Genomic DNA, 52,889 nt, shown 5'->3' with positions numbered 1-52,889 from the left:
AGCCGCAAAACAGTGAAGCTGTAACCTACATCATCGCCGAAGCTAGTAGGCCGATATGCAAGCATCCAATCGTCGAAACGACCAAACCGCCCACATATCTCTTCAGTTTCTATCAATGTCAAAGAGCGTGAAAACACGCCAAAACGCCGCTGATTTCTCAGCCATGCGAACCGGCTTGTCTTCGATTTTTTGCTTCGGCTTTCGCTTCCGCATCCCGTCGCTGCGTCGCCGCCGCTTCGGTGAGGGGGCTTTTAGGCAGACCCGCCGACAGCCGCAAGAGCAAAAAAGCAGGGCCGCGCGAAAAAATCGTCGCGCCGCCCCTCAAGCCCTTGTTTCAAAGGCTGGAATACGACGAGTTGCCCTCGGGTCAGAGGCCTAGGACACCCCCGTCGTGGGTGATCCGGCCCGCGCAGATCGTCAGGGCGATTCCGGTCTGGCCAATCCGTTCGGGCGGAATCGCCTCGATATCGCCATCGATCACCACAAGATCGCCGCCAAGTCCGGGAACCAGCGCACCGCAGATATCCTCAAGATGCCCGGCCCGGGCCCCGCCTGCGGTGTAGGCGTGTAGAGATTCCATCAGATCCAGCCGCTCATCCCCTGCGCCGTCATAGGGCTGACGCGTCAGTGCGCCCTGCAGGCCGCGCATCACGCTGACATCTGTCACCGGCCAGTCCGAGGCATAGGCCACCGGCGCGCCATGATCCTTCAATGTCTTCCACAGATAGGCGTCGCGGCGGCGCTCTGGCGCGAAGCCCACGCTCATTGTCGGCTCCAACGGGAAGTCCATCACCCCGGGCGGATGCGGCGGCTGTACGCTTGCCGTGATGCCAAGCGCGCCAAGGCGCGGCACATCCGCCCGATCGATAAGCTCGATATGTTCGATGCGATGGCGGGCATCGGCTCGTCCGTTTGCCCGTTGAGCAGCCTCATATCCGTCGATCGTCTGGCGTACCGCCCCGTCTCCGATGGCGTGCACGGCAATCTGCAGGCCGCGACGGTCAATCTCGGCACAGATCGCCTTGAACCGATCCGCCTCGAACAGGGGTTCTCCCCGCTCTCCGGGAGCGTCGGGATAGTCGGTCAGCATAAAAGCCGTGCGGCTGTCGATGACGCCATCCATGAACATCTTCACGAAGCCTGATCGCAGCATGTCAGAGTGGAACTCTGACCGAAGCGCTTCTGCGCGGTCCAGCTCCGACATGTCCATATGCGGCTTGAAGTGGAACGGAACCTTGACCCGCGCCGTCAGGCGGCCTTCGGCCTCCATCTCTGCCAGCAGGGCAAGGGTGTAGCGGTTGCCATCCATGTTTACCATTGCGGTGATGCCATGAGCGGCACAATGCGCAAGCCCCGCCGCCACCTTGCGCTTGTCGGATTCGCGCTGCGCAGCATCGGGCCACGGATCAGGCTCGCCCCCGGTCGCAATTCCCAACTGCAGATGCGCCTCGCCGCCGAGGGCCAGAACCGGACCAAAGGCCTCGAATTCGCGCAACTCGCCCGTCGCGAGGCCATCATCGCCCATCACAACCACATGGCCATGCGGCATCGCGGCGCCGTGGAGGAGTCCCGCAGCGCGCAGTGCTGCCGTGTTGGCCCATACGGTGTGATGATCGGGCGCCATCATGGCGATCGGCCGTTCGGCAATCACAGCATCAAGGTCATGCCGGGTCACCGGATGATCAAGGATCCCGTATTCAGCCCCTTGGGCAAGCAGGACGGGCGCATCGGGGTGCTTTCCAGCATAGCCCGCGAAGGCCGCCTTCAACGCATCCATCCCGTGCAGGCCGCCGAGTTGCAGTTGTGTCAGCTCTGCCCCGCCCAGAACCAGATGCAGGTGGCTTTCGACAAAACCCGGCAGAACTGTGCGCCCACCCGCGTCGATCACACGCGTCTGCGGGCCTGTCAGCGCAGCGATACCGGCGGCCGTTCCCACCGCCTGAATGCGACCTGCACGGATCGCCACAGCCTCGGCCCGTGGACGTCCGGCGTCCATGGTCAACACCCGCGCGTTGGTTACGATTAGATCTGCCTGCATGTCTTGCTCTTTCCTCGATTTCCGCATCCCCAATCTTCAGGGACCTAGCGCGCCAACCCTTCGGCAATGGCGCAGAGCATCTCGAACATGATCGACACGCCCAGAAATGCCGTGCCGCCCGACGGATCGAATGGCGGTGATACCTCGACCAGATCAGCCCCCACGATCCTGACCCCGCGCAGACCCATCGCCACCTGCAAGGCCTGCCAGCTTGTCGGGCCGCCCACTTCGGGCGTTCCGGTGCCGGGCGCATAGGCAGGGTCAACGAAATCGATGTCATAGCTGACATAGGTGTCGCGATCACCGGCGCGGCTGCGCGCTTCGGCCATCACATCCTCGACGCCACGCTGATGAAACTCCTCGATCGGGATCACGCGGATGCCGACAGACGAGGCAAAGTCGCGGTCCTCGCTGTCATAGGCGGTGCCCCGGATCCCGATCATGGTCACGCGCTCGGGGTCCAAGAGCCCCTCTTCCACCGCGCGGCGGAAGGGCGTGCCGTGGGTGTACATCGTACCGCCGAAATAGCTGTGGAACAGGTCGGTGTGGCTATCAAAGTGGATCATCCCAAGCGGACGCTCTCTGGCCAGCGCGCGCAGGATCGGCAGGCTGCAGAGATGATCGCCCCCTGCCGTCAGCGGCACAATGCCTTTGGCTTTGACCTGCGTGTAAAAGGCTTCCATCCGCTTCAGGCTGTCCAGCACATCGGCCGGATTGGGACCCACATCACCCAGATCCGCGCAGCGCACCATTTCGAAGGGGCGGATCCCGGTCACACCGTTCTGCGCCCGGATCATCGTCGAGGCGTCACGGAGCTGGCGCGGCCCGTGCCTCGGTCCGGGGCGGTTCGTGGTTCCGCCATCCCAAGGCGCACCAATCAGCCCGACCTGCACCTCTCCGATCCGGGGATGATCAAGCCCGACATGCGGCAGGCGCATGAACGTGGGCACACCCGCAAAGCGCGGCAGATCAAAACCCGAAACCGGCGTGAAGAACCCGTCTGACATATCGCCCCCTGAATTTGATCATTTTCCCGCAGTCAAGCATCGCACCTCGGCGAAGTCACGCCAGAAAACGACATTTCTTGCGCGCTTGCGTGCCCGAGGCCTTGACCGGGGGCGCCCCCTGCGCCTCTATCGGGGCGAAACCTGTTCAGGACCCGCACACATGACCCTGCCTTCCGAATCGCCACGCCCCGCCGCCCCGGCCGGTCGCTCTCTGATCGCCGCCGACGTGACCATTACTGGCGACATCGGCTCTGACGGCACGGTTGAAATTCTGGGCGCCGTCGAGGGCAAGATCTCGGCGCGCACGGTGATCGTCGGCGCCGAAGGGCGTATAAAGGGCAGCATCGCCGCCGAATCCGTGGACTTGCGCGGCAATATCACGGGCAAAGTCACCTGCGCGACACTGACCCTGCGCTCGACCGCACGGGTCGAGGCCGACATCAACTATAGCGCGGTCACGATCGAGAACGGGGCCGAGATCGAAGGTCGCTTCAGCCGCCCCAAAGCCTAACGCGGCGGGATCGAATAGGTCAGCGAGGCATGGGCGACCGGCTGGTCCATGCCCTCTGACCAGATCAGCACATCTCCGACCGCCAGTACCCTGCCCAGCTTCAGCATACGCGCCCGCGCGATCAGATCACATCCTGCCGCCGGTTTTCGCAGGAAATCGATGCTGCAATTCGTGGTCACGGCAAGCGCGACCGGCCCGATCCGCTGCAACAGCGCCAGATAGAAGGCAACATCCGCCAGCCCGAACATCGCCGGGCCTGACACCGTGCCACCGGGCCGCAGATGCCGCTCGGCCACGATCAGACGCAAGGCCAGTTCTTCGCCAGCCTCCTCGACACGGAACTCTTCGGCCACCTGCGGAAACTCTTGCCGAAGAAATGCCTGCAGCTCTTCCAGTTTCATGCTTTCCCCTCGACATGCACCCGCGTAGCCTGCACCGCCGAGGGAGGAATGACCAGATGACTGACCTTATCCTGAATGAGAGCATCGGCCATGTCGCACGGCTGACGCTGAACAGCCCCGAGAATTTCAATGCCCTTTCGATGGCGATGATCACCGAACTGTCGGCGACGTTCGACCGGATTGCACAAGACAGACAGATCCGCGTCGTGATCCTGCGCGGGGCGGGCCGGGCCTTCTGCGCCGGGCACGACCTGAAAGAGATGCAGGCCGCCCGTCAGGCACCCGATGCGGGTGCGGCGCATTTCAATACGCTCTTCACCGCTTGTGCCGAGATGATGCAGCGGATCACCTCCCTCCCCCAGCCGGTGATCGCCGAGGCACATGGCATCGCCACGGCGGCGGGCTGCCAACTGGTTGCGACATGTGACATGGGCGTTGCGGCAGAGGGCACACGCTTTGGCGTGAACGGCATCGACATTGGGCTTTTTTGCACAACGCCTATGGTTGCCCTGACCCGCGCGATCCCACCGAAGGCCGCCTTCGAGATGTTGACGACCGGTGCCTTTATCGAGGCACAACGGGCCTGCGAACTGGGACTGATCAATCGCGTCGTGCCGGGGGCCGAGCTTTCCGAGGCGACACTGGCCTTGGCCCAAACCGTTGCGGCCAAGCTGCCCGCCGCCATTGCACTGGGCAAACAGGCCTTCCACCAACAACGCGGGCTTGATCTGGCCGAGGCCTACCGGCTTGCGTCGGTCGAGATGTGCGAAAACGCGCTCTGGTCAGATACGGCCGAAGGCACCGCTGCCTTCCTTGAAAAGCGCCGCCCCCTTTGGCAAGCGCCGCGCTGACCCGACACTTTCCTTTGGAAAATATCCTCGGGGGGAATGTCCCGCAGGGACATGGGGGGCAGACAGCCCCCCTTCGATCAGGCCGCCGCCCCGCGTACCGCATCAGCCAGCGGCGCCGGCAGATCAAACTCCTCCAAGACCCGTGCACGCGCCTCGGCAGACATCTTCCGCGCGGTTTTGGCCACGATGTCGACCATGTCGTCATCGGGATGAGAGGCCGCGAAACCGGCAAAGTAGTGGCGGATGAAGACAAAGCAGATCACATCTTCCAGCGCTTGCACATCAGGATCGCGCTTGATCCCTTCCTTGCGCAGAAGCACCCCCACCCGCTCCTGTGCAGATGCGTCATAGCCAGCGTCCGCCATGATCCCGGCGACGCGCTCACCGTGGCGGCGACCTTGCTCTTTGCGCCAGGCGAAATAACCCGCCTTGCCTTCGGGATAGTCCGCGCGCGGAAGCAGCCAGCGCTCGACATGCTGGCCACGTGCCGCAATCTGCAGCACCTCGGAGGCATCGGGGAAAAGGCGGGCCAGTTCTGCACTCATCCGTTCGCCGTAGACCAGTGCCGCGGGTCGACCACCCTCAAGCGTGGGGTCCGCGGCATTTGCGTCATCGATTGCGGCCAGTGCTGCCGTCAGATTGCCCATTCTCGCCTCCGTAGTTTCACCGTGATTCTGCGGTGCCGCCGTCCGGGCCGCAAGCCGGAAATGGCAAAGCGCCCCGTCGGGGATCGGCGGGGCGCTTCTGGATGTCTGGCTCACTCGGCCACGATCAATTTGGGCTTGCCACCGGTCGGCGGCGGTCGCGATTCCAGCTGTGCCACCCGCGCCTCAAGCTCGGAAAGCTCGCGCGTCACCTCTTCGGGTGGCAGAACTTCGGGCTCTGCCTCTTTCGGACCGATCCAGCCCCGCGCCAGCCGGGCCAGCAGACGCGAGAGATCGTCCATGATCAGGTAGAAGGCCGGAACCACCACAAGGCTCAGCACGGTCGACATGATGATGCCGCCGATCACCGCCGTGGCCATCGGCGCCCGGAAGGCCCCGCCTTCGCCCACGCCAAGCGCCGAAGGAAGCATCCCCGCCGACATGGCGATCGAGGTCATGACGATCGGCTGGGCGCGCTTGTGGCCGGCCTCGATCACCGCCTGCATCCGGTCCATGCCACGCGCCTGCATCTCGATCGCGAAATCGACAAGCAGAATTGCGTTCTTGGTCACGATCCCCATCAGCATCAGGATACCGATCAGCACCGGCATCGACAGCGCCGAATTGGTCAGGATCAGCGCAGCCGCCACGCCGCCAATTGCCAGCGGCAACGAGAAGAGGATGGTGAAGGGTTGAATGACCGAGCGGAACAGCAGGATGAGCACCGTCAGCACCAGCATCAGCCCCATCAGCATGGCGTTGCCGAAACTCTGCATCAATTCGGCCTGGATCTCGGCGTCGCCTGATTTGGCAATGCGGATCGAGTCCGGCAGATCCACACCCGCGACGATCTCGTTAAAGCGGTTGGTCGATGTATCCAGCGCCACGCCGACAGGCAGGTTGGCCCCGATGGTCGCCTTGCGCTCGCGGTTCAGCCGCTCGATCATCGAGGGCCCCTGCGAAATCGTGACGCTGACAACTGAATTCAGCGGGACCGAACCGCCATTGATCGTCGGCACCCGCAGAACGCCGATCCGGGCCACATCTGCGCGGGTCTCGTCGTTCAGGCGCACCCGGACCGGGATCTGGCGATTGTCGATCGTGAGCTTCGCCAGCGCGCCATCGTAATCCCCGATGGTGGCAACGCGCAGCACATCGGCAATCGCAGCGGTGGTCACGCCAAGGCGGGCGGCCTCATCAAGCCGCGGCTTGATGTGCAGTTCGGGTCGCGGCAGCGCACCCTCTGAGGCCACGTTTGCCAGAAGCGGATCGCCCGAGAGCGCCGCCTCAAGCCTTGCAACGGCAAGGTTCAGGTCCTCTTCGTTGTCCGACAGGATCGAGAAAGAGATGTCCCGCTCACCCCGGTCGTTCAGCTTGGTTACACGAGAATCCGGTACGTCGTGCAGAATGGCAAAGATCTCGGCCTCGATCTCGTTCTGCGGACGTTGCCGCCCTTCGCCCTGCAGGTCAGGCACCACGGCCCGCACCACAGGGATCGAGTTTCCGATCTGCGCCAGCTTGTGCAGCAGCGAATGGTCCAGCTTTTCCAGCATCACCGCGATCGATGCGCGCCGCAGGTCCAGATCCCCCGTGGGCGAGGTACCACCCACGATCAGGATGCGCTCCACCCCCTCGACGTCGCGGATACGGGCAAACATCTCGTCGGTCACGGCCTCGGTCTCGGCCAGTGTCGAGCCGGGAGGAAGTTCAACGCTGATCGAGATGCGGCTGACATCCTCGGGTGGCATGAAGCTGCCCGGAACCTGCAGCATGAAGAAGACCGAGATGCCAAGTGCGACAAAGGCGCCGAGCAGCGTCAGGTAGCGGAACCGCGAGGTGACAGAGACAAGGCGCAGGTAGTTGCGCATGGCCCAGCCGTCTTTCTGATCGCCATGGCCCTCGGCGTCCTTCGCACTCATAAGGTAGGCGGCCATCATCGGCGTGATCAGACGCGCGACCAGCAAAGAGAAGGCAACCGCAATCGCCACGGTCATGCCGAACTGCCGGAAGTACTGCCCCGGAATACCCGGCATGAAGCTGACCGGCACAAAGACGGCGATGATGGTGAAGGTCGTGGCAATCACCGCAAGACCGATTTCGTCCGCGGCCTCGATGGCCGCGCGGTAGGGGGTCTTGCCCATTCGGATATGCCGGGCGATGTTCTCGATCTCGACGATGGCGTCATCGACCAGAATGCCGGTGGCCAGCGTGATGGCGAGGAACGACACAAGGTTCAGAGAGAAGCCCAGCAGATCCATGATGTAGAACGTGGGGACCGCAGAAAGCGGCAGCGCTACTGCCGCAATCAAGGTCGCGCGCCAGTTCTTCAGGAATGCCAGCACGACAAGCACGGCTAGGATCGCGCCTTCGATCAGGGTATGCAGCGCGCTTTCATAGTTGCCGTAGGTGTAGAACACCGTGTCGTCGACCAGCTCGATCTCGACATTCGGATAGGCCGCGCGGATCTCGTCCAGCGCCGTCTCCACCGTTTCGGCCACCGAGACCTCGGAGGCCCCCTTGGAGCGGAAAACGGCAAAGGTCACGGCGGGTTCGCCGTTGAAGCGCACAAAGCTGCGCAATTCTTCATATGTGTCGTTGATCGTGCCAAGGTCGCCCAGACGAACGTGCCGACCGTCGCCGGTCGCGATCATGGTCTGCGACAGCGTTTCCACCGTGCTGGCATTGCCCAGCGTGCGGATCGCCTGTTCGTTGACGCCCAGCTCTGCCCGGCCCGAACCGATATTGGCATTCGTCGCGCGAAGTTGTGCGCTTACCGCCTGCGCGGTGATGCCCCAGGAACCAAGCTTCACCTGATCCAGCTCGATACGGATCTCGCGGTCGGCACCGCCGTAGCGGTCAACGCGGCCAACACCCGGGCGCCCCTGCAGTGCACGGGTGATCGTGTCATCGACAAACCACGACAGCTCTTCCATCGTCATGTCGGGGGCCGCGACCGCAAAGGTCATGATCGCCTGGCCCTCGACGTCGATACGGCTGATGATCGGCTCGTCGACATCTGCCGGCAGATCGCCGCGGATCTTGTCGATCGCGTCCTTCACATCCTGAACCGCCTTGTCGGTCGGCACATCCATGTTGAACTCGACAAGGGTCTGGCTCTGGCCGTCGGTGATCTTGGTCGTCACCTCCTTGACGCCGGCAATACCGGCCACCGCATCCTCGACCTCTTTTGCGACCTGGGTTTCCAGTTCGGCCGGCGCCGCGCCGCTCTGCGTCACGACAACGGCGACCAGCGGGACATCAATGTTCGGAAAGCGCGTGATGGGCAGGCTGTTGAAGCTTTGCCAGCCCAGGAACATGAGCATGAAGAACGCCAGAAGCGGCGCGACAGGATTTCGGATCGACCAGGCAGAAAAGTTCATCTGTTTGACCTCATTGCGTGGTCAGGACCGGGTTCACCGTGTCGCCGTCACGCACAAAGGCACCGGCCTTTGTCACGATACGGTCGCCGGCGGCGAGCCCTTCGACAATCTCAACCCACTGGCCGTCGCGGATGCCGGTCTTGACCGGCACTTCGCTGACCACCCCGCCCGTCACCTTGCGGACGATCGCGCCGGCGGCGCTCTCACCCACTGCCGAAATCGGCACGGCAAGCGTGGCGCGTTCGGCCACCAGAATCTCGGCCTCGGCATACATGCCCGCACGGACGATGCGGGCATTTTCGATCTCGATACGCGCCATGCCCAGCCGGGTCGTTGCACTGACACCGGGTTCAACCAACCGGACCGACCCGCGCAGCGGCTCGTCCGAGGCGACGGTGCGGATCAGCACAGGCATTCCGGGCTGCAACTTGACGAGATCGGCTTCGGCAACCTCTGCCTTCACCTCAAGCGCGCCATCGCGCATCAGGATGAACATGGGCTGTCCCTGCGCGCTGGCAATCGCACCGACCTGGGCATTGCGGGCCAGCACCTCGCCCGAAACCGGGGCGACCACCTTGGTCCGGGTCAGGTTCAGCTCGACATTGGCCAGTTGTGCCTCGGCGCTTTCCACCTGCGCATGCGCCGATTCCAGCGTCTGAAGCGATGCCTCGGCGCGCGCTTCGGCGGCGGTGGCGGCAGCCATGGCCTGATCCAGGGCGGCCTGGCTGGTGTTGCCAGACTTGTTCAGTGACTTGGCACGTTCAGCCACGCGCGCACTTTCATCAGACGATGCCCGTGCCTCAAGCACACCGGCCTCGGCCTGGGCGACCGTCGCCCGCGCCATTGCGAGTGCCGCCTTCAACTGGCTGCGCTGCAATTCCAGCGACGTGGTCGACAGCGTCGCCAGAGTCTGCCCGGCGTCGACATAATCTCCGACGTCGGCTTCCAGCGACTCGATCGGATGGCCCTCGACCAAAGGCTGCACCAGCACCTCATCAACGGCACCAACCAGACCACCGGCAATGACCCGGTGGCGAACATCACGGACGGTAACCTCGGTGACTGAGATCGCGGGAACGGATGCCGATTTTGCTGCCTCGGCGGCCTCGGCAGAAGCGACCGAAACCCCAGCCAGCGCCAGGGTCTGTGCGACAAGGATTGCGCGTATCAGGGAATGCATGAAGTTCATCCAATAGACCGTGCCGACGCGACCTCATTCAAGAGCACATCGGTCATACGTTTCACCAAGGCCAACAGATCGTTCGAACCCGTCTCAAAACCGTGACCGCCGCGCATGGCAACGGCCTTGATCAATGTCACTGCCAAAATCGCATGTGCCTCAAACCGACGCTCTGCCTCTTCGGCGCAAAGGCCGGTAATGCGCTGGAACGCCAGTATGAAATATCGGGTAATCTCGTGCTCCATGTCGAGCACGATCTGTGCGATCTCGGGCTTGCGCGCGGCAGCAGCGGTGATTTCGCACCACAGAGTGCCTTCCGAACAGCCCCGGCTGTCCTGCTCGATCCGCTGATGCAGACCGGCGCGCAACGCCACGAACGGATCAGGCGCACCCAGAACCATCGCGAAGTTCTGCTCAAGCTCGGCAAGCTCGCGCCGCACGATCGCCTGCACCATTGCGGCTTTCGACGGGAAGTACCGGTAGAAGTTCCCGACGCTCATTCCGGCCGCACGGGCCAGATCCTGCATCGAGGCCCCATCAAACCCCTTGTCGGCAAATGTCTGACGGATGCGGTCGAGGATTTCGGCCTCGCGCTGTTCACGAAAGTCATAGGCCCCGCGGATTGTCGGGGTTGCCAGCATCACAGCCACGAATGAACCTCCACGCCTGTCCGATGCGTCGGAATGAATGTTCATTCACTGCTGAAATCACGCGATTCTTGCAAGCCGAATCCGCATTTCGCGATCAAGTTGACGATACGTCAGGCAGCGGCGCGGATTTCGGCGCGCCGCCAGGCCTCTTTTGACCAGGCAAAGGCAAGCATCAGGCCGATACCCCCGAAGATCAGCACGACATCCAGCAGCGCGCTTGGCGGAGCAACCGTCTTGATCCCATTTGCGGCATAGCAGAGCACCACCCCCAGTCCGAACACCGCGAGCCCGTGCCGCCCCAGAAGCGCAAAGGGCGCGGCAAACCGGCTGGCACAGGCGGTTCTCACCGCCGGCCAGACGCTCAGCACATAGGCGAGCGCCAACGCGTGGCTGAGACGCGGCACCGAAAGGAAGGTCTTGTCAAAGGCGGTAAATAGCCACGGCAGGTGCAGGTATTCAGTGATCAGGAAAAGCGTATGGCCAAAGGCATCCGACACCACCTGCACACGCGCCGCAAGCAGCGCGAAGATCAGCCATGCCGCGCAGATGACCACCAGCCAGGGCCGCACCGGAACGAACCGCCGCCCCTCGCGCATCGCAAGACCGGTCAAGAGCCCGAGCGTGAACAGCAACTGCCAACTGAATGGGTTGAAGAACCAGCCCCCCCGGTTGGGGTAGTTGGGAAAGTTGAAATACAGGATCGCAGCCGCGAGCCACAGCAGGATCGCAAAGCCCAAGACCCGGTAGGGCCACCGATACCCGGCCCAAAGTGTCGCGGGCGCCACGAACAGAAGCACGGAATAGAGTGGCAGAATGTTTGCATAGCCCAGCTGATGGGTGAGCAGCGGCACGCCGATCAGAAAGCCCAGCGGGTCGCGGTACAGAACGTGGATCACGTTCTTCTGCATCATCTCGAACCCGCCGAAGTAGCGGGCGGTCACGGCGGCGATGCCAAGGGCAATGACCGTCGTGACGATATGAACCTGATAAAGCGTCCAGACCCGGCGCCAGATCTTGGATACGCCCGCCCAATAGGGGCCGGCACCAGCGAAATACTTGCCATAGGCCATGCCCGCGGCAATCCCCGACATCAGGACAAAGCCTTCGGCAGCATCGGAAAAGCCGAAGTTCCGCGTCGTCCAGTTCTCGAAGATCGTGCCGGGCGTGTGGTTGATGAAGATGGTGATCAACGCGAGCCCACGGAACACATCCAGCCGCGGGTCGCGTTCGGTCCGCGGCTTAGGCGCTTGCACGTGTTGCCTCCAGCAGGATCGAGACGTCTTTCATGGCGATCATCTCGGACTCCCATACCCCCAGAATCTCGCGCTGGCGGCTCATCACCGGGGCTTCGTTCAGGTCGGTTGGCGTGGCAAACAGGCCGCTGCGTGCAGGGCGCGACGACCAGCTGATGATGACGGGCGCCAACATCATCGGTACCAGCACGGGCAGCATCCAGACCACAAGGCCAGGCGCCAGATACCATGTGATCGCCAGCCCCAAGAGGCCCGTCGACACGATCCAGTGACTGGCCGCGAAAGCCTCGCCCACACTCAGTCGCGCATCGCCGCGATTGTTGGTGGGCCAGCCGCCATCGCGCCCCATGAACACCTGAAACACGCTGCGCGTCTGGTAGGCCAGCAGCACCGGGGCTGCGAGCGACGAAAAGAGCAGCTCTGCCATCATTGAGGCAAAGGCACGCAGTGCCCCGCCGAACTGCTTTGCCCGACCGCTCATTGCAGCATGCAGGGCCACGGCAAACTTTGGCAGGATCAGCAGGCCGAATACCCCGATCGCCAGACCGATCGCCTTTGATGTCTCTGCCTGCGGAAAGATCGGGAAAGGCCAGTAGGGCTCCGGGAAGTAGTCTGGCGGGGGTGCATAGAACGGCGCTGCGATAGAGGCGAGCATGAACCCGATCCAGAACAGCGGCGAGATATAGGCCATGATCCCCTGAAAGAAGACGAAGCGGCTCCAGGGCTTCAGGCCCGGCGCATTCAGCAGGCGGACGTGCTGCAGGTTCCCCTGGCACCAGCGCCGGTCACGCTTGGCGTGGTCCACAAGATTCTCGGGGCCTTCCTCGAACGAGCCGCCCAGATCGTCATCCAGCCGCACGCGCCAGCCGGCACGGGCCAGAAGTGCTGCCTCGACATAGTCATGGCTCATGATATGGCCGCCGAACGGAGGCTTGCCCCGCAGCTCCGGCAGACCGCAGCTTTCAGCGAAGGCACGCACGCGGACGATGGCGTTGTGCCCCCAGAACGGTCCGGTGCGCCCCTGCATCATCGCCAGCCCCCGCGCGAAGACCGGCGAATGGAAGGCCGCGGAAAACTGCATTGCGCGGCCAAACCGCGTTTCGGCCCGTGTCACCACCGGCAGGGTCTGCAGCAGACCAATGTCAGGCTCTGCCTGCATGCGGCGTGCCATCTCGACGATGGTAGCGCCCTCCATCAGGCTGTCGGCATCAAGGATCAGCGCAAGATCATAGGCCCCGCCGGATTTCATGATGAAATCCTCTACGTTGCCAGCCTTCTTGCCCTTGTTGTCGGTGCGCCGGCGATAGAACATCCTTCCTTCGGCTTTGCGGTCCTCGATCAGACGCAGGAACCACAACCGCTCACGGGCAGCGATGGCGTCGTTCCGGCTGTCAGAGAGAATCGCGAAATGGAAGAGGTGCCCCTGCCCCGTCGCCTGCAGGCTTTCATCCATCGCGGCAATGCGCGAAAAAGTGGTGACCGGGTCCTCGTTATAGACCGGCACGATCACGACACACCGTTCGGTCAGCGGCCCGTCCAGCTTGCGCAACGGCGGGGCGGCATGCGTTGTCAGACCAAGAAGGCCCTGCACCGCCCCCCAGGCCAGCCACCAGGTAGAAATCAGGATCAGCACCGATCTGAGGACATCGATGAAATCGAGCCCGTCAGATGCACCGAACTGCAGAAACAGCATGAACGCCCCGGCCCCGGCAACGAGGCTGAGCACAATCGCCACGGCCCGCGGCACGGCGGGCCGGTCGCGCGCGGCACGGTCAGGCGCCGAAGGGCCGCGCGCCACGGGTGTCGTCATGTATTACATCTCCTGGCGCGAGGCCGATCCCAGATGAAGCGCAGCAAGAATAGCGCGCAATCCGCGACGGATCGAGAGCGGCTCCGCCGCCTCCAGAACCTGCTTGGGCATAACCAGCGGCGCTTGCGGCAAGGTGCCGAGGTCGCGCACGCGGGTTTCGATCTCAACAGCAGTCATGTCAGCAATGTTGGTCATCATGCATTGATCCACTGATAGAGCCAGGTTTCAGAAAGTTTGCGGCCAAAGCCCGCCACATGGGCCACCATCTCGACGGTGGCGCCGTTCTCGGCCTTGATGTCCAGCGCAAGCCGCCAGATGTCGCTGCCCCAGACACGCTGGAAGCTTTGCGACACGACCTCACCACCGTGAACGGTGACGATCGGTTCGACTTCGGAATCAGCTGGCAGCGGGTCAAGCGGCCCACCGGTGAAATCGACCACGAACTTGCGGACGTTCTCGGCGCTTTCGACACCCGACACCCCGCCGACACCCGAGCGGGTCTCAAGCACATGGGCAAGGTCTGTACGATCCTCGATCGGCAGGCTGCCCCACCGCAAGCGATACGAAAACTCACGCGTGTCGCCGGCCTTGATGGCACCTTCCGGCGTCCAGAAGGCAACGATGTTGTCGTTCACTTCCAGATCCGAGGGGATCTCGACCAGACGGATCACGCCCTTGCCCCAATCGCCAATCGGCTCCACCTCAAGCGAGGGGCGGCGCTCGTAATGCGCCTCGGAGTCCTGATAGTTCATGAACTCGCGGTCGCGCTGGTGCAGACCGAAGGCGCGCGGGCTCTGTTCGCCAAAGTAGGCGCCAGCCAGACGTGGCGGGTTGCTCAGCGGACGCCACAGAACATCGCCATCGGCGCGGGTGATGCGCAGACCGTCGCTGTCATGCACCTGCGGGCGATAATCGTCAAAGGCGTGCCGGTTGCGCTCCGAGAAGAGATACATCGAGGTCAGCGGCGCGATGCCAAGCTGCACGACATCGGCCCGGAAGAACAGCCGGGCGGTCACGTCCATGATCGTCTCTTCGCCGGGGCGGATGACAAAGCGGTAGGCACCCGTCACCGAAGGCGATTCGAGCGCGGCATGGACCACAGCCTCGCGCGCACCCGGGCCGGGCCGCTCCACCCAGAACGCCGAGAAGCGCGGGAATTCTTCGGCCGTGTCGGTCGCGGTGTTCAACGCAAGACCGCGGGCGGAAAGCCCGTAGCCCGACCCCTGCCCCAATGCACGGAAGTAAGAAGCGCCGAGGAAGGCCACCACTTCGTCCATTACGTCAAGGCGATTGAGCGGATAGTGCAGACGGAAGCCCGCGACACCCGGCATCTTTTCACCTGCCGGAACCTTTGCGGCCAGTTCGTTCAGGAAACGGAAGTCGTCAGTCGAGAACGCCATCTCAGACGCCTGACCGTCCTTCACCTCGTAAAGCTGCACCGGCTCGGCAAAGAGCCACCCCATCGGGAAGGCGTGCAGCTGGAACTGCCCGTCCTTGTCGTCGCGCCAGCGGGCACGGTCAGGATTGAAGCTTACGAGCCGGTAGTCGTCATACTTCAGACCCGCAAAGAAGCCGGAAATCTTGTCGGGCGCAGCAAAGGGCTGGGCCGCCTTGTCGCGCATCTGCTGGGTCAGCAGATCAAATGAGAATTGCTGCGGCGCAGCAGGTGTCGGGGCGACAGCCTCTTGCGCATGTGCGATGCCGAACCGCGCCCCGGACAGGGAAAGCGCTGCTGACGAGGTTGCCGCCAGAATCAGCGCACGGCGGGACAGGGAAGGAACGGCAACACGGCCGACGGGCATGATGTATTTTCCGATACTTACGCGGCGCGCTTTGGCGCACCCTCTTTCGCGCTGCTATATCTGTGAGCAGATGCTTTTTGCAAGATCACCTCGCTGTTGCGTTACCGCCTGAGCGTGAATCTGCCCGCCTGTTGCAGTGCAGCAAACACCCATCGGCGAAACCTTGCGCGAAAGGGGGCATGCCGGCATTTTTATTGCCCCATTGTCGGGCGACAGGGCCTTGATGCGCCTACCAATGTGGCGGTTTTTGATCGGCCAAGGGAATCGCCCCAAGCCCTTCACCTTCCTGCGCCTCGCGTTCCGCCTCTCGCAGAAGCAGCATTGCGACTCGGCGAGTCAGGGTGTCGATCTCACCCGCCTGACGGGCGACGACGTCGGACAGCTCATCCACCGCGCGGATCAGATGGGCAATGCGTTCTTCCAGTTCCATCATGCTGCTCATCCGCACCTCCACTTGTTCTGAAACGCCCCATCCGCTAAGGCAGGCCCGATTGCAAGCGAGGCCGAGCCCATGACGAAGGAAAAACCCGCCCGTCGCCCCAAGGCCGAACCGCCCAAGGGCTTTCGCGACTATTTTGGTGCCGAAGTCACCGAGCGCAAGGCGATGCTGGATCAGATCGCCGGGGTTTACCATGCCTACGGCTTTGATCCGCTGGAAACCAGCGCGGTAGAGACGGTCGAGGCGCTTGGCAAGTTCCTGCCCGATGTCGACCGCCCGAACGAGGGCGTGTTCGGCTGGCAGGACGAGGACGACCAATGGCTTGCGCTGCGCTATGACCTGACCGCGCCGCTGGCGCGCGTTGCCGCGCAGTTCCGCAACGACCTGCCCTCGCCCTATCGCCGCTATGCGATGGGGCCAGTCTGGCGCAATGAAAAGCCGGGGCCGGGGCGCTTCCGCCAGTTCTATCAGTGCGACGCCGATACGGTTGGCAGCCCGACCGTTGCCGCCGACGCCGAGATCTGCGCCATGCTGTCCGACGCGCTTGAGGTCGTGGGCATTCCGCGCGGCGACTACATCGTGCGGGTGAACAACCGCAAGGTGCTGAACGGCGTGATGGAGGTTGCGGGCGTACTGGACCCGTCCGATCCTGCGCGCTTTGAAGCCGAACGCGGCATCGTGCTGCGCGCCATCGACAAGATCGACCGTCTGGGCGAGGACGGCGTGCGCGCCCTGCTGGGTGCCGGCCGCAAGGATGAAAGCGGCGACTTCACCAAGGGTGCGGGACTGGGGGCCGAGCAGGCCGAGGTCGTCATGGCCTTCATGGCCGCCAAACGCGATACAGGTGTCGCAACGGCGTCGCGTCTGCGCGAGCTTGTTGGTGGCTCGGCCATCGGCCTTGAAGGTGTGCAAGAGCTGGAAACCATGGCCGAACTGCTGGACGCCCAAGGCTATGGGCCGGATCGCATCGTGCTGGATCCGGGTGTCGTCCGGGGTCTTGGCTACTACACCGGCCCGGTGTTCGAGGCGGAGCTGACCTTTGAGATTCTCGACGAGAAAGGCCGCAAGCGCCAGTTCGGCTCTGTCTCGGGCGGCGGGCGGTATGATGATCTGGTCAAGCGCTTCACCGGACAGGCCGTGCCTGCGACCGGCGTCTCGATCGGGGTGGACCGTCTGCTGGCCGCGCTTCGCGCCAAGGGTCGCGTCGGTGGGGCCACGGCAGGGCCGGTGATCGTCACCGTCATGGACCGTGACCGCATGGCCGATTACATGGCGATGGTGGGCGAGTTGCGCCGCGCCGGCATCCGGGCCGAGATGTATCTGGGCAACCCCAAGAACTTTGGTAACCAGCTGAAATACGCCGACAAGCGCGAAAGCCCGGTCGCCGTGATCCAGGGCGGGGATGAGGCAGCCAAGGGCACGATCATTCTGAAGGATCTGGTGCTTGGCGCAAAGATCGCCCAAAGCGCCACGCTTGAGGAATGGAAGGATCGCCCCGCGCAGGTCGAGGTTGCCCGCAGCGATCTGGTCAGCGCCGTGCGCCGGATGCTGGATCAATGACCATCACCCCTGAAGCCCGCGCCGAGGCCGAGGCGCTGTTTGCCGCCTTCCGCGCCACGGGTGCCGCACCGGTCGAGGCCGATGTGCTGCAACCTGCCGGAACGCTGCTCGATCTTTACGGCGAGGACATCCGCGCCCGCGCCTATGTCACGCAAGACCCGCTGCGCGGCGAGATGGTGCTGCGTCCTGATTTCACCGTACCGGTGGTGCAGGCGCATATGGCGGATGGGGCGGAGCCTGCGCGCTATTGCTATATGGGCGAAGTGTTCCGCAAACAGGATCACCTTGGCCCGCGCGCCAGCGAATACCTTCAGGTCGGGTTCGAGGTCTTTGACCGCGATGCCCCCAAGGCCGATGCCGAGGTGTTCGCGCTTTTCGCGCGGCTGCTCTCCCCTATCGGACTCAAGGCTTTGACCGGCGACATCGGCATCCTGCTTGCCGCCATCGAAGGGCTGACCACGACGCCCCGCCGCAAGGCCGCCCTGCGCCGCCATGTCTGGCGCCCGCGCCGCTTTCGGGCGCTGCTTGACCGCTTTGCCGGACGCGCGCCGATGCCGGAAGGACGGCTGCATCTGCTGAACCATCTGCGCAGTGACACCCCCGAAGCCCTGATCGCCGCCGCCGGTCCGCAGATCGGCCTGAGGTCTGCCGAAGACATCGCCGAGCGCGCCCGAGCGCTTGTGGAAGATGCCGAGACCCCGACCCTCGCCGCGCCCGAGGCGGCGCTGCTCTATGACCTGCTGGGACTTGCCGCGCCCTGTGACGCCGCGCTCGCCCATCTGCGCGGCATCCAACCGCTGATGCCCGCCATCGCACCGGCAGTGGACCGGTTCGAAGCACGCCTGATCGCGATGCGCCAGCACGGTGTCGACACCGCATCGCTGCCCTTCGAGGCAAGCCACGGCCGCAGCACGCTGGAATATTACGACGGCTTCGTCTTTTCCTTCCACCGCAATGGCAGCGCGGCCGTTGACGGGGGTGTTGACGGGGCCGAACCCCCTATCGCCTCGGGCGGTCGCTATGATGCCCTGACCGCGATCCTTGGTCAGGGCCGGTCGATTCCGGCCGTGGGTGGCATCATCCGGCCCGCCCTCGTCGCCACGCTGAAAGGGGTCGACGCATGAGCCTGAAAATCGGCGTGCCGTCCAAGGGGCGGCTCATGGAAAAGACCTTTGACTGGTTCGGCGCGCGCGGTGTGACCATGCGCCAGACCGGGGCCGAGCGCGAATACTCGGGCGCGGTCGACGGGATTGACGGGGTGGAGCTTGTCATGCTCTCGGCGGGCGAGATCCCGCGCGAGCTTTCCGCCGGTCGCATCCATCTGGGCGTCACCGGATCAGACCTTGTGCGCGACAAGCTGGCCGACTGGAATACCCAAGTGGCAGAGCTGGCGACCCTGGGCTTTGGCCATGCCGATCTGATCATCGCGGTCCCCTCGGCCTGGATTGACGTGGACAGCCTTGACGACCTTGACGCAGCGGCCGCGGCCTTTCGGACGCGTCACGGCTTTCGCCTGCGGATCGCCACCAAGTACCACCGCCTCGTACGCGACTTTCTGACCGCAAACGATATCGCCGACTATCAACTCGTCGACAGCCAGGGCGCGACCGAAGGCACGGTGAAGAACCTAACGGCAGAAGCGATTGCCGATATCACATCAACCGGCGAGACACTGCGCGCTAACCACCTGAAAATCCTTGCGGATTCGGTTGTTCATCGCAGTCAGGCAACGCTGTTTCTCGCGCGCCGCGCCGACTGGGCCGCGCCCGAACGTGCGACGCTTGCTGCATTGGCGACAAAGCTCGGGCTCGATCTGCCTGCGCTTTAACGCAGACCGATTTCGGCCAGGGCTCGGGCAAGCTCTTCGGGCAGCGGCTCTTCCTGTGCGCGCCCTTTCGGCAGATCGCGCGGGCTGTCCTCGGGCGCGAGATAGCGCCAGCCCTGAAAGGGGCGTCGGGGCGCGGCCTGCGTGCGGATCACCTCGGTATCCATCAGAAGGGCGCAGCGGTCGATGCCATCACCGCCCGTCACCCGCTCAAGCCCGAGGATGCGCTGACGCGCCAGAACCTGCCCTTTGATGATCCAGTAGAGCGAGCCGCCCGCCAGCAGTTCGGCCTCGCGCTTGGGCCACATGCGGGTCACATGCACCGCACGCCCCGCAGGCCAGCGGTGCGCCTGCGAGGTCTGCCAGTCCTCAAGGTCCTCGACGGACTCGGCGCCCACGCAAAGCTTCAGCAGGTTGATATGATCGGCCATTCCACCACCCGGTTTCCCTGCAACAGATAGACCGCGCACAGGGGGTCGGCAAGGCTTTGACCCTTCCCCCCGATGGGCGTATCCTGTAGGGCCTCGGCCCGCAGACCACCATATGAAGGATTCCCCCATGTCTCGATTCGCCGCCCCAATTGCCGAGCAAATCTGGGACATGAAATACCGCCTGAAAGATGCCGAGGGCACGCCGATCGATGGCACCGTCGAGGATACCTGGCGGCGCATCGCCCGGTCGCTGGCCGAGGTGGAGAAGGACCCCGCCCATTGGGAGGCGGAGTTCTACAAGGCTCTGGAAGGGTTCAAGTATCTGCCCGCCGGGCGCATTACGGCCGGGGCGGGCACCGGGCGGAACGTCACGCTGTTCAACTGCTTTGTCATGGGCACCATCCCCGACAGCATGGGCGGCATTTTCGACGCGCTGAAAGAGGCCGCGCTGACCATGCAGCAGGGTGGCGGCATCGGCTATGACTTTTCAACCATCCGCCCGCGCGGCGCCGAGGTGAAAGGCGTCGCCGCCGATGCCTCGGGCCCCTTGTCCTTCATGGATGTCTGGGATGCGATGTGCCGCACCATCATGTCGGCAGGCTCGCGCCGTGGCGCGATGATGGCCACCATGCGCTGCGACCATCCCGACGTCGAGGCCTTCATCGAGGCCAAGAAAGACCCGGCCCGCCTGCGGATGTTCAACCTGTCAGTCCTTGTCACCGATCCGTTCATGGATGCGGTGAAGGCTGATGGGCCGTGGGAATTGCAGTTCGGCGGCAAGGTCTTCAAGACCGTGCAGGCGCGCGACCTGTGGAACCGCATCATGCGCAACACCTATGACTTCGCCGAGCCCGGCGTGATCTTCATCGACCGCATCAACGCGATGAACAATCTGGGCTATGTCGAGACGATCGCCGCCACCAACCCCTGCGGCGAGCAGCCCCTGCCGCCCTATGGCGCCTGCCTTCTGGGCTCGGTGAACCTTGCGACGCTGGTCAGCGATCCGTTCACGCCCCAGGCCCTGCTTGACCCCAAGGCACTGGATGATCTGGTGCGCCTGTCGGTCCGGATGATGGACAATGTGGTTGACGCCAGCCGCTTCCCCCTGCCCCAGCAAGAAGCCGAGGCGCAGAACAAGCGCCGCATCGGTCTGGGCGTTACCGGCCTTGCCGACGCGCTTCTGATGCTTGGCCTGCGCTATGGCTCGGCCGAGGCAGCCCGGCAGACCGAAGTCTGGATGCACGCCATCGCCCGCGCTGCCTATCTGGCCTCGGTCGATCTGGCCAAGGAGAAGGGGCCCTTCCCGCTGTTCGATGCCGAGGCCTATCTCGCAACCGGCAACATGATGCAGATGGACCCCGACGTGCGCGACGCGATCCGCAAGCACGGTATCCGCAACGCACTGCTGACCTCAATCGCGCCGACCGGCACCATCAGCCTTTATGCGGGCAATGTCTCGTCGGGTATCGAGCCTGTCTTCGCCTATGCCTATACGCGCAAGGTGCTGCAAAAGGACGGCTCGCGCACCGAGGAAGAGGTGGTCGATTATGCCGTGCGGCTGTGGCGCGACCTGAAGGGTGACGCCCCCCTGCCCGACTATTTCGTGAACGCGCAGACCCTGCCGCCGCTGGACCATGTCCGCATGCAGGCCGCTGCGCAGAAATGGATCGACTCGTCGATTTCCAAGACCATCAACTGCCCGGAAGACATCAGCTTTGATGACTTCAAGGAAGTATACATGGCTGCCTGGGATCAGGGCTGCAAGGGCTGCACCACCTATCGCCCCAATGCGGTCACGGGCTCGGTTCTGACCGTCTCGGAGTCGAGCGAGAAGACCCCGGCCGAGGCCCATGCCCCTGCGCCCGCGCAAGGCGGCGAGGTCGTCTACCTGTCCGAGCCTCTGGACCGCCCTGCCGCGCTGGAGGGCCATACCTACAAGGTGAAATGGCCGGGCAGCGAACATGCGCTCTACATTACCATCAACGATATCGTCATCGCCGGCCACCGCCGCCCGTTTGAGGTCTTCATCAACTCGAAGAACATGGAGCACTTCGCCTGGACCGTGGCGCTGACCCGCATGATCAGCGCCGTGTTCCGCCGTGGCGGCGATGTGTCTTTCGTCGTGGAAGAGCTGAAGGCAGTGTTCGATCCGCGCGGCGGCGCCTGGATGGAAGGCCGCTACATCCCTTCGATCCTCGCCGCCATCGGCGGAGTGATCGAACGCCACCTGATCAACATCGGCTTCATCGAAGGCGAGGGCATGGGTCTGAAATCCGACCCCAAGGCCGAAGTGATGGTCGTAGGCGGCACCCCCAAGGGCAAGGCCTGCCCGTCTTGCGGATCCTTCGCGATGCAGATGAAAGAAGGCTGCATGACCTGCCTCGACTGCGGTCATTCCAAATGCGGCTGAGCCGTGCGAGCGGCGTACCTGTGTTGTCCCGACAGGCAATTTTTGTCCATTCGGGGCATGACATACTGGTATAATTTGTCCATTATGAGTAAAATCAAAGAGTTACGCCGCCCAGGTTCCGGGCGGCGTTGTCATGGGTCCGGGGGCGTAACAGCCTCTCAGCCCAAGCTCAAACCAAAAGGCGATCGTCTACAACGACGACAATCTGAGCTGCCAAAACAGCCTTTCCAATATCGTCGTTCGTCATTAGGCGCTGAACAGCATGCTCAGGCGTTGCGCCAAGGCGCGCCCGTCGCTCAGGTGGCCGATCGCATGGGCCATTCCTCGGAAAGCGCGTTCCGCCATGCCTTCCGGTACAAACTTGGCGAGACGCCCGGCCGGGGGCGCAAGGGTTCGTGACGGCCCATAGCTGCCATTCCAAAGTGCCCCTGCGAAGGGCAGCTTTCCAAATCTCAACGCGCTGACGGTCCAGTTGAGACACCAGGTAGAGTGCAGAAGGCAAAGCTGCTGCGATCCAACCTTCCCCATTTGGTAACTCATCTAGAGGCATCAATTCCAGCGAGATGTGCCTCTACTTCATGGTTGGGAGAGATACCCCGCGCGCACTGCAAGTCATAGAGATTTCGTCGCTATTACGGATCCCGGATGTCCATCAGCGTCGCAAGGTGGAAGACCTTGGGGCTGGTCTTGAAATAGGGGAAAGGGGAGCGTCCGGTCATCTCGAAAGGCTGGCTGGGCGGCGAGGTCGTTTAAAGCCCAGTGCTGCTGACAACACCACAACTCCCGAACAAAGCTGAACCCTTGGTAGGTATCGGCTTCGTTCAAAAGGCTTACCCTGTTTTCGAACGATTCCGTCGTCTGATCTTCAAGCTATCTGGAAGCCCTTCATCAGGGGATCACGATCATCGACGAAAATTGTATTGTGCCCGATGATCTGTGCCCAACCGGCCACGCTCGGTCGGATCGCAGGGTTTCCGCCAACGTCTGTTTCGCTTTCAATGCGGCAATTAAAAAGAGTCCGAATGATGCTTTCATGGATGAAGTTTTCACCGACCTTCAGCCGCCCCCTGGCGTGTAACTGAGCCATCCGTGCTGACGATCCCGTTCCGCACGGGGACCGATCAATTGCCTTCGCACCGTAGAAGACTGCATTTCTCGCCGTCGCTTCAGGGTGCCGGGGTTCGTCGCACCACATGACGTGACTGACCCCTGCAATGCGCGTGTCCTCAGGGTGGACGGGTGCGACTGCCTCTTGAACCGCAGCGCGAACAATCGGGCTCAGTTGAACGATGTCGCCCGCCGACATTCGATCTAGCCCGGGCCAGTTCACCTGTGGTTCGATGATCGCATAAAAGTTACCACCATATGACAAGTCGACGGTGATCTCGCCCAAGCCTGGCACAACGATGGCAACGTCGCGGGCGTGAAGATAGCTGGCGACGTTGAAGAGCCTTACATGACGGACATGAGGGCCCTCCATCTGGTATTCAACATCTATGCGGCCCGCAGGAGCCTCGATGGAGAGGCGCCCCGGAACGCGGGGAGTAACGAGCCCTGCTTCCAGAGCAGCCGTCACAGTGCCGATTGTGCCATGCCCGCACATCGGCAGACAGCCGCTGACTTCGATGAAAAGAACGCCAATGTCGCAATCCGTCCGCGAAGACGGGTAGAGGATCGTTCCTGACATGACATCATGGCCACGGGGTTCGAACATAAGGGCCGTTCTGACCCAATCATGATCCCTTTGGAACAGAACCCGCTTTTCGGCCATCGACACATTCGGCAACTGCGGCGCACCTGCGGCCACGACGCGGACAGGGTTTCCACAGGTATGGGCGTCGATGCAAAAGAAGGTGTGGCGCATTTGGGAACTCCAGCTTCAGAAGCGATCTACAGAAAAAGGCAAAAGGTCGACGACAGGCGTGGCGCCGTCAATCAGATCAGCCACCAGCCGGCCCGTGGTTGCCGCTTGGGTCAGCCCCAGATGCCCGTGCCCGAAGGCATGAATAACCCGCCGGTTCCGGCTTGACCGACCAATGACGGGCAGGCTGTCCGGGGTTGCCGGTCGATGGCCCGACCACATTGTGCCATGGGTTTCGACCAGATCGGGGAAGTACCGGCGGGCAAGGCTGACCAGCGCATTCGATCTTTTGAAGTTGGGTTTGGCGTCAAGCCCACCAAATTCAGCGGCACCGCCGATGCGCAAACCACAAGACAGCGGTGTTGCCACGAACTGTCGTTCAGCGAAAATGATCTCGCGCCCGAGTTGAATGCCCGGCGCCGCGATGGTCGTGTTATACCCCCGTTCGCTTTCCAAGAGAACCCGATCGCCGATGGTCGCAGCCAGAAAGCCCGACCAGGCACCGGCTGCGATCACCACGTCTTCCGCCGCTAGAGGCCCGGCATCCGAGGTGTCCACCGTGACTGCACTTTCCGTTGGCGTCAGGCCCACAGCAGAACCGCGGATCACCGTCAAGCCGCGCTGGCGAAGTGAGGTCAAGAGCGCCGAATGCAGGGTCCGTGGGTCAGAGACATGGGACCATTGCGGGGTTGCGACAGCCCGCCGGACAATGGGGCCAAGGGCCGGCTCCATCTCCCGCGCTTGATCTCCACTGAGGTCATCACAAGTGATACCGTGAAGCCGCCTCAGATCCCACGTTCCGGCATCGGCCTGAAAAGCCCGTTCGGTTTCATAGACCGAAAGCGCACCCTTGCAGTGCAATTCGTTCTGCAACCCGTTTGCAGCCAACATCGGCAGCAGGTCGTCATAGGTGCGGTTGTTCAGGCTGGCGAGTGCCTTTGCCCCTCGGAGCATTTCGGTCCGGCTCGATGCATGAGAGAACCGGAGCAGCCAAGGGATCAATGATGGTAGATGACGCCATCGAACGGCCAAAGGACCCAATGGGTCGAGCAACCACCCCGGCACCTTGAGAAAGACGCCCGGCGCTGAAGCGGGAATGACTTCGGACACGGCAATCCCGCCCGCGTTGCCATAAGATGCACGATCTCCTTCGGGGTCCCGGTCAAGAATGGTGACCGTGTGACCACGCCCAAGCAGGTGATGCGCGATGGCGAGTCCGATGATGCCGCCCCCAACGATCAAGACATTCCTGCCAGACATTCCGGGGCCCTTCCGCCTGATGGTTCTGCGGATCTGTCTAGGACAGAATCTTTCAATTGACAACTGTCGATTGGATCCAGTTAAACAATAACGCCGACCCGCTGGATTCGCGGTCGTCCAACATTGGAGGTCATAATGAAGAAGCTACTCGCGGCAGCGATTGCCGTGCCGATGGCGCTTTGCCTGGCGGGGACTGCAACGGCGGACCCGTCGATTGACAACATCATTGCGTCAGGAAAACTGCGCTGCGGCGTCCAACTCGACTACCCGCCCGCCGGTTTCCGCAACGAACAGAACGAACCTGAAGGCTACGACGTCGCTTACTGCAAGGACATGGCAGCAGCCCTTGGCGTCGAGGCCGAGATCGTGGAAACCCCGTCGGCAGAGCGGATCCCGGCGCTGCAATCCAATCGGATCGATGTCTTGATTGCATCAACTTCGATCACGCCAGCACGCGCCCTGTCGGTTGCGTTCTCGCAGCCCTACGTAAACTACATCAATGTTGTTCTGACCCGGGACGACACGAACATCACTTCTTTTGACGAGATGAAGGGCCGCGCGATTGGTGGCGTGACCGGTACGACGACCGAAAAGGATCTGAAGTCCGCCTTCGACCAATGGGCTGATCCGGCAGGTAGCTATACCGGCTATGGCAGCGAGGCGGAAAGCTATCTTGCGCTTAGCCAAGGCAAAATCGATGGCCTCATCGTGGGCAATGCTGCCGCCGCGGCCCTGATCCAGAGCGGGCAGTTCACGAACCTCAAGGTTGCGGGCGATGCGCCGACACCGCCGGATCTGGCTGGCATAGCGGTGCGCAAAGCCGATCAGGACTTGCTTCAGTTTGTCAGGACCTTCGTTTGGTCGCAGGTGACGTCCGGCCGCTATGCCGAGCTCTACGGTCTCTACTTCGGCGCAGGTGAACCTCCGGCGCTTGCCGCCCCGATGGTTGAATACTGAACAAGAACAGGGGCGAAGGCGGTTCAGTCTTCGCCCAAACCTAGAAGGTGAACTGGTCATGTTCGGCTACACGTTCTACTGGTCGATCGTCTGGCAGAAACTGCCCGAGCTTGCGGCAGGTGCAGCCCTGACCCTGCAGATCACGGTGCTTTCCATGATCCTGGGCACCGCCTTTGGGGCGGCATTGGCGATCGGCCGGCAGGGTCGCGGTCTTGGCTTGCGACTTTCGACTGCTTGGGTCGAACTGGCAAGGAACACACCGGCCCTCTTCCAGATCTACATGGTCTATTTCGGTCTGGGGGCCTTTGGCATCCATCTGAGCAGTTACGTTGCGATGGTGGCTGCGCTGACCTTCAACAACGCGGGCTATCTGGCCGAGGTCTTTCGCGGCGGCTTGAGCTCAGTCCCCAAGACCCAGATGTCGGCGGCGCGTTCGCTGGGCATGACCGTCGGCCAAAGCTACGCGCGGGTAGTCTTTCCGCAGGTGTTCAAGACAGTGTTCTTTCCCTACGTCAACCAATTGAACTGGGCCCTTCTAAACAGTTCGCTTGGCATGATCATCGGCTTGCGGGAACTGACTGGTGCGACTCAAGCGGCCCAATCTGAATCATTCCGCACCTTTGAGTTCTTTCTGGTCGCCGCAGCCATCTATTTTCTCCTGTCAAAAATCGTCGAAGTGTCGGCCCGGCTGATTTTCCGGCGCCTTTTCCGGACGTGACCCATGAAAATCACACTCCCCTATTCAGGTCTGCAGTGGTCCGATCTCTGGTTCGTCCTGCAGGGCATCGGCAATACCGTTCTGCTGACGGTCATCGCCGCAACGATAGGAACAATCATCGGGCTCGCCTTGGGTTGGGCGCGGGGCGAAAGTAAAACGGCCCGCTGGGCGTTTGCACCGATCATCAATGTGGTCCGTAGTGTTCCCCTGATCATTCAGCTTATTCTGGCCAGCAGCTTTTTCGCTATGGCCGGGGGGGAGGCTTCTCCGCTTGTGGCTGGTTGCGTCGTGCTCAGCCTCTACATGGGCGTCCTAACGTCCGAGCTGGTGCGCGCGGGGCTGGCGTCAGTTCACATTACCCTTCGTCGAGCGGCGCGGTCCCTTGGCATGAGCTACTGGCAAGAGTTGCGGCATGTTTCGGCCCCGCTTGCATTGCGAGCCGTGTTTCCCGGCTGGGTCGGCACGCTGATCGCGCTGACCAAGGATACCGCGCTTGTTGGCGTCCTTGGCTATGTCGAACTGATGCGCGCCACGCAGATCCTGATCAATCGCACCAATGAGGCCCTTCTGATCCTGACCGGGGCTGGCCTGTTTTACTTTCTCATCTGCTATCCGATCTCGCGCTACTGCCGCCGTCTGGAAAAGGCCATGAACCATGATTGAAATCCGCAATGTCCGGAAATCCTTTGGGAACCATGAAGTCATCAAGGGTGTTTCGCTGGAGGTGAAGAAAGGCGAAGTGCTATGCCTTATCGGGGCCAGTGGTTCAGGAAAATCGACGATGCTGCAATGCATCAACGGGCTGGAGCCGATCCAGGCAGGAGAGATCCTTGTCGATGGCATCTCTGTTCATGCCAAAAGCACTGACCTCAATCTATTGCGCCAGAAGCTTGGGATCGTTTTTCAGCAGTACAACGCATTTCCGCATCTCAATGCGCTGGAAAACGTTGCGCTTGCGCCGCGCATCGTCAGGAAAATGCGCCCGAAAGACGCCTTGGAGATTGCTCGGGAACACCTCGATTATGTCGGCCTTTCAGCCCAGGCGGAACAATACCCTACAAGCCTGTCGGGGGGACAGCAGCAACGATTGGCCATCGCGCGGGCTCTGGCGATGAAGCCAGACTACATGTTGTTCGACGAGGTAACTTCCGCGCTCGACCCGGAACTGGTCGGTGAAGTGCTCGACACGATCCGTAAGCTTCGGACCAATGGCATGACCATGATCATGGTCACCCACGACATTGCATTCGCCCGCGAAAGTGCTGACCGGGTCGCCTTTTTTGATGGCGGTGTGATCTGTGAAATCGGCGATGCGCGACAGGTCATCACAGCCCCAAACAAAGAGCGCACGCAGCAGTTTCTGCAACGCGTGCTGCACTGAGAAAACACCCCAAGAAACATCTGCAATCAAGAAAGGACACCACAATGGCAATCTGGAAGGGCGTTTTTCCCGCCGTTACCACCAAGCTGCACCAGGACGGCAGCGTCGATCTGGCTGCCACCACGGCCAGTATCGAGCGACTGATCGAGGCGGGCGTCGATGGCGTTATCGTTCTGCCGATGCTGGGCGAGAATGCCTCAATGGACATGGTCGAACGGGAAATGATCATTCGGGCGGCAGTCAAGACGGCCAAGGGCCGCGTGCCTGTCCTATCGGGTCTGGCCGAGATCACCCTTGATCGCGCCAAGGCAAACGCCAAGGCTTACGAGTCCTTTGGAGCGCAAGGTTTGATGGTGTTCCCAAGCCTTGGATACAAGACAGACCCGCGCGAAACGGTTGAATGGTATAAGGGCATCGCATCGGCCTCATCGCTTCCCATCATGATCTACAACAATCCGATCGCATACGGGGTCGACTGCACGGTAGAGGTGCTGAAGGAACTGGTCGACACGCCGGAGATCGTCTGCATCAAGGAAGAAACCGGCGACATCCGTCGCGTGACAGACATGTATGTGGCGTTCGGCGATCGCTTCAGCATTTTTTGCGGCGTAGATGATCTTATTGTCGAAAGCTGCGCTCTTGGCGTGACCGGCTGGGTGTCTGGCATGACGAACGTCTGGCCGAAGGAATGCGTCAACCTGTTCGCTCTCTGCCAGGCAAACAAATATCCGGAAGCGCGCAAGATCTATCGGGTTCTCACGCCGTCGTTTCATCTCGATACGCATGTCAAACTCGTCCAGTACATCAAAATGGGGGAGAGCCTCGTCTATGGCGCCCCCGAGTGGACACGCGCACCGCGCCTTCCCCTTGTCGGCGCTGAACGTCAGCACGTCATTGCCACGATCACAAAGGCAGTTGCAGACCTGAAAACGCTCTGACGTCGAACGGTGGTGGCAGGGTCATTGGTGGCCCTGCCGCACGACCGCAAAGCGCCCAGATTACTCAGGCATTTGAATGACAGCTTAACGCCTCAGTTCACATTGCTTCCCTCGATCATGACGCTGCAACCCGGCTATTACCCTATCTCAAAGACAAAGCGGGCAGGCAGATTGTGAACGGATTCGGCACGGGTGTCGTAGTGGCCCATGCAGTCGTTCATCGCGGTCCGTTCCCGGCTATGTCGGACGGCCGCAGCACTTCGGTTGGTAGCCTTGCGATCCAGCGATTTTTCTGGCCGGTCTGTTGTCAGGATATGCCTTTGGCGCGGCTTCCAAACCAGCTTCGCGCAAAGTCATGACGGCCCATAACAAAGTGGATGATCCGCTGTCGCTCGCCTTGCCCCCGCCAGCCAATGAAAGCTATGGTGAAAATGTTGATTGGATCCAATGTGGCGCGAAATGACAACAGTCGGAAATCCCTCTGAAAAGCACAAGCTGCAGCGCCTCAGCCTGCCAGAAGCCCTGGCCGCATCGCTGCGCGAACGCATCTTGAACGGCGAGTTTCAGCCCGGCGAAGCGCTGGTTCAAGAGGCGCTTGCCGCCGAATATGAATGTAGCCGGATGCCCGTTCGCGAGGCCTTTCGCCAGTTGGAGGCAGAGGGCTTGATCGAAACGAAGGTTCACAAAGGGGCTTTTGTCTCGTCAATTTCTCCGGACGAGGTGATGGAACTGTTCGAGCTTCGCGCCTTGATCGAGTGTGACTTACTGCTCCATGCGATTCCAAAAATGACAGCGGCGGACTTCATCGCCTGTCAAGAAATCTTGGGCGAACTGGAGAGGGTCTATACTGAACGGGAAATGGCAAGGTGGGGTTCCCTAAACGCCGCTTTCCACCGGCGCCTGCTGAGCCCCGCAGAAAGAGGTCAATCCATTTTGATTCTTGGCGGGATAAACCTTCAGGTCGAACGTTTCGTACGCTTGCAGCTTTTGCTGACCGAAGCCTTTGAAACAGCTGCCCTTGAACATCAGCAGTTGCTAGTATTGTGCCGTGCCCGGGATGTGGAACAGGCCATCCCATATCTTCGTGATCACATTCTGACTGCGGGGCGTGAACTTGTAGCAGCTATGAAGTCCAAGCGAAAATTTTAAACCAGTCATTTCTTTGCTGGCCCAAACTGTCGCGCGGGAGTGCTATCTGACCAATTCGATCCAGCCTCCGTTCTCCTGAACCCTGCTATCAATCAGGTGGCGAATGGTTCTCTCTACTGGGTTAGAAGGGCGGCGCGGGCCAACGTTTTCGTGCGCACTTCTGCCCTAGTATAATGCGGCTAGAGTTGATCCGGCTAAACCCGGCCAGCGGCTCGCGTCCGAAGACGATGTTCTCGGCAACGGACCTCGCCGGAACCTGGGGCAACTCCTGCTCGATGATCGAGATGCCGACGCTGAGCGCATCACACGATCTGCGGAAAGTCACTTCCCGCCGGCCACGCCGAACACCAACCAGACGCCAAGCAGCCATTGATGCTGACCGCAACGACTGTCCGCTTTCCGCCCTCAGTCGACAACGCAGGCGGCTGTCTCGGCTAGGTTGCTGGACGCCTGCGCTCGGCTGATCGCCGCTGAGGCGCAAGCACGGGCGTTGGCCGATAGGCTGCGATGCTGTTGAATAGCCGGGTAACTCAAGCGGGATGGAGCAAGATGGCGGGCGGCACGGCAGTCACGGTACATTTGCCGGAACCGGCGCAGGCGGGCGCGAAGCCTAGCGTCCTGGCGCAGGACCTGGTGGTCGATGGGGAGATCACGTCGCTTGGCCCGGTCGACCTGCGGGGGACCGTCACCGGGCAGGTCCGAGCGCCGGATATTCTCATCGCCCCGACCGGCGCGATCACGGGGGCGGCGACGGCCTACGATCTGACCATCCAGGGTCAGGTCAGCGGCACGATCGAGGCGCAGAACGTCATGCTCTCCTCAACCGCTATTGTCCGCGCCGATGTCACGCATGAGCGGATTGCCATTGAGCCTGGCGCGCAACTCGAAGGCCAGTTGAAACGGCAGCGCTGATCCCGGCCGAGGCCTCCCTTGGAACAGCATCTTTGACAGCGGGTTTGATCGGGAAGCGGGCGCCCGCTCAAGCCAACTTCTTCTTGATCGCGATTGGCTGGTTGGGCGCGTTTTCTCGATGCGCTTTGGGCAGAGCGAACCCTCGCCCTGCCACGCGCCCGTTGACATTGCTCAGGCATCCCCGCCTCGGCACCAGAGGGCGGACGCCTTGTGTGCCCTTGCCCCTTGTCATGGCGCTCACACCCCCTCCCTAATCTGATCGAGGTCGATCAGCCCGCGCCGGACCCGCGCGCGGACATCGCCAAGCCGGAACTCGTGTTCGTAGCCGACCGAGACATTGCGCAGCAGGGGCCGCCCGGCATCTGGAGCTCGGTCTGCCGATGGGTATGGCCGAAGACCCAGAGATAGGGGCGATAGCGATCGATCAGCGCCTCGAGATTCCAGACGACGCACGGCGAAAGCGGCGTAATCAGGCCCGCCGCGGATGTCAGCCGGAATGGGGTTTTCACCCTCGGGGGATCCCATTGATTTCAATGCAGAATCTCTCAGTGGACAAATTTTGCCTGCTGAAATGGACAAACTGGCTGTACATCCCAAAATCCATGCCAATGAAATCAATGGCTTGCGAGAGGGCAATGGACAAAAAATGCCTGTACGCTCACCAGTGTAGAGGCTCCTGAAGTTTGTCCATCGGCCCGTTTTCGGGGCCGGTGGACCTGAAGATCCAGAGAAACCCGCCCGAGGTGCTGGTTCCTCAAATCCGTGATTTTCACCTGCATGACGCCCCCGAATGTCGTGGGCATCGAGGGGCCGGGAACAACTCGCGGCTTGCATGGATCCAGTGAGAATCTGCTCATGCTACACGGATCGAGACGTAGCAATGGGTGGACCATTGGAAGACGTCGTCGGAAGGCGGGCGGCCAAGCGCAACTCGGCGCTGAACATCGATTGCCACAGGCGCGAACTTCTGGGCGGGCACCTGTCGCGCACCGGCAAGGCAACCACGGCCGTCGCCCGCCTCGGCCGCCTGCCATGCGGACACCAGCCGAGGCATTCAGACTGGCGGCATGACCTGGGCAGAGTCGGCCAGGTCAATACAGAGCAGTAACTTCAGAAAGATCGGAACAGTTGCCGTTCATTTTCCAGTTTCCTGCCGCCAGTGTGCGACGCGTCATGGACTTACCAGCAACAGAAGCCGCCATCGACCAGAAGGTCGACGCCCGTCACGAAACTTGCTGCGTCGGACAGCAAAAAGACGGCAGGCCCCACCATCTCGTCCACCGTCGCCATGCGCTGCATCGGTGTCTGTTCCTCGAACAGCTTGGTCTGATGCACCATCTCGGGGCGCGTGTTCATCGGCGTCGCAGTATAGCCCGGGCTGATGGTATTGACGCGTATCCCACGACCGACCCATTCCATCGCCATGGACTTGGACATGTGGATCACGCCAGCTTTCGACGCATTGTAATGGCACTGCATCAGCCCACGGTTCACGATCACGCCCGACATCGAGGCGATGTTGATGATGGACCCCCGCCCGTTTTTCAACATCGCACGGGACTCGGCCTGACAGGACAGGAAAACGCCCTTCAGGTTGATATCCATCATCTGCTGGAACTGGGCTTCTTCCATTTCCTCGGCCGGATTGGCATTCGCGATGCCCGCCGCGTTGACCGCCAAAGTCAAGGCACCGAGCTCGGACTCGGTGCGAGCCACGGCGTCGTTCAGAGCGGCGCCGCTCGTCACATCGGCCGCAATCTGGATGCTGCGGCGGCCCGCGGTCGCAATGAATTCAGCGGTGCGGGCCACTCCGTCATCCGTGCGGCGGTCCAAAAGCGCAACATCGGCGCCACATTGTGCCAGCCCCATCGCGATGCGCTGGCCGATGCCACTTCCGGCTCCGGTCACCAAGGCGACATTGCCAGAGAGATCAAACATCTTCGGCGCGTTCAAAGTGATATCGGACATCTTCCCCATTTCCCCGTTAAAGCGTTGCCAGTTCCATGACCGAGACGTCATTCGCATCTTTGCGGTCCAGAATACCGGCCTGTTTTCCCTGTGCCATCACCATGATCCGGTTCGACACACCCAAGACCTCTTCGAGGTCTGAACTGACGACGATGACCGAAACGCCGTTGCGCGCCAGATCCATGATCAATGCATAGATCGACGATCGCGCACCGACGTCGATCCCGCGCGTCGGCTCATCCAGAACGACCACCCGTGGATTGCGGGCGAGCCATTTCGCGAGCACGACCTTCTGTTGATTTCCGCCGGACAGTTCGCCGGCATTCTGGCCGGCTTTCCCCTTGACCCCGAACTTCTTGATGAAGTCATCGGCGAAGGCGTGCAACTTCTTGGACGTAATCCAGCCATTGCTGGTCAGTTCGTCGAGGTTTGCGTAACCGATGTTCTCGGCGATGGAATGATGCAGCACCACGCCTTGCAATTTACGGTCCTCGGGCACCAGCACTATGCCGTTGCGGATCGCCTCCGCCGGCGAGCGTGGGGTGATGTCCTGACCGTTGAGCCGGACCCTGCCGCTCGCGATCGGATCGGCACCCGTCAGGGCACGCACAAGCTCGGTCCGGCCTGCACCCATCAGCCCGGCAATGCCGAAAACCTCGCCTTTCTTCACTGCAAAGCTGATGTTTCGGAAGCTGTCGTCCGGCGCCGTCAGGCCCTCCACCTCAAGCGTGACGTCCTCGGCAGGGACGGGAATGGCCGGGAACATCCGCTCGAGCGACCGTCCCACCATCGCCTCGACGATCGTGCGGACCGGCACATCGCCCCGGTCGAATTCCTGCACCTTGGCACCGTCGCGCATCACGACGATGCGGTCGGCGATCTGACGGATCTCCTCCAGACGGTGAGAAATGTAGATGATACCCACGCCATCGGCTTTCAAGCGCTCGATCTGGCGGAACAAGAGTTGTGTCTCGTCGCCGCCCAAGGCGGCGGTCGGCTCGTCAAGGATCAACAAGCGTGCGTTCAGCGTCAACGCCTTGGCGATCTCGATCAATTGCTGGTTCGCGGTCGAAAGACCCTCGACCTGCCGCGAAGGCGGAATGTCCAGGCCAAGACGTTTAAGGCCGGCCTGCGCCCGCTCTTCCATCGCCTTGCGATCGACACGGCCACCCTTCATCAGATAGCGCCCGACGAAGACGTTCTCCGCAATCGACAATTGCGGAAGAAGCTTCAGTTCCTGATGGATCATGCCCACGCCTGCATCCATCGCCTCACGTGGAGTGGTCGGGGCGTACGCCGCCCCGAGCCATTTCATTTCACCAGAGGTGGGCATGACAGTCCCGGAAATCACGTTTGAAAGCGTAGATTTTCCGGCACCGTTTTCGCCAAGCAGCGCCACGACTTCGCCCGGATAGATATCCAGATCGACACCATGCAGAACCTTGATCTGTCCGTAGGATTTCCGGATGTCACGAAGCGACAGGATCGGCGAAGGCGTGGTCATGACGATGCTACCTCGAGCGGGATTACGGGTGGTCCGCGACGAACTCAGCGGCGTTGTCACAGGTGGTCAGAACGGCCTCGGAAACCTGACGCTCTTCTACCTTTTCGCCAGCCGCAACGGCGAGTGCCGAGTCAACCGCCAGTCGGCCCATGCGACGGGTGGACTGGGTCGCCGTCACGACGAAGGGACCTTCGCACTTGGCAAGGTACTCCAGAGCCGAGCCGTCGCCGTCATAGCCGCCGATGACGACCTTGTCCGACAGGTTGGCCACGTCGACAGCCTTGGCTGCACCCATCGCGATGCCGTCAGCCTGACCGAAGATCATGGTGATGTCGGGATGTGCGGTCAGCATGTTCTGGGCGATGGCGAAGCCTTCGTCAGCCGACCAGCGCTCGGTCCACTGTTCATCGACCAGTTCGACGCCCGAGTTTTCACCGATGGCTTTCATGCAGCCCTCGGTGCGGTCGATTTCCGGCGTGGTGCCTTTCTGACCGTGGATGATGACCATCTTGCCCGCGCCGCCAGCGCGTTTGATGATCTCGCTGCAGACTTGGTAGGACGAGTTCACGCCTTCGCCACCGATGAAGGTGTCTCCCGGTTCGCCTTCGGGGAAACGGTCAACGTTGATGACCGGAATGCCGGCTTCGCGGGCCAGACGCGTGGGAACGGCGGCAGCGGCGGCACCAGCCGGGATGTAGATGAAGGCGTCGATGTTCTGCGTCATCAAGTCCTGCACCTGGCTGACCTGAGTCGCGGTGTCGTTCTTGGCGTCAACCGTAACGACCTCGATGCCCTTTTCCTTGGCGTAGTTCTCCACGCCCAGCTTGATCTGATTGAAGAAGTCTGCCTGCAGGTTCGGGACAGCGAGGCCGATCTTTTTCACGTCCTTGGCCGACGCGCCAAAAGGAACTGCGAGGGCCATGACAGCGGTCGCCGCCAACAGTGCTTTCTTGAGTTTCATGTGTCTCTCCTCCGACATGACATTGGGGCGTCCGGTCTCTTTTTTGGGAGGCCCCTCCCTGTTCGACGGGCATTATCGCCCATCGTCTTGCAAACCAGGCGGCGACGTCGACGCCTGGGAAGGCAATTACTTACGCTTGCGGAAGGTCTCGGCCGTCACGGCGAGCACGATCACCGCGCCGATCACCACCTGCTGCATGAAGGGCGAGACGCTGAGCAGGTTGAGCCCGTTCCGGAGCACCCCGATGATCAGGACGCCGACGACTGTGCCGCCGATCCCGCCCGTTCCGCCGGAAAGTGAGGTTCCGCCAATCACGACCGCTGCGATCGCATCAAGCTCGTAGCCCACACCTGACGAAGGTTGCACAGAGTCCAGCCGCGCGCCCAGAACGATGCCCGAAAGACCCGCCAGCACGCTGCACACGATATAGACCATCACCGTCATGAATTTGACGTTGATCCCGGCAAGGCGCGCCACTTCCGGATTGCCGCCAATGGCGTAGAGCGCGCGGCCTCCGTAGCGGTAACGCTGGTAGAGTATGCCGAGCAGAAACACGACGAGCATCAGCGCGACCGTCATGGTCAGGAAGCCGCCGTAGCGAACGATCGCGGCCATGTTAAACCAGCTCGGAAAACCAATGATCTGCTGGCCATTCGTGATCATGTTCGCAAGACCACGCGTGATGGACATCATGGCCAGTGTCGCAATGAAGGCGGGGACATTGAAGCGCGTGATCAAGAGCCCCGCAACGAGCCCGTTCAACGCTGCCGCACCAAGAGCCACCGCAATGGCGATCCCCATCGGCACGCCCAATTCCACATTGAGATACCCGAGCACCATCATGGTCAATGCCATGACCGAACCAACAGCAAGATCGATGCCGCCGATCAGGATGACCAGCGTCATACCGACCGCCATGATCCCCAGAACGGTGATCTGGTCGAGGATGTTGAGGAAGTTGCGGACCGAAAAGAAAGTGTCGGTCCAAAGGGTCAGGAACAGGCAAAGCAGGACGAGGCCGATCAGCGGTCCGGTTGCACCCTTCATAGATCCCAAGAGTTGCGCCCGAGCCGGAGCCGCCTGCTCCTTCGTTTGCGTCAGCATGAAGTCCTCCCTTCGTGACTGCCGCCAATGTCATGTTAGCATAAATATTCATTGTCGGCTGTAAATTCGTATCGGATCGCTTGGCGAGGTGTCAAGCTGAATCTTGGCACCCATAAAGCAGGCTTTTTTGCTTGACTTGCACAGCATGAATGCAATTATATCGGCAACTGGATATTTATTCACGCCGAGGAAGACATGCAGCCCGACGACCTCAATCGCATTGCAAAGCAGATTCGTCTGCGCGACCTCCAAGCCGTCTTCGAAGCGGGTGCAGGGCACATTGGGGGCGAGATGTCGTCAATCGATGTCCTCACCGCTCTGTATTTTCGTGTGCTGCGTATCTGGCCCGACCAGCCCAAACATCCTGAGCGGGACAGATTTGTCTTGTCCAAAGGGCATGTCGCCTTGGCGTTCTACGTGACGCTCGCAAAGCGCGGCTTCTTCCCTGAGGATGAGATATCGACCTTCCTGAAGCCGCTCTCCCGCCTGAACGGGCACCCGAACTGCAACAAAGTGCCGGGCGTCGAAACCAATACCGGTCCGCTCGGCCATGGGCTGCCCGTGGCGGTCGGCATGGCCAAGGCGGCCAAGATCCGCGGCGCGGGCTACCACACCTATGTCATGACCGGCGACGGCGAAATGCAGGAAGGATCGAACTGGGAAGCGATCAGCTCTGCGGCTCAGTTCGGCTTGAACAACCTGACACTGATCATCGACCACAACCGCTTCCAGCAGGGTGCTGCGCTCAAGGATACGAACAATCTTGCGCCCTTCGGCAGCAAGCTGGCTTCGTTCGGTTGGGATGTCACCGAGATCAACGGAAATGACATGTCCGAGATCGTCCCGGCTCTGGAGAAGCGCACCGCCGCGCCGCACTGCATCGTAGCCCATACCAATAAAGGTCAGGGCATTTCGTTCATGCAGGACACCGTGGACTGGCATCACAAGGTGCCGAATGCCGAACAATACAAGATCGCTGTCGCTGAACTGTCGGAGACCCTGTGATGAACGCTGCTGACATCACCCCCAAACTGCACGATTGCCGGGATGCGTTCGTCTTTGTGCTGGAACGTCTGGGCGCGGAAAACCCCGACATCGTCGCTGTCTGCAACGACTCGGTCGGATCATCCAAGCTGGGCGGCTTCAAGTCGAAGTTCCCTGAGCGCCTGGTGAATGTCGGTATCGCCGAGCAGAACATGGTCGGCGTCGGCGCCGGCCTCGCCAATGGCGGGCTTCTTCCCTTCGTCTGCGGCGCATCCTGCTTCTTGACCGGTCGTTCGCTCGAACAGATCAAGGCTGACATCGCTTATTCCAACGCGAACGTGAAGCTCGTCGGCATCTCGTCGGGCATGGCTTATGGCGAACTTGGGCCGACCCACCATTCGATTGAAGACTTCGCATGGACCCGCGTTTTGCCGAACCTGCCGGTCATCGCGCCTTGCGATTCCATCGAAACGGCTGCGGCAGTTGAATGGGCTGCGGCTTACGAAGGCCCCGTTTTCCTGCGCCTGTCGCGCGTTGGCGTGCCCGACCTTCTGCCCGCAGGGCACAAATTCCAGCTTGGCAAGGCTAACCTGCTGCGTGACGGCGATGCCGTGACTCTGATTGCCAATGGCACATTGACGCATCGCCTGATGAAGGCAGCCGAACTTCTTGCAGCCGAAGGCATTGAAGCGCGTGTCCTGAACATGGCAACGGTTCGCCCCATCGATGTGGACGCCGTCGTGGCCGCTGCGCGGGATACCGGTGCGATCCTGACGGCAGAGGAACATTCAACCTTTGGCGGCCTTGGCTCTGCCATCGCCGAAGTCATCGTCGCGGAAGCGCCGGTTCCGATGGAGATACTCGGCGTTCCCGGGATCTTTGCCCCGACTGGCTCGGCAGAGTTCCTGCTCGATCAGTTTGGCATGGCTCCGTCAGCCGTCGCCGAAGCTGCAAAGGCACTCATCTCGCGCAAATCCGGTCGCGCATAAGCGCAATGGAGCCAAGGGGCGTGGTCCTCCTCCCTGCCCACGCCCCTTAATCTTATTGTCGGAGACAGCATGACACGCGCCATACTTGCCATTGACCAAGGCACCACCAACTCGAAAGCAGTGCTTGTTTCCGAAACTGGCGAAATCCTCGCCCGCGGGTCTTCCCCCGTGGGGATCGAACATCCACAGCCCGGTTGGGTCGAACAGGACCCTCGCCGTATCTGGGCCTCGGTCGAAGAAGCGATTTCCGCCTGTCTGGCACGTGCGGCGCAGGTCGACATCCTTGGCGTCGCCATCTCGAACCAGCGTGAATCTGTCACCGCTTGGGACGCGAACAGCGGGGAACCGCTCGGGCCACTGGTCAGTTGGCAATGTCGCCGCTCCGCTCCGGTTTGTGCCGAGCTCATCGCCGCCGGACACGCGCCGCGCGTGCAGGAATTGACGGGTCTGCCCATCGATCCGATGTTTCCGGGGCCAAAGATGCGGTGGTTGCTCGACCGCGTCCCCGCTGGCCGTAAGGTTCGCCTCGGCACGGTAGACGCGTGGCTGATCCATTGCTTCACCGGCGGCGCCGTGCATGCTTGCGATGCATCGAACGCAGCCCGCAGCCAGTTTTACGACCTGAAGCGCCAGGTCTGGAGCGATGAACTCTGCGCGCTCTTTGGCGTCGACAAGTCCAGCTTGCCCGATGTGCGTGACAGTGCATCAAATTTCGGAAGCACGCGCGGCGTGACAGGACTGCCCGATGGCATCCCGGTTGCATCGGCAATTGGCGACAGCCATGCCGCGCTGTTCGGCCACGGCGCCTTCAACCCGGGCGATGGCAAGGTGACTTTCGGCACTGGATCATCGATCATGACGACATTGCCCGGATACATCGCGCCTCAGGACGGGATCACCACGACCATCGCTTGGTCCATCGGCGGCAAACCGACCTATGCGTTTGAAGGCAACATCCTTGTGTCTGCGGCCGCGCTGCCGTGGATGGTCGACATGCTGGCCCTGCCGGATGTTCAGGCCTTGACCGATCTTGCCGCAACGGCCGCACCGGATGGTCCGGGCTTTGTGCCCGCTTTCGTCGGTCTGGGCGCACCCTATTGGCATTCGGATGCCCGCGCCCTGTTTTGCGGCATTACGTTCAACACAACCCGCGCACAGATGGCGCGGGCGGTGACAGACTCGATGGCGTTTCAAGCGCATGATGTGTTTGCTGTCATGTCAGCCCAATCGCCAGCACCGCTTGGCAAGCTTTACGCAGATGGCGGGCCGAGCAAGAACGACTTCCTGATGCAATGTGTCGCCGATACGCTCGAGCACCCGCTGATCCAATGCGATGCGCCGGAAGCCTCGGCACTTGGCGCGGCCTATCTTGCGGGTCTGTCTCTGGGGATATGGCCTGATCTGGACGCGATCGAAGCGCTGCCCCGTGGGCGCAAGACACTCTCACCACAGAAGACCGATGTGCTTGCCCGCCTCGCAGTCTGGCAAGACGCCATTAAACGCTCGACGGTTCGGACCTCCTGAATTAAGGGTGAATAAAAATTCACATGTGAGGTGTCATGGGTCGCGTCAACGAACTTCGGCTGATCGCAAGGGTCGCCCAGATGTATCACATCGAGGGCAGGCGACAGGCTGAAATCGCGGAAAGTCTCCGCATGTCGCAGGCAACTGTGTCACGGATGCTGAAACGCGCCGAGCAGGAAGATATCGTGCGAACGACGATCATCCCGCCGCAGGGCACCTTCGCAGAGTTGGAAACAGCACTGCGCGAGAGGTATGGCCTGACCGAAGCCATCGTCGTTGACTGCTCCGAAGACCGCGACGGGGCGATCATGGCCCGTATTGGCGAGGCTGCGGCGCATTTCCTCGAAGTCACTCTCCAACCAGGTGAAGTGATCGGGGTATCCAGTTGGAGCCAGACAATCCTGCGGATGGTGGACAACATCCACCCGCTCAAGGCCGCCAAGGCCAAATATATCGTGCAGATGCTGGGCGGGATGGGCGACGCCTCGGTCCAGACCCATGCCACGCAACTCATCGCCCGCCTTGCGAAGCTGACGGGCGGGGAGGCGCGGCTTTTGCTTGTGCAGGGCGTCGCATCGTCGCGCGAAGCAAAGCTCATCATGCTCGCCGACCCGGCCGTGCGCGAGACGATGAACCTGTTTGATCGGCTGACCCTTGCCATAGTCGGGATCGGTGCGGTCGAACCCTCCGAACTTCTGGCGCGATCAGGCAATGTCTTTTCCAAGCATGAATTGGCGCAGCTTGATGAAGCGGGCGCTGTGGGAGAGTTGTCCTTCCGTTTCTTCGACAAGGAAGGGCGCCTTGTCGAAAGCCCGCTCAATGAACGGGTGCTTGGCATATCACTCGACGATCTGAAGAAGGCAGATCGGGTGATGGCTCTGGCGGGTGGTGAGGCGAAGACTGCTGCAATCGCGGGCGCGCTGCGTCTCGGGCTGATTGACGTTCTTGTAACCGACAAATTCACGGCAGCACGCCTAACCGAGTGAACCCGTCAACAGGCGGGATCAGGCTTGCTGCGTCACATGGAGAGACGACATGAAACGCTTCGCAGGTCAGACCGTGGTGGTCACGGGTGGAAACAAGGGGATTGGACGCGGCATAGCCACGCGTTTTGCCTCTGAAGGCGCAAATGTCGCGATAGCCGCCATCGAAAAAGACACCGCCGAAGCCGCCCGCGCCATTGCCGACGAAACCGGTAGCATCGTTCTGGGCTTCCCGCTCGACGTGACCGACGCCGCTGCGATCAAGGCAGTCTTTGCCGAAACCGAAGCCAAACTTGGGGCCGTCTCTATCTCGGTCCAGAACGCGGGCGTCATCACCATCGCGAAGGTCGAAGACCTGACCGAACGCGAATGGGACATGAACCTCGACGTCAACACAAAGGGCGTGTTCCTCTGCTGCCAGGAAGCGATACGCCGTTTCCGCGCCAGCGGCACAAGGGGACGGCTGATCAACACCGCCTCGGGTCAGGCACGGCAGGGCTTCATCTATACGCCGCATTACGCTGCGTCGAAGTTCGGCGTTGTCGGACTGACGCAAAGCCTCGCCAAGGAACTGGCGCGCGAGGGCATAACTGCCAACGCAATCTGTCCCGGCATCATCCATACCGAGATGTGGGATTACAACGACCGTGTCTGGGGAAAAATGCTTGGGGAATACGGCCCAGGCGAACTGATGGCCGAATGGGTCGAGGGTATCCCAATGGGCCGCGCCGGAACTCCGGCCGAGGTGGCAGCCCTCGTCGCCTTCCTCGCCTCGGAAGACGCGGCTTATATCACTGGACAGACGATCAACGTGGATGGCGGTTTGATCATGTCGTGACGCCATCGGCGGAGTGCTTTGGCCATGCACTCCGCTAATGCGCCCGACAGCTCGGTTCAGGGCCTGGTGATCATCCAGTTCAGCCCTGCTTCAGGCATCGCCTGGGGACGTGATCGATAGGCAACCTGTATTGGCTGACTGCAGCACAAATGGACCGTCTTCGCCCATTTCCCCCAAGAGTCATGGTCGTCCGAGGGGGGGATGATCGGCGCGTCTTGAGCGGCATCATCATTCTCATTCGCAATGGGTTGCGTTGGTGCGAGGCCCCTGCCGAACTTGGCCTGCCGAAGACGCACTACAACCGACAGAAGCGCTGGTGCGGCATGGGTGCCTTTGCCCGGATCATGGCGGGCACGGCCGCCGCAGCCACCGAGAGGGAGACTGTCATGATCGATGCACTTACCTGAAAGGCAAGCAAGCCAACATCTCTGTCAGCGCTCCCTTTGATGCCCAGCGAGGCAACCAAAGGAAGCGCTGCCACGCGAACTGCGCCGCGCAGAAATCGATGATCTCTGACGGATGGTCGGCGCAGGAGGGAGGGTTAGGCGGTTTGGTTTTCGTTCACGACATCGGCGAAAGACTGGAAGAACTGGGCCGCAAGCTTTTTCGCAGTGCTGACGATCAGACGGCTGCCCAACTGGGCGAGCTTTCCGTTGATCTCGGCCTTGGCAGTGTATCGCAGGATTGTCTTGTCGGGCCCATCCGCCGTCAGTGTAACGTCAGCCCCACCTTTAGCATGCCCAGCTACACCGCCATTACCTTGTCCTGTCAGCGAGAACGCTTCCGGCGCGCCCAGGGTGTCCAACTGCACATTGCCACTGAACCGGGCTTTGACCGGTCCGACCTTCAAGACAACCTTGGCTTCCAGTTCGGTGTCGGAGTGCTTGATCAGTTCTTCGCAACCGGGGATGCACTGCTGCAGGACCGCAGGATCATTCAATGCGGCATAGACCTTTTCGATGGGCGCATTGATGATGACTTCGTCTTCAAGTTCCATGCAGTTTCCTTCTCAGCAGCAGGGGTGTTTGATTCTGGCCAATTGCTCGGCCTGTTCGGGCGTGAGTGCCAGTCTGCGGCGCAAGTGCGCGACTAATCGTTTCAGGGTCTTCATTGGGCCGCCTCCATGGTGCTGTTGATGAGCGACGAATAGGCCTCGGGCGTGTCCACATCTGTGAAGAACCCTGTGGCCGTTAGTGTGTGGAATTGGACATGGTCAGGATTGGCTCGGGTAAACTTCTTGCAGCCGGGTGAGTGCGGGTCCGCGAGGAGGCGCGCCCGCAAGGCAGACGGGATGACGATCGGGTTGCCTCGCTCCTCACCCCGGACAGGAATCGAAATGCGTTCCACATTTGCTGCGGCATGGGCATCCAGCAGGTCGCGCAAATCCTTGGGCGTGAGAAGCGGCTGGTCGCCAAGACCAACCAATAGATCGCAGCCATCGTCCGCCGCCCTTAGCCCGCACGCGACGGAGGTCGGTTGCCCTTGGGCGTAGGCTGGGTTGAATACCGGGATGGCGTTGCTCTGTGCAATGGCGGCTGCGACATCTTCTGCCTCGTGCCCGGTTACCACCAGAACCGGTCGGGTCGATATGGCGCCATAAACCTCGACAACGTGCCGGATCATCGGGATGCCGTTAATGGGCAACAGTAATTTGTTCTGGTCACCCATGCGCCGGGAAAAACCTGCGGCAAGTATGATTGCTGTGACGTCACGCATCGGTTCGCCTCATCGCCGTCCGCCGCCCCCTCACCATTTGTGCCAGGATCGAGAGTGCGATTTCCTCAGGCGTCACGGCGCCGATATCGAGGCCAGCCGGGGCATGGATGCGGGCGATGCTGGCCTGATCGAGACCCGCAGCAAGCAGCTTCTCTGATAAGGTTGCAAACTTTCGGCGGCTTCCGACGAAGGCGATGTACGACGTGTTCATGCTCAGCGCTGATTTCAGAGCGTCAAGATCGCCTTGGCCCTGCGTAGCCACGACGACAAAGCTCTGCTGGTCAGGTCTATCCGACGTCGGCTCAACAACGACTGACCAATGAAACTGCGGCGCCACTGCAACCAGGGCCTGTGCCACAGGGGAAGCGCCCATGACCACCAGCCTTGGCAGAGGAAGACAGGGTTCGATGAAGATGTCGACAGTGCCGCGTGACGGGCAGCCATTGCGCGCGAACCTCACCCCGTCAACTTCATCGCCCGCAGCGACACCTTTCTCTGCCAGCAAATCCTCGGGTGCGACCGATACGAGCTGCGGCACACCTTCCTGCAGGGCCTGAAGCGCCGCCCGCTTCACCGCACCCCGCGTGCAACCTCCGCCGAGAAAACCTTGCAAGATCGTGCCGTCAGCACTGAGGAGCGCCTTTGCTCCTGGCTTGGCAGCTGTCGACCCTGCTGTTCGAACGATCGTCGCAAAGGCAAAGGGCTCGCCTTTGGCGCGCAACTCTCGCGCGGTTTCTGCAAAGTCATCACGAAGGACTTCAGCCGGGGTCATAGCGCTGCAAACTCCTGTTCCAGTGTCGCAAGATCACCCAAGGTGTTGGCTGCCTTAAACAAATCCAGATATGGCAAAGCCATCGCCATTCCTGCGGCCACAGGTGCATAGTCTGTCCAACCCTTGAGCGGGTTCAGCCAGATGATCTTGCAGCCGCGCTTGCGGATCTTGGCCAAGGCGTCGGACAAGACTTCAGCGGCCTCGGTATCGTAACCATCCGACAGGATCAGCACGACGGACCGGCCATCGACGAAGCGCTTGGCATAGGTATTGGCAAAGCGCTGCAGCGATGGTCCAATCTTCGAGCCGCCGCCAAACCCATCCGCCATCAGCGACATTCGTCCAATGGCGCGCATCGCATCCTTGTCGCGCAGGGCCTCGGTGATTCGCACAAGACGCGTGTGGAAAAGATAGGCGTCGGCGGCAGTGTCGGCGCGCATCAAACCCGCGAGAAAAGCCAGAAAAACCTTCGAGTAGACCGTCATTGAACCGGACACGTCGCACAGCGCCGCGATTTTCCGGGGTCGGTCCGGGCGACGCTTGCGAAAAAGGCGCAAGGGCTCACCCCCGGTAGACAGGCTCTGACGGATGATCTTGCGAAAATGCAGCCGGTCTCCGCGTTGTGCGGCAACCCGGCGGCGCGAGCGCCTGTCACGCAGCGCCGCACCCAGACGTCGAGCGATTTCCTGGGCCTCGGCAATCTCCTCCGGGCGAACGAGATCCCGCAAATCGCGGCGTTTGAAGTTGCGCTGCTTGGTCGCGATCAGTCTGCCGGTGCCTTCGCTCTCAGCCTCATCGCCCTTGTCATCTGGCGCGGTGGCCCTGCCGGCAGTGCCAAGATCCTGCCCCTTCGCATCGCGTGTGGAATGGACGTCTTCGTTTGACTTTTGCGACAGCGCGGGGATCACCTTCTGCCGGACCCGGCCCATATCCATCCAATAGCTGTTGAAGAGATCGCCAAAGCGTTCCGCTTCTTCCTTGCAGCCCGTGCATACGGCCTGCAAGGCGCGGCGGCAGTCTTCGGGGCGACTGGCGTCAACCTCGACCAAGGCCGCCATCGCAAGTTCCGCTTCGGCAACACCGAGGCGCAGACCGTTCTGCCGCAAATGGGCAATGAAGCCCGCGACCCGTGCTGCAGGGCCGGGGTCGCGGGCGGCGAATTTGGTCACCCGGCTCATGCGGCTTTTCCCGCAAGGCGACTGGCGACTTCCCTGGTGATCTGCGCCTGATCGGTTCTGGTCTTCAGGAGAGTTGTCAGTGTTGAGTGCAAGACCGCCGGGTCATCCGTCAGGTCCGCGATACCAAGACCCATGAGCGCCGCAGCAAAATCCAGCATCTCCGCGACGCCGGGGGTCTTTTCCAGTTCTTCTTCCCGAAGTTTCTGCACAAAGCCGACAATCTGGTTGGCAAGCCGTGCCTCTACCTCCGGGCAACGGGCCTTGAGGATGGCCAATTCCGTTGTCCGGTCGGGGTATTCGACGTAAGTATAAAGGCAACGGCGTCGCAGGGCATCGGACAGATCGCGCGTGCCATTCGAGGTCAGGATCACGATGGGTCGTGTCACGGCTGAGATTGTGCCAAGTTCGGGGATAGAGACCTGAAAGTCTGACAGGATTTCCAGCAGGAAGGCCTCAAACTCCTCATCCGCGCGGTCAATCTCGTCGATCAGCAGGACCGGGGCCTTGGCCTGCGTGATCGCAGCCAGCAAGGGCCGTTCCAGCAGAAAACTGCGAGAGAAGATGCGATCTTCCACCGCCTTGCCCGTCTCGCCACTTTCTGCGGCGGCGCGGATCGACAGAAGCTGGCGCTGATAGTTCCATTCATAGATGGCCTGTGAGGCGTCCAGGCCTTCATAGCATTGCAGCCGGATCAGCCGGGTGTCCTCGATCATCGAAAGGGTTCGCGCAATCTCGGTCTTGCCGACGCCTGCGGCACCTTCCAGCAAAAGTGGTCGTCCAAGCGTCAGGGCCAGTTGCAAGGCGACGGCGAGGTCATCCGATGCAACATAGCCAGCGCCAGCCAGACGGGATTTGAGAGAGGTCCAGGTCATGTTCTGTGCGTGTCGGACGGGGACGCGCCCCGCCCGACACTATCCCTTAGCCGTGAAGACCAAGCTTGTTGGCCATCTGCCAGATCCGCCAATGATCGTGCGGCATGTTGGTGTGGATGTTCCCGAAGGGTCGGAAGGCATCCTGCACCGCATTCGAGAAACAGGGCACACCGCCAACATGCGGGCTTTCGCCCACCCCTTTGGCACCAATCGGATGGTGCGGGCTGGGCGTCACGGTGAAGTCGGTCTCATAGTTTGGAACTTCCCAAGCCGTTGGAAGGAAGAAGTCCATCAGTGTGCCGGTCTTCACGTTGCCCATCTTGTCATAGGCAATCTCCTGCCCCAATGCCACCGCCAGCGCCTCGGTCAGGCCGCCATGCACCTGACCTTCGATGATCATCGGGTTGATGCGCGTGCCGCAATCGTCCAGTGCATAGAAGCGGCGGATCTCGGTGACACCTGTATCGACGTCGATGTCCATGACGCAGACATAGGCCCCAAAGGGATAGGTCATGTTTGGCGGATCATAGTAGCTGACCGCCTCCAGACCTGGTTCGAGCCCCGGAATTGCCTGGTTGTAGGCGGCGAAGGCGATCTCCTTCATTGTCTTGAACCGCTCGGGCGAGCCCTTCACGACAAATCGATCCACATCGAATTCCACGTCGTTGTCGTGGACTTCCAGCAGCCACGCCGCGATCATCTGCGCCTTGGCACGGATCTTGCGGCCAGCCATCGCAGTTGCGGCCCCTGCGACCGGCGTCGAGCGTGAGCCATAGGTACCAAGACCGTAGGGCGCGGTATCGGTATCCCCTTCCTCGATGGTGATGCTGTCGGCAGGCAGGCCGATCTCCGAGGCAAGGATCTGCGCGAAGGTGGTTGCGTGGCCCTGGCCCTGCGAGATCGTACCGAGCCGCGCAATAGCCGACCCGGTGGGGTGGATACGGATTTCGCAGCTGTCGAACATACCCAGACCAAGGATGTCGCAGTTCTTCACCGGACCTGCCCCCACGATCTCGGTGAAGAAGGACAGCCCGATCCCCATGATCTTGCGGGTCTTTCCGGCCTTGAAATCCGCCACGCGCTGCGCTTGCTCGGCCCTGAGGCCTGCGTAGTCGACAGTCGCCAGCGCCTTGTCCCAGGCGGTGTGGTAGTCGCCCGAGTCGTACTCCCAGCCAAGCGCTGCCTTGTACGGGAACTGCTCCTTGCGGATAAAGTTGATCCGGCGCAGTTCCGCCGCATCCATGTTCAGCTTGATCGCCAGAACCTCGATCATCCGTTCGATGAAGTAGACGGCTTCGGTCACCCGGAACGAGCAGCGGTAGCTGACTCCGCCCGGGGCCTTGTTGGTGTACACGCCGTCGACCTCCAGAAAAGCGGTCGGGATGTCATAGGATCCTGTGCATATGTTCATGAAACCGGCCGGGAACTTGCTCGGGTCGGCGCAGGCATCAAACGCACCATGATCGGCAGTCACATGACACCACAGGCCGGTGATCCGGCCCTCCGGGGTGGCCGCGATCTTTCCGGTCATGTGATAGTCGCGGGCAAAGGCGGTGGTCATAAGGTTGTCCATCCGGTCTTCGATCCACTTGACCGGCTTGCCGGTTACAATGGAGGCGACGACCGAGCATACATATCCCGAATATGCCCCGACCTTGTTGCCGAAACCGCCCCCGATATCAGGCGAGATCACGCGAATGTTGTGCTCTTCAATTCCTGAGATCAGCGAAACAACGGTCCGGATTGCATGCGGGGCCTGGAACGTGCCCCAAAGCGTCAGCTTGCCATTCACCTTGTCCATGGAGGCGACGCAGCCGCAGGTTTCCAACGGGCAGGGATGCGTCCGGTGGTAATACATGCTGGCTTCGGCAACCACCTCGGCATTGGCGATGACCTCCAGCGTCGGGTCCTTGTCACCGGCGCTCCAGGTGAAGATGTGGTTGTGGTGCTTGCGCGGGCCATGCGCACCCGGCGGGATCGAGCCATCCAGCGCCACCAGATCTTCACGCAGGACCACATCGGATTGCTGCGATTCAAACGGGTCCACAATGACCGGCAGCTCTTCGTAGTCGACGACCACAGCATCGATGCCGTCCGCAGCGGCATAGCGGTCAACGGCCACGACAAAGGCCACTTCCTGGCCCTGGAACAGAACCTTTCCGTCGGCCAGAACCATCTGTTTGTCACCGGCAAGGGTGGGCATCCAGTGCAGGCCCAGGGGCGCCAGATCGGCAGCCGTCAGAACGGCCAGAACGCCCGGCACCTTCAGGGCTGCCGATGTATCGATGTTCGTGACCCGGGCATGGGCATAGGGGGAGCGAACGAAATCGCCAAAGAGCATCCCGTCCAGCTTGATGTCGTCGACATAGTTTCCCTTGCCCTGGGTAAAGCGCGCATCCTCAACCCGCTTGCGCGAGCAGCCCATGCCTTTGAGGTTGGCGACGCGGTCATCGCGTGAGATCTCGTCCTTCATTCCGCCGCCTCCCTGGCTGCATTCATCTGGGCCGCGGCGGCCTGAATGGATTTCACGATGTTCTGATAGCCCGTGCATCGGCAGATGTTCCCAGCCATGCCAAAACGGATCTGTTCCTCGGTCGGGCTTGGAATTTCTTCCAGCAACTTCGCCGCGCGGGTGATCATCCCGGGCGTGCAGTAGCCACACTGAAGCCCGTGATGTTCCTTGAAGGCCTCTTGCAACGGGTGAAGGTTACCCGCCGCACCGATACCTTCGATCGTGGTGATGTCAGCCCCATCGGCTTGCGCCACGAACATGGTGCAGGACTTCACCGATTTGCCGTTGATCGTCACGGTGCAGGCCCCGCAATGCGAGGTTTCACACCCAATATGCGGTCCGGTGATATTCAGCCGCTCGCGCAGCGTATAGATCAGAAGTTCACGTGGCTCGGCGAGGAATTCCTCCTCCTTGCCGTTGACCTTCAGCTTGATGTGCATCTTCTTTGCCATGTGCTTTCCCCCCTCAGGCCCGCGACCAGGCACGCTCAATGGCGCGGCGCAGGATCACGCCTGCTGCATGTTTCTTGAAGGCAACGGGTCCGCGGTTGTCTTCAGTCGGGTCGATATCCTCCAGCATTGCGGCAACTGCGGCATTCAGCGCTGCATTATCGACTGAACTGCCGACAAGGGCGGCTCCAGCGGCTTCCGAAAAGACCGGCGTGTCCGAAAGGTTCGTCATTGCGATCGCGGCGCTGGAGCAAGTGCCGCCGCTGTTGACAATTTGCACCGCTGCCGCTGCCGTCGCATAGTCACCGATCTTGCGCTTTTGCTTTTCGTAGGCATGGCCACCGGCCGGCATCGGGATCGTCACCGCCGTCAGGACCTCATCATCCGAGCGGGCTGTTACATAGGCGGCCTCGTAGAACTCTCGCGCCGCAACCTGCCGCTCACCATCCGGGCCTGCCAAGGTGAAGCTCGCATTCAGGCACTGCATCAGCCCCGGCATGTCGTTGCCGGGATCGCCATTTGCAACGTTTCCGCCAATTGTTCCCATATAGCGCACTTGCGGATCGGCGATCTGCAGGGCGGCCTCGCGCAGGATCGGTGCGGCAATGGCAAGCCGCGCATGGTCGATCAACTCGGCCTGGGTGACCAAAGCCCCGATCCGGATGCTGGTGCTGCCGATCTCAATTCCGGACAGTCCGCCCACATCCTGCAGGTCGATCAGATGCTGCACATCGGTCATGCGCAGCTTCATCATTGGGATCAGGCTGTGACCGCCCGCCATCACACGGGCAGTATCTCCGTGTTCCGCAAGCAGTGCCAGGACCCCGGCAATGTCCTTGGGTCTGTGATAGTCAAATGCCGCTGGAATCATCGGCTTTCTCCTCCCTAAAGCAAATGTTCTGGCTAGGGGGGAGGCTGCATACACGCGCATGCCTTGGCACTAGAAAATCAACGAAGCACGGGCCATTTGCACGAGTTGCGCACGACTAGGCACGAGTTGCGCTGACCTGCGAAGCCAAGATGTCCTGTATCACCTTCAGCTTTGATCGGCTGACAGGCGCCGATGGCAGATCGCTGCCGTCAAACATGCATCGACCCGCATCCTTCGTCCGCTCAAAGCGCGTCACCCATGCGGGATTCACCAGATAGCTGCGGTGCGTTTGCAGAAAACCGACAGCCAGCAACCGCCTCGAAGCCTCGGCCACGGGCCAGGCGCAGAAGAATTGCTCATCCTTGGTGAAGACTTGGGTGTAATGCCCATAAGCCCGCACAAACCGAACATCTGCCGCTCGGACGAAGACCGTGATCCCGTCCCGCGCACAAGGAATACGCAGGTCGGCGGGTGCCGGCGCCATCGGCGGTGCGGGTGGCAGTGGCTCCTCTGGCGTCATGGGTTTGGCGGTCTGAGCGGGTTCAAGGTAGGTCACACCGACCCACAGAAACGCCCCGAAGATCACGAAACTGAAGAAGATCACACCCAGTGCCAGCGTCTGGTTGCTGATGGCCGAACCAAACTCGGACACCATTGGCTCTTCGACAAAGTTGGTTTCAGCGATGGCAAGGAAATGCACGGAACAAACGGCGATGGCAAAGCACAGGGTGCCCAGAACGATATTCCGCTTGGTGCGGCGCCCGTAGGCAATCCATATCGCCAGAACGCAAAGCACTATGGCGACCAGTGAAGACAGGACCACCCCGGACACACTATAGACCGCACTGCAAAGCTCCAGCCCGCTCATGCCGATGTAATGCATGACCAGAACGCCCACACCGACGATGCCGCCGGCAAGCGAGATGATCAGCGGGGTCCGTTCGGTAAAATGCAGAAGGATCAGGGCGGCGCCGACCAAGAGGATCGCTGACAGGGCCGATACAAGTGTGATTGCCGCATCGTAGTAGAACAGGATGGGCAGTTGCAGGCCCAGCATCGCCACGAAATGCATGGCCCAGATGCCGCCGCCCAGGGCTACAGATGCCAAAGCAACCGAAGTCTTCTTCTGCAGCATCGATGCAAGGGCAAGTTCACGTGTCAGAGATAGGCCCGTGAAGCCAGCCACGAACGCCAGCACACAAGACATCGCCACGAGACCGGGGCTGTGGTTTACATTCAGAAACTCCATAATCGGCAAGATGACCAAGTCTCTGGCGTGATGTAAACACTGTCGATTGACTGTTTATTTCATTTCGCCTTCGGCTCGCAAAGAAAGGCGTGCCCCAGACTTCGGGCACAATGATCGCCAAAGGCAGAACATGATCTCGATGCCATTGCGGCATCGCCGGGGTCGCTTGTCGCAGCGGACGGCTTTCCCGCGCGGCGGCCGGTCCAGAACGCAGGCTTTGTCCCTTTTTCTTTCAGAGCTTCTCTGAACCCTTCCGCCCTCGGCAGACCGCCCAGAGGGGCCGCCGCTCACATGTGGTCGTAAACTTGGCCTGCGATCAACAGAGTGGATCGGGCGGCCCCACTGATCGTCGCCCCCATTTCGTCTGCAGGCTGGCTTCCCCTGTCACCTCGTCGCTTTCAGTGATTGCAGCGTCTTCGACGGACCCTCCTTTCTGGGTGCATCCGGGGCAGGCCGCGAATTCCTCCGCCCGCGGGCCAGGTGACCAGTATCCTTGCAATGCTCACCTTGCCCAAGGCGACGGTACGGGTGCTTTTGCCCGATATCAGCAATGGCCCGACCCGCGACTTCGCACAGGGATACCGGACACCCTCCGTGGCATCTTGGCCGAACTCTATGTCCTGCCAGCCCTGCCGCGCTGGACCGCCAAGGTTTGGAGGCGAGGCTCATCTGGCGGAAAACCCCGTCTCGTTGTCGCCGGACAGTCAGGAGATTTCCGCCCCCCGTGCCGGGCGCGCTGGATCGACAGCGCATCAATGATATCTGGCCGAAACGGTCGTCTGCGAAATGGCTGACAAAGGCATATGGCGCCACCAGACCAAAGCGTTCGACGACGGTGTTGAGCACATCGCCGCCTGCGCCGGCAAGTAATTGGTCTGCGCGACGTCTCCCGCTGCCTCGTCGATACAAAAGACCCTCACCGCGCCATCCATCCGCCATCGACATTGAGGACAGCGCCGTGGACATAGGCTGCGGCGTTTGAGCAGAGGTAGACGGCGGTTCCGGCGATATCCTCGGGTCGGCCCCAGCGACCGGCGGGGATGCGCT

Annotated in this window: 49 protein-coding genes; 19 read left to right on the top strand and 30 right to left on the bottom strand. The window is 61.4% G+C overall.

Annotated elements, in window-relative coordinates:
* Nucleotides 1-367: 367 nt before the first annotated feature.
* The gene (locus tag FQU74_RS01565) at nt 368-2,038 is read right to left on the bottom strand and encodes an amidohydrolase (protein WP_146284698.1); all 1,671 of its coding nucleotides are present in this window, start codon (nt 2,036-2,038) and stop codon (nt 368-370) included.
* A gap of 44 nt (nt 2,039-2,082) precedes the next feature.
* Nucleotides 2,083-3,045 carry an agmatinase gene (locus FQU74_RS01560; RefSeq protein ID WP_146284697.1) on the bottom strand — a complete coding sequence of 321 codons (963 nt, stop codon included), beginning with the start codon at nt 3,043-3,045 and terminating at the stop codon, nt 2,083-2,085.
* Between the two features lie 160 nt (nt 3,046-3,205).
* Here FQU74_RS01560 and FQU74_RS19205 point away from each other — a divergent pair, with 160 nt between their 5' ends.
* Nucleotides 3,206-3,556, top strand: coding sequence for a bactofilin family protein (locus tag FQU74_RS19205; protein ID WP_158635504.1), 351 nt, complete (start codon nt 3,206-3,208; stop codon nt 3,554-3,556).
* Here FQU74_RS19205 and FQU74_RS01550 read toward each other — a convergent pair.
* Entirely contained in the window at nt 3,553-3,957 is a 405-nt protein-coding gene (locus FQU74_RS01550; protein ID WP_146284695.1) for a PaaI family thioesterase, read from the bottom strand. The two genes, FQU74_RS19205 and FQU74_RS01550, sit on opposite strands and share 4 nt — an antisense overlap.
* Nucleotides 3,958-4,013: 56 nt before the next feature.
* On the opposite strand from FQU74_RS01550, the gene FQU74_RS01545 reads away from it, so the two are divergent.
* Nucleotides 4,014-4,808, top strand: coding sequence for an enoyl-CoA hydratase (locus tag FQU74_RS01545; protein ID WP_146284694.1), 795 nt, complete (start codon nt 4,014-4,016; stop codon nt 4,806-4,808).
* 77 nt (nt 4,809-4,885) lie between these two features.
* On the opposite strand, the gene FQU74_RS01540 is transcribed toward FQU74_RS01545, so the two are convergent.
* The 9 genes from FQU74_RS01540 to FQU74_RS01500 all read right to left on the bottom strand — a co-directional run bounded on the left by FQU74_RS01540 (nt 4,886) and on the right by FQU74_RS01500 (nt 15,960).
* On the bottom strand, nt 4,886-5,455 hold the full coding sequence (locus FQU74_RS01540; RefSeq protein WP_146284693.1) for a DUF4202 domain-containing protein: 570 nt from the start codon (nt 5,453-5,455) through the stop codon (nt 4,886-4,888).
* Between the two features lie 110 nt (nt 5,456-5,565).
* Nucleotides 5,566-8,832 carry an efflux RND transporter permease subunit gene (locus tag FQU74_RS01535; protein ID WP_146284692.1) on the bottom strand — a complete coding sequence of 1,089 codons (3,267 nt, stop codon included), beginning with the start codon at nt 8,830-8,832 and terminating at the stop codon, nt 5,566-5,568.
* 10 nt (nt 8,833-8,842) lie between these two features.
* Nucleotides 8,843-10,012 carry an efflux RND transporter periplasmic adaptor subunit gene (locus FQU74_RS01530; protein WP_146284691.1) on the bottom strand — a complete coding sequence of 390 codons (1,170 nt, stop codon included), beginning with the start codon at nt 10,010-10,012 and terminating at the stop codon, nt 8,843-8,845.
* 5 nt (nt 10,013-10,017) lie between these two features.
* On the bottom strand, nt 10,018-10,653 hold the full coding sequence (locus FQU74_RS01525; RefSeq protein ID WP_146284702.1) for a TetR/AcrR family transcriptional regulator: 636 nt from the start codon (nt 10,651-10,653) through the stop codon (nt 10,018-10,020).
* 119 nt (nt 10,654-10,772) lie between these two features.
* Nucleotides 10,773-11,915, bottom strand: a complete 1,143-nt coding sequence (locus FQU74_RS01520; RefSeq protein WP_146284690.1) for an OpgC family protein — start codon at nt 11,913-11,915, stop codon at nt 10,773-10,775.
* Entirely contained in the window at nt 11,902-13,725 is a 1,824-nt protein-coding gene (gene mdoH / locus FQU74_RS01515; protein WP_146284689.1) for a glucans biosynthesis glucosyltransferase MdoH, read from the bottom strand. Before mdoH ends, FQU74_RS01520 begins: the two co-directional genes overlap by 14 nt.
* Before the next feature lie 3 nt (nt 13,726-13,728).
* Nucleotides 13,729-13,920, bottom strand: a complete 192-nt coding sequence (locus tag FQU74_RS01510; protein ID WP_158635503.1) for a hypothetical protein — start codon at nt 13,918-13,920, stop codon at nt 13,729-13,731.
* Nucleotides 13,920-15,527, bottom strand: coding sequence for an OpgD/OpgG family glucan biosynthesis protein (locus FQU74_RS01505; RefSeq protein ID WP_146284687.1), 1,608 nt, complete (start codon nt 15,525-15,527; stop codon nt 13,920-13,922). Before FQU74_RS01505 ends, FQU74_RS01510 begins: the two co-directional genes overlap by 1 nt.
* A 229-nt stretch (nt 15,528-15,756) precedes the next feature.
* Nucleotides 15,757-15,960 carry a SlyX family protein gene (locus FQU74_RS01500; RefSeq protein WP_146284701.1) on the bottom strand — a complete coding sequence of 68 codons (204 nt, stop codon included), beginning with the start codon at nt 15,958-15,960 and terminating at the stop codon, nt 15,757-15,759.
* 78 nt (nt 15,961-16,038) lie between these two features.
* Between FQU74_RS01500 and hisS the strand changes: the two genes are divergently transcribed.
* The 3 genes from hisS to hisG are packed head-to-tail and all read left to right on the top strand — an operon-like array spanning nt 16,039 to nt 19,354.
* Complete coding sequence (gene hisS, locus FQU74_RS01495; protein WP_146284686.1) at nt 16,039-17,526, top strand: histidine--tRNA ligase; 1,488 nt, start codon at nt 16,039-16,041, stop codon at nt 17,524-17,526.
* The gene (locus tag FQU74_RS01490; RefSeq protein WP_373289060.1) at nt 17,523-18,650 is read left to right on the top strand and encodes an ATP phosphoribosyltransferase regulatory subunit; all 1,128 of its coding nucleotides are present in this window, start codon (nt 17,523-17,525) and stop codon (nt 18,648-18,650) included. The genes hisS and FQU74_RS01490 overlap by 4 nt, the downstream gene beginning before the upstream one ends.
* On the top strand, nt 18,647-19,354 hold the full coding sequence (hisG, locus tag FQU74_RS01485; RefSeq protein ID WP_146284685.1) for an ATP phosphoribosyltransferase: 708 nt from the start codon (nt 18,647-18,649) through the stop codon (nt 19,352-19,354). Before FQU74_RS01490 ends, hisG begins: the two co-directional genes overlap by 4 nt.
* On the opposite strand, the gene FQU74_RS01480 is transcribed toward hisG, so the two are convergent.
* Complete coding sequence (locus FQU74_RS01480; RefSeq protein ID WP_146284684.1) at nt 19,351-19,782, bottom strand: DUF1489 family protein; 432 nt, start codon at nt 19,780-19,782, stop codon at nt 19,351-19,353. The genes hisG and FQU74_RS01480 overlap by 4 nt on opposite strands.
* 127 nt (nt 19,783-19,909) lie before the next feature.
* Here FQU74_RS01480 and FQU74_RS01475 point away from each other — a divergent pair, with 127 nt between their 5' ends.
* Nucleotides 19,910-22,192 carry an adenosylcobalamin-dependent ribonucleoside-diphosphate reductase gene (locus FQU74_RS01475; protein ID WP_146284683.1) on the top strand — a complete coding sequence of 761 codons (2,283 nt, stop codon included), beginning with the start codon at nt 19,910-19,912 and terminating at the stop codon, nt 22,190-22,192.
* Between the two features lie 865 nt (nt 22,193-23,057).
* On the opposite strand, the gene FQU74_RS01470 is transcribed toward FQU74_RS01475, so the two are convergent.
* Nucleotides 23,058-24,056 carry a 4-hydroxyproline epimerase gene (locus FQU74_RS01470; RefSeq protein ID WP_146284682.1) on the bottom strand — a complete coding sequence of 333 codons (999 nt, stop codon included), beginning with the start codon at nt 24,054-24,056 and terminating at the stop codon, nt 23,058-23,060.
* Nucleotides 24,057-24,071: 15 nt separating this feature from the next.
* Nucleotides 24,072-25,313: an NAD(P)/FAD-dependent oxidoreductase gene (locus FQU74_RS01465; RefSeq protein WP_146284681.1), complete on the bottom strand. Its 1,242-nt coding sequence runs from the start codon at nt 25,311-25,313 to the stop codon at nt 24,072-24,074.
* Nucleotides 25,314-25,448: 135 nt separating this feature from the next.
* Here FQU74_RS01465 and FQU74_RS01460 point away from each other — a divergent pair, with 135 nt between their 5' ends.
* The 7 genes from FQU74_RS01460 (at nt 25,449) to FQU74_RS01430 (ending at nt 31,368) form a co-directional block, all read left to right on the top strand.
* Nucleotides 25,449-26,270: an ABC transporter substrate-binding protein gene (locus FQU74_RS01460; protein ID WP_146284680.1), complete on the top strand. Its 822-nt coding sequence runs from the start codon at nt 25,449-25,451 to the stop codon at nt 26,268-26,270.
* A gap of 58 nt (nt 26,271-26,328) precedes the next feature.
* Nucleotides 26,329-26,988: an amino acid ABC transporter permease gene (locus tag FQU74_RS01455; protein WP_146284679.1), complete on the top strand. Its 660-nt coding sequence runs from the start codon at nt 26,329-26,331 to the stop codon at nt 26,986-26,988.
* A 3-nt stretch (nt 26,989-26,991) separates the two neighbouring features.
* Nucleotides 26,992-27,651 carry an amino acid ABC transporter permease gene (locus FQU74_RS01450; protein WP_146284678.1) on the top strand — a complete coding sequence of 220 codons (660 nt, stop codon included), beginning with the start codon at nt 26,992-26,994 and terminating at the stop codon, nt 27,649-27,651.
* The gene (locus tag FQU74_RS01445) at nt 27,644-28,369 is read left to right on the top strand and encodes an amino acid ABC transporter ATP-binding protein (RefSeq protein WP_146284677.1); all 726 of its coding nucleotides are present in this window, start codon (nt 27,644-27,646) and stop codon (nt 28,367-28,369) included. The genes FQU74_RS01450 and FQU74_RS01445 overlap by 8 nt, the downstream gene beginning before the upstream one ends.
* A gap of 44 nt (nt 28,370-28,413) precedes the next feature.
* Nucleotides 28,414-29,307: a dihydrodipicolinate synthase family protein gene (locus tag FQU74_RS01440; RefSeq protein WP_146284676.1), complete on the top strand. Its 894-nt coding sequence runs from the start codon at nt 28,414-28,416 to the stop codon at nt 29,305-29,307.
* A gap of 459 nt (nt 29,308-29,766) precedes the next feature.
* Nucleotides 29,767-30,456: a GntR family transcriptional regulator gene (locus tag FQU74_RS01435; protein ID WP_146284675.1), complete on the top strand. Its 690-nt coding sequence runs from the start codon at nt 29,767-29,769 to the stop codon at nt 30,454-30,456.
* 507 nt (nt 30,457-30,963) lie between these two features.
* Nucleotides 30,964-31,368, top strand: a complete 405-nt coding sequence (locus tag FQU74_RS01430) for a bactofilin family protein (RefSeq protein ID WP_229704481.1) — start codon at nt 30,964-30,966, stop codon at nt 31,366-31,368.
* A gap of 853 nt (nt 31,369-32,221) precedes the next feature.
* On the opposite strand, the gene FQU74_RS19200 is transcribed toward FQU74_RS01430, so the two are convergent.
* From FQU74_RS19200 to FQU74_RS01405, 5 genes are all read right to left on the bottom strand, one after another.
* Nucleotides 32,222-32,422 (bottom strand): hypothetical protein, encoded by a 201-nt coding sequence (locus tag FQU74_RS19200; protein WP_158635502.1) that lies wholly within the window; start codon nt 32,420-32,422, stop codon nt 32,222-32,224.
* 125 nt (nt 32,423-32,547) lie between these two features.
* Complete coding sequence (locus tag FQU74_RS01420) at nt 32,548-33,336, bottom strand: SDR family oxidoreductase (RefSeq protein ID WP_146284673.1); 789 nt, start codon at nt 33,334-33,336, stop codon at nt 32,548-32,550.
* A 16-nt stretch (nt 33,337-33,352) separates the two neighbouring features.
* A complete protein-coding gene (locus tag FQU74_RS01415) occupies nt 33,353-34,840 on the bottom strand; it encodes a sugar ABC transporter ATP-binding protein (RefSeq protein WP_146284672.1) in 1,488 nt (495 codons plus the stop codon).
* A 22-nt stretch (nt 34,841-34,862) separates the two neighbouring features.
* Nucleotides 34,863-35,801, bottom strand: coding sequence for a substrate-binding domain-containing protein (locus FQU74_RS01410; RefSeq protein WP_146284671.1), 939 nt, complete (start codon nt 35,799-35,801; stop codon nt 34,863-34,865).
* A 126-nt stretch (nt 35,802-35,927) separates the two neighbouring features.
* Nucleotides 35,928-36,905, bottom strand: coding sequence for an ABC transporter permease (locus tag FQU74_RS01405; RefSeq protein WP_146284670.1), 978 nt, complete (start codon nt 36,903-36,905; stop codon nt 35,928-35,930).
* 195 nt (nt 36,906-37,100) lie between these two features.
* Here FQU74_RS01405 and FQU74_RS01400 point away from each other — a divergent pair, with 195 nt between their 5' ends.
* From FQU74_RS01400 to FQU74_RS01375, 6 genes are all read left to right on the top strand, one after another.
* Nucleotides 37,101-37,910, top strand: coding sequence for a transketolase (locus FQU74_RS01400; protein ID WP_170246185.1), 810 nt, complete (start codon nt 37,101-37,103; stop codon nt 37,908-37,910).
* Complete coding sequence (locus tag FQU74_RS01395; RefSeq protein WP_146284667.1) at nt 37,910-38,878, top strand: transketolase family protein; 969 nt, start codon at nt 37,910-37,912, stop codon at nt 38,876-38,878. The genes FQU74_RS01400 and FQU74_RS01395 overlap by 1 nt, the downstream gene beginning before the upstream one ends.
* Before the next feature lie 69 nt (nt 38,879-38,947).
* Nucleotides 38,948-40,402 carry an FGGY family carbohydrate kinase gene (locus FQU74_RS01390; protein ID WP_146284665.1) on the top strand — a complete coding sequence of 485 codons (1,455 nt, stop codon included), beginning with the start codon at nt 38,948-38,950 and terminating at the stop codon, nt 40,400-40,402.
* Nucleotides 40,403-40,437: 35 nt separating this feature from the next.
* Nucleotides 40,438-41,388 carry a sugar-binding transcriptional regulator gene (locus FQU74_RS01385; RefSeq protein WP_146284663.1) on the top strand — a complete coding sequence of 317 codons (951 nt, stop codon included), beginning with the start codon at nt 40,438-40,440 and terminating at the stop codon, nt 41,386-41,388.
* A 49-nt stretch (nt 41,389-41,437) separates the two neighbouring features.
* Nucleotides 41,438-42,223, top strand: a complete 786-nt coding sequence (locus tag FQU74_RS01380; RefSeq protein ID WP_146284661.1) for an SDR family oxidoreductase — start codon at nt 41,438-41,440, stop codon at nt 42,221-42,223.
* Between the two features lie 116 nt (nt 42,224-42,339).
* Nucleotides 42,340-42,630, top strand: coding sequence for a transposase (locus FQU74_RS01375; RefSeq protein WP_373289061.1), 291 nt, complete (start codon nt 42,340-42,342; stop codon nt 42,628-42,630).
* 134 nt (nt 42,631-42,764) lie between these two features.
* Here FQU74_RS01375 and FQU74_RS01370 read toward each other — a convergent pair whose 3' ends face one another.
* The 10 genes from FQU74_RS01370 to FQU74_RS01325 all read right to left on the bottom strand — a co-directional run.
* A complete protein-coding gene (locus tag FQU74_RS01370; RefSeq protein WP_146284656.1) occupies nt 42,765-43,220 on the bottom strand; it encodes an SRPBCC family protein in 456 nt (151 codons plus the stop codon).
* A gap of 110 nt (nt 43,221-43,330) precedes the next feature.
* Nucleotides 43,331-43,939, bottom strand: coding sequence for a nucleotidyltransferase family protein (locus FQU74_RS01365; RefSeq protein WP_146284654.1), 609 nt, complete (start codon nt 43,937-43,939; stop codon nt 43,331-43,333).
* Nucleotides 43,932-44,711: an XdhC family protein gene (locus FQU74_RS01360; RefSeq protein ID WP_146284652.1), complete on the bottom strand. Its 780-nt coding sequence runs from the start codon at nt 44,709-44,711 to the stop codon at nt 43,932-43,934. Before FQU74_RS01360 ends, FQU74_RS01365 begins: the two co-directional genes overlap by 8 nt.
* Nucleotides 44,708-45,889: a vWA domain-containing protein gene (locus tag FQU74_RS01355; RefSeq protein ID WP_146284650.1), complete on the bottom strand. Its 1,182-nt coding sequence runs from the start codon at nt 45,887-45,889 to the stop codon at nt 44,708-44,710. Before FQU74_RS01355 ends, FQU74_RS01360 begins: the two co-directional genes overlap by 4 nt.
* On the bottom strand, nt 45,886-46,761 hold the full coding sequence (locus FQU74_RS01350; protein ID WP_146284648.1) for an AAA family ATPase: 876 nt from the start codon (nt 46,759-46,761) through the stop codon (nt 45,886-45,888). The genes FQU74_RS01355 and FQU74_RS01350 overlap by 4 nt, the downstream gene beginning before the upstream one ends.
* A gap of 46 nt (nt 46,762-46,807) precedes the next feature.
* Nucleotides 46,808-49,234, bottom strand: coding sequence for an aerobic carbon-monoxide dehydrogenase large subunit (locus FQU74_RS01345; RefSeq protein ID WP_146284646.1), 2,427 nt, complete (start codon nt 49,232-49,234; stop codon nt 46,808-46,810).
* Nucleotides 49,231-49,725 (bottom strand): (2Fe-2S)-binding protein, encoded by a 495-nt coding sequence (locus FQU74_RS01340; protein ID WP_146284644.1) that lies wholly within the window; start codon nt 49,723-49,725, stop codon nt 49,231-49,233. The genes FQU74_RS01345 and FQU74_RS01340 overlap by 4 nt, the downstream gene beginning before the upstream one ends.
* 13 nt (nt 49,726-49,738) lie before the next feature.
* Nucleotides 49,739-50,593 (bottom strand): FAD binding domain-containing protein, encoded by an 855-nt coding sequence (locus tag FQU74_RS01335; protein ID WP_146284642.1) that lies wholly within the window; start codon nt 50,591-50,593, stop codon nt 49,739-49,741.
* 115 nt (nt 50,594-50,708) lie between these two features.
* A complete protein-coding gene (locus FQU74_RS01330) occupies nt 50,709-51,842 on the bottom strand; it encodes an MHYT domain-containing protein (protein ID WP_146284699.1) in 1,134 nt (377 codons plus the stop codon).
* A 916-nt stretch (nt 51,843-52,758) separates the two neighbouring features.
* Nucleotides 52,759-52,889, bottom strand: a 131-nt coding sequence (locus FQU74_RS01325; RefSeq protein WP_146284146.1) for an SDR family oxidoreductase, incomplete at its 5' end; no start/stop codon positions are given.

This window comes from Gemmobacter aquaticus, from assembly GCF_007859075.1.
In the GTDB taxonomy this organism is placed as follows: Bacteria; Pseudomonadota; Alphaproteobacteria; order Rhodobacterales; family Rhodobacteraceae; genus Gemmobacter; species Gemmobacter aquaticus.
This window is presented reverse-complemented; position numbering and strand designations above follow the sequence as displayed.

Coding starts and splice junctions, on each gene's coding strand:
- FQU74_RS01475 (WP_146284683.1), top strand. CDS start 19,910: ATGTCTCGATTCGCCGCCCCAATTGCCGAGCAAATCTGGGACATGAAA.
- FQU74_RS01500 (WP_146284701.1), bottom strand. CDS start 15,960: ATGATGGAACTGGAAGAACGCATTGCCCATCTGATCCGCGCGGTGGAT.
- FQU74_RS01370 (WP_146284656.1), bottom strand. CDS start 43,220: ATGGAACTTGAAGACGAAGTCATCATCAATGCGCCCATCGAAAAGGTC.
- FQU74_RS01545 (WP_146284694.1), top strand. CDS start 4,014: ATGACTGACCTTATCCTGAATGAGAGCATCGGCCATGTCGCACGGCTG.
- FQU74_RS01440 (WP_146284676.1), top strand. CDS start 28,414: ATGGCAATCTGGAAGGGCGTTTTTCCCGCCGTTACCACCAAGCTGCAC.
- FQU74_RS01335 (WP_146284642.1), bottom strand. CDS start 50,593: ATGATTCCAGCGGCATTTGACTATCACAGACCCAAGGACATTGCCGGG.
- FQU74_RS01340 (WP_146284644.1), bottom strand. CDS start 49,725: ATGGCAAAGAAGATGCACATCAAGCTGAAGGTCAACGGCAAGGAGGAG.
- FQU74_RS01380 (WP_146284661.1), top strand. CDS start 41,438: ATGAAACGCTTCGCAGGTCAGACCGTGGTGGTCACGGGTGGAAACAAG.
- FQU74_RS01415 (WP_146284672.1), bottom strand. CDS start 34,840: ATGACCACGCCTTCGCCGATCCTGTCGCTTCGTGACATCCGGAAATCC.
- FQU74_RS01435 (WP_146284675.1), top strand. CDS start 29,767: ATGACAACAGTCGGAAATCCCTCTGAAAAGCACAAGCTGCAGCGCCTC.
- FQU74_RS01535 (WP_146284692.1), bottom strand. CDS start 8,832: ATGAACTTTTCTGCCTGGTCGATCCGAAATCCTGTCGCGCCGCTTCTG.
- FQU74_RS01550 (WP_146284695.1), bottom strand. CDS start 3,957: ATGAAACTGGAAGAGCTGCAGGCATTTCTTCGGCAAGAGTTTCCGCAG.
- FQU74_RS01400 (WP_170246185.1), top strand. CDS start 37,101: ATGCAGCCCGACGACCTCAATCGCATTGCAAAGCAGATTCGTCTGCGC.
- FQU74_RS01450 (WP_146284678.1), top strand. CDS start 26,992: ATGAAAATCACACTCCCCTATTCAGGTCTGCAGTGGTCCGATCTCTGG.
- FQU74_RS01350 (WP_146284648.1), bottom strand. CDS start 46,761: ATGACCTGGACCTCTCTCAAATCCCGTCTGGCTGGCGCTGGCTATGTT.
- FQU74_RS01525 (WP_146284702.1), bottom strand. CDS start 10,653: ATGCTGGCAACCCCGACAATCCGCGGGGCCTATGACTTTCGTGAACAG.
- FQU74_RS01470 (WP_146284682.1), bottom strand. CDS start 24,056: ATGCGCCACACCTTCTTTTGCATCGACGCCCATACCTGTGGAAACCCT.
- FQU74_RS01410 (WP_146284671.1), bottom strand. CDS start 35,801: ATGAAACTCAAGAAAGCACTGTTGGCGGCGACCGCTGTCATGGCCCTC.
- FQU74_RS01490 (WP_373289060.1), top strand. CDS start 17,523: ATGACCATCACCCCTGAAGCCCGCGCCGAGGCCGAGGCGCTGTTTGCC.
- FQU74_RS01330 (WP_146284699.1), bottom strand. CDS start 51,842: ATGGAGTTTCTGAATGTAAACCACAGCCCCGGTCTCGTGGCGATGTCT.
- hisS (WP_146284686.1), top strand. CDS start 16,039: ATGACGAAGGAAAAACCCGCCCGTCGCCCCAAGGCCGAACCGCCCAAG.
- FQU74_RS01390 (WP_146284665.1), top strand. CDS start 38,948: ATGACACGCGCCATACTTGCCATTGACCAAGGCACCACCAACTCGAAA.
- FQU74_RS01530 (WP_146284691.1), bottom strand. CDS start 10,012: ATGCATTCCCTGATACGCGCAATCCTTGTCGCACAGACCCTGGCGCTG.
- mdoH (WP_146284689.1), bottom strand. CDS start 13,725: ATGACGACACCCGTGGCGCGCGGCCCTTCGGCGCCTGACCGTGCCGCG.
- FQU74_RS01420 (WP_146284673.1), bottom strand. CDS start 33,336: ATGTCCGATATCACTTTGAACGCGCCGAAGATGTTTGATCTCTCTGGC.
- FQU74_RS19200 (WP_158635502.1), bottom strand. CDS start 32,422: ATGCCTCGGCTGGTGTCCGCATGGCAGGCGGCCGAGGCGGGCGACGGC.
- FQU74_RS01455 (WP_146284679.1), top strand. CDS start 26,329: ATGTTCGGCTACACGTTCTACTGGTCGATCGTCTGGCAGAAACTGCCC.
- FQU74_RS01510 (WP_158635503.1), bottom strand. CDS start 13,920: ATGACCAACATTGCTGACATGACTGCTGTTGAGATCGAAACCCGCGTG.
- FQU74_RS19205 (WP_158635504.1), top strand. CDS start 3,206: ATGACCCTGCCTTCCGAATCGCCACGCCCCGCCGCCCCGGCCGGTCGC.
- FQU74_RS01385 (WP_146284663.1), top strand. CDS start 40,438: ATGGGTCGCGTCAACGAACTTCGGCTGATCGCAAGGGTCGCCCAGATG.
- FQU74_RS01565 (WP_146284698.1), bottom strand. CDS start 2,038: ATGCAGGCAGATCTAATCGTAACCAACGCGCGGGTGTTGACCATGGAC.
- FQU74_RS01395 (WP_146284667.1), top strand. CDS start 37,910: ATGAACGCTGCTGACATCACCCCCAAACTGCACGATTGCCGGGATGCG.
- FQU74_RS01345 (WP_146284646.1), bottom strand. CDS start 49,234: ATGAAGGACGAGATCTCACGCGATGACCGCGTCGCCAACCTCAAAGGC.
- FQU74_RS01460 (WP_146284680.1), top strand. CDS start 25,449: ATGAAGAAGCTACTCGCGGCAGCGATTGCCGTGCCGATGGCGCTTTGC.
- FQU74_RS01445 (WP_146284677.1), top strand. CDS start 27,644: ATGATTGAAATCCGCAATGTCCGGAAATCCTTTGGGAACCATGAAGTC.
- FQU74_RS01355 (WP_146284650.1), bottom strand. CDS start 45,889: ATGAGCCGGGTGACCAAATTCGCCGCCCGCGACCCCGGCCCTGCAGCA.
- FQU74_RS01560 (WP_146284697.1), bottom strand. CDS start 3,045: ATGTCAGACGGGTTCTTCACGCCGGTTTCGGGTTTTGATCTGCCGCGC.
- FQU74_RS01405 (WP_146284670.1), bottom strand. CDS start 36,905: ATGCTGACGCAAACGAAGGAGCAGGCGGCTCCGGCTCGGGCGCAACTC.
- FQU74_RS01465 (WP_146284681.1), bottom strand. CDS start 25,313: ATGTCTGGCAGGAATGTCTTGATCGTTGGGGGCGGCATCATCGGACTC.
- FQU74_RS01430 (WP_229704481.1), top strand. CDS start 30,964: ATGCTGTTGAATAGCCGGGTAACTCAAGCGGGATGGAGCAAGATGGCG.
- FQU74_RS01540 (WP_146284693.1), bottom strand. CDS start 5,455: ATGGGCAATCTGACGGCAGCACTGGCCGCAATCGATGACGCAAATGCC.
- FQU74_RS01360 (WP_146284652.1), bottom strand. CDS start 44,711: ATGACCCCGGCTGAAGTCCTTCGTGATGACTTTGCAGAAACCGCGCGA.
- FQU74_RS01480 (WP_146284684.1), bottom strand. CDS start 19,782: ATGGCCGATCATATCAACCTGCTGAAGCTTTGCGTGGGCGCCGAGTCC.
- FQU74_RS01365 (WP_146284654.1), bottom strand. CDS start 43,939: ATGCGTGACGTCACAGCAATCATACTTGCCGCAGGTTTTTCCCGGCGC.
- FQU74_RS01505 (WP_146284687.1), bottom strand. CDS start 15,527: ATGCCCGTCGGCCGTGTTGCCGTTCCTTCCCTGTCCCGCCGTGCGCTG.
- hisG (WP_146284685.1), top strand. CDS start 18,647: ATGAGCCTGAAAATCGGCGTGCCGTCCAAGGGGCGGCTCATGGAAAAG.